51 protein-coding genes, 1 tRNA gene and 1 pseudogene (1 of these 53 cut by a window edge) are annotated in these 57,301 nt (G+C 54.3%); 41 read left to right on the forward strand and 12 right to left on the reverse strand.

The window, feature by feature from the left end; translation table 11 throughout:
• Together ACN0RL_RS14895 and ACN0RL_RS14900 are read right to left on the reverse strand one after the other, a co-directional pair.
• Positions 1-346, reverse strand: a pseudogene (locus ACN0RL_RS14895) (NrdJb); the annotation flags it as partial.
• Positions 347-374: 28 nt separating this feature from the next.
• Positions 375-2,513, reverse strand: coding sequence for an adenosylcobalamin-dependent ribonucleoside-diphosphate reductase (locus ACN0RL_RS14900; RefSeq protein ID WP_417518162.1), 2,139 nt, complete (start codon positions 2,511-2,513; stop codon positions 375-377).
• Between the two features lie 617 nt (positions 2,514-3,130).
• Here ACN0RL_RS14900 and ACN0RL_RS14905 point away from each other — a divergent pair.
• Positions 3,131-3,949, forward strand: coding sequence for a DUF6160 family protein (locus ACN0RL_RS14905; protein ID WP_417518164.1), 819 nt, complete (start codon positions 3,131-3,133; stop codon positions 3,947-3,949).
• Between the two features lie 779 nt (positions 3,950-4,728).
• Entirely contained in the window at positions 4,729-5,997 is a 1,269-nt protein-coding gene (ltrA, locus tag ACN0RL_RS14910; RefSeq protein ID WP_417518166.1) for a group II intron reverse transcriptase/maturase, read from the forward strand.
• A gap of 87 nt (positions 5,998-6,084) precedes the next feature.
• Here ltrA and ACN0RL_RS14915 read toward each other — a convergent pair whose 3' ends face one another.
• The 3 genes from ACN0RL_RS14915 to ACN0RL_RS14925 all read right to left on the reverse strand — a co-directional run bounded on the left by ACN0RL_RS14915 (position 6,085) and on the right by ACN0RL_RS14925 (position 8,835).
• Complete coding sequence (locus tag ACN0RL_RS14915; protein ID WP_417518168.1) at positions 6,085-6,879, reverse strand: ABC transporter ATP-binding protein; 795 nt, start codon at positions 6,877-6,879, stop codon at positions 6,085-6,087.
• 9 nt (positions 6,880-6,888) lie between these two features.
• Positions 6,889-7,791, reverse strand: coding sequence for an ABC transporter permease (locus ACN0RL_RS14920; protein WP_417518170.1), 903 nt, complete (start codon positions 7,789-7,791; stop codon positions 6,889-6,891).
• Between the two features lie 69 nt (positions 7,792-7,860).
• Positions 7,861-8,835, reverse strand: coding sequence for an ABC transporter substrate-binding protein (locus ACN0RL_RS14925; protein WP_417518172.1), 975 nt, complete (start codon positions 8,833-8,835; stop codon positions 7,861-7,863).
• 239 nt (positions 8,836-9,074) lie between these two features.
• Between ACN0RL_RS14925 and ACN0RL_RS14930 the strand changes: the two genes are divergently transcribed.
• Complete coding sequence (locus ACN0RL_RS14930; RefSeq protein ID WP_417518174.1) at positions 9,075-10,742, forward strand: AMP-binding protein; 1,668 nt, start codon at positions 9,075-9,077, stop codon at positions 10,740-10,742.
• Positions 10,743-10,870: 128 nt separating this feature from the next.
• A complete protein-coding gene (locus tag ACN0RL_RS14935) occupies positions 10,871-11,356 on the forward strand; it encodes a thioesterase domain-containing protein (protein WP_417518176.1) in 486 nt (161 codons plus the stop codon).
• Positions 11,357-11,370: 14 nt separating this feature from the next.
• Here ACN0RL_RS14935 and ACN0RL_RS14940 read toward each other — a convergent pair whose 3' ends face one another.
• Together ACN0RL_RS14940 and ACN0RL_RS14945 are read right to left on the reverse strand one after the other, a co-directional pair.
• On the reverse strand, positions 11,371-13,059 hold the full coding sequence (locus ACN0RL_RS14940) for an ABC transporter permease (RefSeq protein WP_417518178.1): 1,689 nt from the start codon (positions 13,057-13,059) through the stop codon (positions 11,371-11,373).
• Positions 13,060-13,201: 142 nt separating this feature from the next.
• Positions 13,202-14,218 carry a Fe(3+) ABC transporter substrate-binding protein gene (locus tag ACN0RL_RS14945; protein ID WP_417518180.1) on the reverse strand — a complete coding sequence of 339 codons (1,017 nt, stop codon included), beginning with the start codon at positions 14,216-14,218 and terminating at the stop codon, positions 13,202-13,204.
• A gap of 228 nt (positions 14,219-14,446) precedes the next feature.
• Here ACN0RL_RS14945 and ACN0RL_RS14950 point away from each other — a divergent pair, with 228 nt between their 5' ends.
• Together ACN0RL_RS14950 and ACN0RL_RS14955 are read left to right on the forward strand one after the other, a co-directional pair.
• Complete coding sequence (locus ACN0RL_RS14950; protein WP_417518182.1) at positions 14,447-14,725, forward strand: PilZ domain-containing protein; 279 nt, start codon at positions 14,447-14,449, stop codon at positions 14,723-14,725.
• Between the two features lie 223 nt (positions 14,726-14,948).
• On the forward strand, positions 14,949-16,259 hold the full coding sequence (locus ACN0RL_RS14955) for an HD-GYP domain-containing protein (RefSeq protein ID WP_417518184.1): 1,311 nt from the start codon (positions 14,949-14,951) through the stop codon (positions 16,257-16,259).
• Here ACN0RL_RS14955 and ACN0RL_RS14960 read toward each other — a convergent pair.
• The gene (locus tag ACN0RL_RS14960; RefSeq protein ID WP_417518186.1) at positions 16,249-17,397 is read right to left on the reverse strand and encodes an organic solvent ABC transporter permease; all 1,149 of its coding nucleotides are present in this window, start codon (positions 17,395-17,397) and stop codon (positions 16,249-16,251) included. The genes ACN0RL_RS14955 and ACN0RL_RS14960 overlap by 11 nt on opposite strands.
• Positions 17,398-17,646: 249 nt before the next feature.
• Here ACN0RL_RS14960 and ACN0RL_RS14965 point away from each other — a divergent pair, with 249 nt between their 5' ends.
• The 3 genes from ACN0RL_RS14965 to queF are packed head-to-tail and all read left to right on the forward strand — an operon-like array spanning position 17,647 to position 20,241.
• Positions 17,647-18,597 (forward strand): ABC transporter ATP-binding protein, encoded by a 951-nt coding sequence (locus tag ACN0RL_RS14965; RefSeq protein ID WP_417518188.1) that lies wholly within the window; start codon positions 17,647-17,649, stop codon positions 18,595-18,597.
• Positions 18,594-19,367, forward strand: coding sequence for an ABC transporter permease (locus ACN0RL_RS14970; protein ID WP_417518190.1), 774 nt, complete (start codon positions 18,594-18,596; stop codon positions 19,365-19,367). Before ACN0RL_RS14965 ends, ACN0RL_RS14970 begins: the two co-directional genes overlap by 4 nt.
• Positions 19,368-19,422: 55 nt before the next feature.
• On the forward strand, positions 19,423-20,241 hold the full coding sequence (gene queF / locus ACN0RL_RS14975; protein WP_417518192.1) for an NADPH-dependent 7-cyano-7-deazaguanine reductase QueF: 819 nt from the start codon (positions 19,423-19,425) through the stop codon (positions 20,239-20,241).
• A gap of 1 nt (position 20,242) precedes the next feature.
• Here the strand turns inward: queF and ACN0RL_RS14980 are convergent, their stop codons facing one another.
• Positions 20,243-21,688, reverse strand: coding sequence for an adenylate/guanylate cyclase domain-containing protein (locus ACN0RL_RS14980; RefSeq protein ID WP_417518194.1), 1,446 nt, complete (start codon positions 21,686-21,688; stop codon positions 20,243-20,245).
• A gap of 152 nt (positions 21,689-21,840) precedes the next feature.
• Between ACN0RL_RS14980 and ACN0RL_RS14985 the strand changes: the two genes are divergently transcribed.
• The 19 genes from ACN0RL_RS14985 (at position 21,841) to secF (ending at position 40,898) form a co-directional block, all read left to right on the forward strand.
• Positions 21,841-22,404 carry a nitroreductase gene (locus ACN0RL_RS14985; RefSeq protein ID WP_417518196.1) on the forward strand — a complete coding sequence of 188 codons (564 nt, stop codon included), beginning with the start codon at positions 21,841-21,843 and terminating at the stop codon, positions 22,402-22,404.
• 227 nt (positions 22,405-22,631) lie between these two features.
• Complete coding sequence (gene flgB, locus ACN0RL_RS14990) at positions 22,632-23,030, forward strand: flagellar basal body rod protein FlgB (RefSeq protein ID WP_417518198.1); 399 nt, start codon at positions 22,632-22,634, stop codon at positions 23,028-23,030.
• A gap of 34 nt (positions 23,031-23,064) precedes the next feature.
• Complete coding sequence (gene flgC, locus ACN0RL_RS14995; protein WP_417518200.1) at positions 23,065-23,514, forward strand: flagellar basal body rod protein FlgC; 450 nt, start codon at positions 23,065-23,067, stop codon at positions 23,512-23,514.
• Positions 23,515-23,532: 18 nt separating this feature from the next.
• Positions 23,533-24,210 carry a flagellar hook assembly protein FlgD gene (locus ACN0RL_RS15000; protein ID WP_417518202.1) on the forward strand — a complete coding sequence of 226 codons (678 nt, stop codon included), beginning with the start codon at positions 23,533-23,535 and terminating at the stop codon, positions 24,208-24,210.
• A gap of 26 nt (positions 24,211-24,236) precedes the next feature.
• The gene (locus ACN0RL_RS15005; protein WP_417518204.1) at positions 24,237-26,168 is read left to right on the forward strand and encodes a flagellar hook protein FlgE; all 1,932 of its coding nucleotides are present in this window, start codon (positions 24,237-24,239) and stop codon (positions 26,166-26,168) included.
• A gap of 88 nt (positions 26,169-26,256) precedes the next feature.
• Positions 26,257-27,009, forward strand: a complete 753-nt coding sequence (locus tag ACN0RL_RS15010; RefSeq protein WP_417518206.1) for a flagellar basal body rod protein FlgF — start codon at positions 26,257-26,259, stop codon at positions 27,007-27,009.
• Between the two features lie 91 nt (positions 27,010-27,100).
• Positions 27,101-27,889 (forward strand): flagellar basal-body rod protein FlgG, encoded by a 789-nt coding sequence (gene flgG / locus ACN0RL_RS15015; protein WP_417518208.1) that lies wholly within the window; start codon positions 27,101-27,103, stop codon positions 27,887-27,889.
• Between the two features lie 61 nt (positions 27,890-27,950).
• The gene (flgH, locus tag ACN0RL_RS15020; RefSeq protein ID WP_417518210.1) at positions 27,951-28,652 is read left to right on the forward strand and encodes a flagellar basal body L-ring protein FlgH; all 702 of its coding nucleotides are present in this window, start codon (positions 27,951-27,953) and stop codon (positions 28,650-28,652) included.
• A gap of 29 nt (positions 28,653-28,681) precedes the next feature.
• A complete protein-coding gene (locus ACN0RL_RS15025; RefSeq protein WP_417518276.1) occupies positions 28,682-29,746 on the forward strand; it encodes a flagellar basal body P-ring protein FlgI in 1,065 nt (354 codons plus the stop codon).
• An 8-nt stretch (positions 29,747-29,754) separates the two neighbouring features.
• Positions 29,755-30,738 (forward strand): flagellar assembly peptidoglycan hydrolase FlgJ, encoded by a 984-nt coding sequence (gene flgJ / locus ACN0RL_RS15030; protein WP_417518212.1) that lies wholly within the window; start codon positions 29,755-29,757, stop codon positions 30,736-30,738.
• A gap of 5 nt (positions 30,739-30,743) precedes the next feature.
• A complete protein-coding gene (gene flgK / locus ACN0RL_RS15035; protein ID WP_417518214.1) occupies positions 30,744-32,792 on the forward strand; it encodes a flagellar hook-associated protein FlgK in 2,049 nt (682 codons plus the stop codon).
• Between the two features lie 18 nt (positions 32,793-32,810).
• A complete protein-coding gene (gene flgL / locus ACN0RL_RS15040) occupies positions 32,811-34,052 on the forward strand; it encodes a flagellar hook-associated protein FlgL (protein WP_417518216.1) in 1,242 nt (413 codons plus the stop codon).
• Positions 34,053-34,135: 83 nt separating this feature from the next.
• Positions 34,136-34,222, forward strand: a tRNA-Leu gene (locus ACN0RL_RS15045).
• Positions 34,223-34,466: 244 nt separating this feature from the next.
• The gene (locus tag ACN0RL_RS15050; RefSeq protein ID WP_417518218.1) at positions 34,467-35,114 is read left to right on the forward strand and encodes a hypothetical protein; all 648 of its coding nucleotides are present in this window, start codon (positions 34,467-34,469) and stop codon (positions 35,112-35,114) included.
• Between the two features lie 224 nt (positions 35,115-35,338).
• Positions 35,339-36,451, forward strand: a complete 1,113-nt coding sequence (gene queA / locus ACN0RL_RS15055; RefSeq protein ID WP_417518220.1) for a tRNA preQ1(34) S-adenosylmethionine ribosyltransferase-isomerase QueA — start codon at positions 35,339-35,341, stop codon at positions 36,449-36,451.
• 14 nt (positions 36,452-36,465) lie between these two features.
• Positions 36,466-37,587 (forward strand): tRNA guanosine(34) transglycosylase Tgt, encoded by a 1,122-nt coding sequence (tgt, locus tag ACN0RL_RS15060; protein WP_417518278.1) that lies wholly within the window; start codon positions 36,466-36,468, stop codon positions 37,585-37,587.
• A 30-nt stretch (positions 37,588-37,617) separates the two neighbouring features.
• Positions 37,618-37,983, forward strand: a complete 366-nt coding sequence (gene yajC / locus ACN0RL_RS15065) for a preprotein translocase subunit YajC (RefSeq protein ID WP_417518222.1) — start codon at positions 37,618-37,620, stop codon at positions 37,981-37,983.
• Positions 37,984-38,077: 94 nt separating this feature from the next.
• Positions 38,078-39,952: a protein translocase subunit SecD gene (gene secD, locus ACN0RL_RS15070; protein WP_417518224.1), complete on the forward strand. Its 1,875-nt coding sequence runs from the start codon at positions 38,078-38,080 to the stop codon at positions 39,950-39,952.
• Positions 39,945-40,898 carry a protein translocase subunit SecF gene (secF, locus tag ACN0RL_RS15075; protein ID WP_417518226.1) on the forward strand — a complete coding sequence of 318 codons (954 nt, stop codon included), beginning with the start codon at positions 39,945-39,947 and terminating at the stop codon, positions 40,896-40,898. Before secD ends, secF begins: the two co-directional genes overlap by 8 nt.
• A 103-nt stretch (positions 40,899-41,001) precedes the next feature.
• Here secF and ACN0RL_RS15080 read toward each other — a convergent pair whose 3' ends face one another.
• The gene (locus tag ACN0RL_RS15080) at positions 41,002-41,802 is read right to left on the reverse strand and encodes an inositol monophosphatase family protein (RefSeq protein WP_417518228.1); all 801 of its coding nucleotides are present in this window, start codon (positions 41,800-41,802) and stop codon (positions 41,002-41,004) included.
• Between the two features lie 184 nt (positions 41,803-41,986).
• On the opposite strand from ACN0RL_RS15080, the gene trmJ reads away from it, so the two are divergent.
• The 13 genes from trmJ (at position 41,987) to der (ending at position 54,723) form a co-directional block, all read left to right on the forward strand.
• The gene (gene trmJ / locus ACN0RL_RS15085) at positions 41,987-42,850 is read left to right on the forward strand and encodes a tRNA (cytosine(32)/uridine(32)-2'-O)-methyltransferase TrmJ (RefSeq protein ID WP_417518230.1); all 864 of its coding nucleotides are present in this window, start codon (positions 41,987-41,989) and stop codon (positions 42,848-42,850) included.
• Entirely contained in the window at positions 42,843-43,616 is a 774-nt protein-coding gene (cysE, locus tag ACN0RL_RS15090) for a serine O-acetyltransferase (protein ID WP_417518232.1), read from the forward strand. The genes trmJ and cysE overlap by 8 nt, the downstream gene beginning before the upstream one ends.
• 77 nt (positions 43,617-43,693) lie before the next feature.
• On the forward strand, positions 43,694-44,191 hold the full coding sequence (gene iscR, locus ACN0RL_RS15095; RefSeq protein ID WP_417518234.1) for a Fe-S cluster assembly transcriptional regulator IscR: 498 nt from the start codon (positions 43,694-43,696) through the stop codon (positions 44,189-44,191).
• 18 nt (positions 44,192-44,209) lie between these two features.
• Complete coding sequence (locus ACN0RL_RS15100) at positions 44,210-45,358, forward strand: IscS subfamily cysteine desulfurase (protein ID WP_417518236.1); 1,149 nt, start codon at positions 44,210-44,212, stop codon at positions 45,356-45,358.
• 68 nt (positions 45,359-45,426) lie between these two features.
• Positions 45,427-45,855, forward strand: coding sequence for a nucleoside-diphosphate kinase (gene ndk / locus ACN0RL_RS15105; RefSeq protein ID WP_417518238.1), 429 nt, complete (start codon positions 45,427-45,429; stop codon positions 45,853-45,855).
• A 62-nt stretch (positions 45,856-45,917) separates the two neighbouring features.
• Positions 45,918-47,030, forward strand: coding sequence for a 23S rRNA (adenine(2503)-C(2))-methyltransferase RlmN (gene rlmN / locus ACN0RL_RS15110; RefSeq protein WP_417518240.1), 1,113 nt, complete (start codon positions 45,918-45,920; stop codon positions 47,028-47,030).
• Positions 47,031-47,071: 41 nt separating this feature from the next.
• Positions 47,072-47,878 (forward strand): type IV pilus biogenesis/stability protein PilW, encoded by an 807-nt coding sequence (gene pilW / locus ACN0RL_RS15115; protein WP_417518242.1) that lies wholly within the window; start codon positions 47,072-47,074, stop codon positions 47,876-47,878.
• Positions 47,868-48,887 (forward strand): RodZ domain-containing protein, encoded by a 1,020-nt coding sequence (locus ACN0RL_RS15120; protein WP_417518244.1) that lies wholly within the window; start codon positions 47,868-47,870, stop codon positions 48,885-48,887. The genes pilW and ACN0RL_RS15120 overlap by 11 nt, the downstream gene beginning before the upstream one ends.
• Positions 48,888-48,922: 35 nt before the next feature.
• The gene (ispG, locus tag ACN0RL_RS15125; protein ID WP_417518246.1) at positions 48,923-50,041 is read left to right on the forward strand and encodes a flavodoxin-dependent (E)-4-hydroxy-3-methylbut-2-enyl-diphosphate synthase; all 1,119 of its coding nucleotides are present in this window, start codon (positions 48,923-48,925) and stop codon (positions 50,039-50,041) included.
• A gap of 38 nt (positions 50,042-50,079) precedes the next feature.
• The gene (hisS, locus tag ACN0RL_RS15130) at positions 50,080-51,360 is read left to right on the forward strand and encodes a histidine--tRNA ligase (protein ID WP_417518248.1); all 1,281 of its coding nucleotides are present in this window, start codon (positions 50,080-50,082) and stop codon (positions 51,358-51,360) included.
• A 42-nt stretch (positions 51,361-51,402) separates the two neighbouring features.
• Positions 51,403-52,068, forward strand: a complete 666-nt coding sequence (locus ACN0RL_RS15135) for a YfgM family protein (protein ID WP_417518250.1) — start codon at positions 51,403-51,405, stop codon at positions 52,066-52,068.
• Complete coding sequence (gene bamB, locus ACN0RL_RS15140) at positions 52,068-53,240, forward strand: outer membrane protein assembly factor BamB (RefSeq protein ID WP_417518252.1); 1,173 nt, start codon at positions 52,068-52,070, stop codon at positions 53,238-53,240. Before ACN0RL_RS15135 ends, bamB begins: the two co-directional genes overlap by 1 nt.
• A 61-nt stretch (positions 53,241-53,301) precedes the next feature.
• Positions 53,302-54,723: a ribosome biogenesis GTPase Der gene (gene der, locus ACN0RL_RS15145; RefSeq protein WP_417518254.1), complete on the forward strand. Its 1,422-nt coding sequence runs from the start codon at positions 53,302-53,304 to the stop codon at positions 54,721-54,723.
• A gap of 25 nt (positions 54,724-54,748) precedes the next feature.
• Here the strand turns inward: der and pta are convergent, their stop codons facing one another.
• Both pta and ACN0RL_RS15155 read right to left on the reverse strand, forming a co-directional pair.
• Positions 54,749-56,905 carry a phosphate acetyltransferase gene (pta, locus tag ACN0RL_RS15150; protein ID WP_417518256.1) on the reverse strand — a complete coding sequence of 719 codons (2,157 nt, stop codon included), beginning with the start codon at positions 56,903-56,905 and terminating at the stop codon, positions 54,749-54,751.
• A gap of 32 nt (positions 56,906-56,937) precedes the next feature.
• Positions 56,938-57,301, reverse strand: the end of a protein-coding gene (locus ACN0RL_RS15155) for an acetate/propionate family kinase (protein ID WP_417518258.1). The gene runs 824 nt beyond the window's last position; the window shows 364 of its 1,188 coding nt (coding positions 825-1,188); its start codon lies beyond the right edge, outside the window — the gene reads right to left on this strand; it ends in the stop codon at positions 56,938-56,940.

Below are 57,301 nucleotides of genomic sequence, written 5' to 3' on the forward strand. Positions count from 1 at the left end.
GGTCGCCGCCTTTGCGGAATACCGCAGAGATTACGCGGGTGAGGGCGATTACCCACTGGAAGTGTTCCATGGATTTGGAGTTGATGAACACTTCGTACGGCTGCCGGCTTTCGTGGTCTGTGTCTTCGTTCAGGATGATGTCGTTGATGGTGATGTACATCGCGTGCTCGGCCACTGGCGGCTTGATCTTGTAGGTGGTGCCTACCAGAAACTCGGGCCGCTCGATGTATTCGTTCATCTTTACCAATGAAGATTCCGGCTGTGCCACCGGCTGTTCGCTGGGGGCATCTTTGTCGGCTTTCTTTACCCGGTAGCCGACGATTTTATTGCTGATTTTAACTGTCATGTCTCTTGTCCTGTGTCGGTGTTCCGGATCAATACTTTCCGTAGGTGCCTTCTTTGAGCGCGTCAAACAGGTTGGCAGCGGTGTGCATCTCGCCATCGTACTCTACCTGTTCGTTGCCTTTCAGCTCCACTTTGCTGCCGTCGTCGAGGGTGAACTCGTAGAGGGTGTTTTCAAGGTCTGTTTCTTTTACCAGCACGCCCTGGAAGGCTTCCGGGTTAAAGCGGAAGGTGGTGCAGCCTTTCAGGCCCATGTCGTAGGCATACAGGTAAATGTTCTTGAAATCCTGATAGGCGAAGTCGGTTGGTACGTTCGCGGTTTTGGAAATCGAGGAGTCTACCCACTTCTGCGCGGCAGCCTGAATATCTACGTGCTGTGCCGGGCTTACGTCATCCGAGGTGGTGAAGTAGCTGGGCAATTTTTTGTCTTCTTCGTCTGAGAAGGGCATGGCACCGGGGTTAACCAGGTGGCGATAGGCCAGCAGTTCGAAGGAGAACACGTCGACTTTTTCTTTGGTCTTGCGGCCTTCGCGGATTACGTTACGGGCGTAATGGTGCGAGAAGCTTGGCTCAATGCCGTTACTGGCGTTGTTGGCCAGTGACAGGCTGATAGTGCCGGTTGGTGCAATGGAGGTGTGGTGGGTAAAACGGCCACCTTTCTCAGCCAACTGTTCAACCAGCTCTGGCTCAACCTTGGCAATTTCCTGCATGTAGCGGCTGTACTTGGCGTGCAGTACGCGGCCTTTCAGCTTGTCGCCGATTTTGTGGCCATCTTTGGCCAGCTGTGGGTTTTTACCCATCATTTTCGGGGTAATTTCAAAGTCGTCGTCCATGATTGGCGCAACGCCTTTCTCTTCTGCCAGGGACAGCGACTGGCGCCAGCCTTCTACGGCCATTTCACGTACAACGTCTTCGGTGAACTGCACAGATTCAGAAGAACCGTATGGCATGCGCAGCATGGCGAGGGTTGAGCCCAGGCCCAGGATGCCCATGCCGTGGCGGCGCTTGTAGGTAATTTCGTGGCGCTGTTCGGCCAGGGGCAGGCCGTTGATTTCTACTACGTTGTCCAGCATGCGGGTGAAGATGCCCACAACCTTGCGGTACTTCTCATAGTTGAAGCTGGCTTTATCAGTGAACGGGTAGTCCACAAACTTGGTCAGATTCACAGAGCCCAGCAGGCAGCTGCCGTAAGGGGGCAGGGGCTGCTCGCCACAGGGGTTAGTGGCGCGGATGTCTTCACAGAACCAGTTGTTGTTCATCTGATTGACCTTGTCGATCAGGATGAAGCCGGGCTCTGCGTAATCGTAGGTAGAGGTCATGATGGTGTCCCAGATGAACTGGGCTTTCAGGGTGCGGTAGATACGGCACGCCACCTTGCCTTCGTCGTTTACCACATAGCCGTCCAGTATCGGGAAGTCGCGATATACGAACTGGCTGGGGTCTTCGAGCTTCAGGCCTTCTTCTTCAACTTCCTTCTGGGTAACCGGGAAGGAGAGGCTCCAGTCGCTATCGTTACGAACAGCTTCAATGAAGTCTTCGGTGATCAGCAAGGACAGGTTGAACTGGCGCAGGCGGCCGTCTTCACGCTTGGCCTGGATAAAATCGATAATATCCGGGTGGTGAACATCAAACGTCGCCATCTGGGCACCGCGGCGACCACCGGCAGAAGACACGGTAAAGCACATGCGGTCGAAGATATCCATGAACGACAGCGGGCCCGATGTGGTTGCACCTGCGCCGGCTACGTAGGCACCTTTGGGGCGCAGGGTAGAGAACTCATAACCGATACCACAGCCAGCCTTGAGGGTGAGGCCCGCTTCGTGGTTTTTCTCCAGGATGTCGTTCATGGAATCCTGAACGGAACCGGACACGGTGCAGTTTATGGTAGAGGTTGCAGGCTTGTGCGCTTCGGCACCGGCGTTGGAGGTAATCCGGCCGGCAGGAATGGCGCCGTTCTTGAGTGCCCAGGCAAAATTCTTCATGTGCTCGGCGCGCACATCTTTGTTTTCGACCTGTGACAGGGCAACGGCAACGCGGTGATACGTGGCGTTGATGTCCTTGTCTACGGCTTCGCCTGTTTTGGTTTTGAGCTGATATTTGCTGTTCCAGATATCAAGCGAAGTTTCCTGCATCGGAATCGATGTAACCACTGCCTCTGCCTTAGCGTTCATTGCCACCCTCAATCTTCAAGTATGTCTGTTGTCTGTCGATGGCACCCTTCAATCGGCGGTGCCATATCCCTGTAAAACGTTGCAAAACCTGCGCAGGCACTCTTGCCTTTCCAGCTATACGTGCAACCACTATATATAGTGCACGTGTAAAGCCGGGAAAAAGCTTTTTGCCCGGTGATTACTCTCTGATCACACCCTGGTTATGGCTGCCTGCGCGGCTCTGTGCGCTCTTGCACCTGCGTCGTCGCAGGTGAGCTATGAAGTCTTTGGCCCTATATATGGGCTTATTTTTGAAGAGTATAACAGGATATAGTGTTTTGTGAATTTAAGTGGAACTATTGATAAGCTGCTTCTCGCAAAGAAAATCAATGGGAGATGGCTTGCAAGACGGAAAACTCTGGTAAATCCGGCGCTTGGCCTGAAAAGCCGGGAATTACTACATGTTGTGGTCAAAAAATACACAGATACTAGGCAGAGAGGGCCTTTTGTCAGCAGGGCCATATGATTTGTGACTTCTGCACGTATTTGCAGTACACGTGTCGTTAGCGTAGGGGTGTGGCGTCGAATACCGTAGTGGCCCACAGGATGTGATAACAACGATAACAAGGAAAATAACAATGAAAGGCCTGAAACCTACATTGCTGGCGCTGTGTGTTGCGGGGGGGCCACCTGCAGCCATGGCAGAGATACAACGCCTGGATGATTTTGTGATGGGTAATATCACAGGGCAGGCAGGTGTGAGCATCGAACTTGAAACAAAGATCGATATTGGTCGTTTTCTCTATATAGACGAAGGCGCCCTGGCCGTAGAGAACATCAGTATCGGGGGTGCTGAGAGAACGAACTTCTTCGGATTTAACGGAATTGGCGGGCCCTCCGCCAATGACCGCCTGGATAACATTCGCATTGATATTGATGTGCTCAGTGATGGCGATGCTGCCATCAACATTGTGCCCACAAACTTTGCTGCGGTGGATTTCCGGATTACCACAGGTGCCTGGTATCTGGCGGCTACCGATGGAAGTAATAATTACACTGATCTGATTGACAACTTTTTTGCAGAAGGCTTGATGGGGCGTGGTTCGGTTCACATCGATACGGGATCTGACGTTATGCGCTTTCGAACGGCGTTTGCGATAGAGACCATGCAGTTCGATGTGCCATTCCTGGGGATTGGCGTTCGCGGCATGCAGGTTACCGGTGCTGATTACGACCGAACTTTCCCGAGCCCACTGGATTTGTTTGCGGAGGTGGATCTCTATATTTATGAAGGTGCCCGGTTCTCTAACGGCTGGTCGTCTCTGGCGATTGATATGCCTTCGTTCCGGGCAGACATCGGCGTAGATGAGCTGATTGTTGGCCAGCAGTCGATTGGCAGTATTTTTGTGGACGATCTGGCTATTACGGATACCGCAATGCGTATCTACGGTCACTAAAAGTTGTTGTAGTGAAAAAAAGCGGGAGCCAGGCTCCCGCTTTTTCGTTTGCCCGGCGAAGCCGGCAAACCCGGTCACCTGAAAGAAGGTGGCGTCACCCCGACCGAGGGGAAGACAATCCGACTGGCAAGGGCGTCGCTGGCCAACGGCGGGGTCTGAAGGAAGCCATAGGAAGCAAGATGGACGTAGCGAAAGCGAACCTGATTCGGCGGTCTGTTGGCGGTGAGCGTGCAAAATAGCGCGAAGCCCGATACTCGGTCAGCAGCAGGACGTGTTTGAGGATGGCCTATCTTGTAGGGAGCCGGTGCAGTAACCGGGGAAGCCTGACCCCAGTCCCTGATTTCAGGGCGCATGGCGCCAAGGTGAAAGCCAAGGTCGATGTGGGGGCGAGGTGGCAGATGACGCCGTAGTAGTGATGAAGTTCCGGCCTGAGAAAGCGGGTAACCGTGTGGAGGAGAAAACCGGAACGACCCCAAGCGGAGGTTTTGGGGTAACCGCCGAGGCGTAAGCCGATGCGGTTAGCGAAGGGCGGAAGTAAACGCAACAAGGGTTGTTGACCCTGAGAGCGTTGGAATGGGTTGATGCACAAGCCACCTGACGAGGTGGGGGCGCAGAGCCAGTGCCTGCCGGGAACGGTGAGGTTGCCCTCTGGTCTGTATCCGGGAGTAAGCCCGTGTTGGGCGGTAGATTGCCAAAGCGCTAGCACCCCGCTGAACACGAACTGAAGATCCCAGCCCTGAACAAGGCCTCTGGTGATACGCCCACACAGAGCGGCAGGCATGAGGACCTATTACAGCCTTTACAGTCGCTTGCTCTCGAAGCAAGCCTTGTACGATGCCTTCAGGCAGGTGAAACGCAACAAAGGTGCGGCCGGAATCGATGGGCAGAACCTGAGTGCGTTTGAAGCCAACTTGAAGACGGAGCTGTCGTGCCTGCTCACCGAGCTGAAGGAAAAGCGCTATCAGGCGCAACCGGTACGCCGCGTCACCATTCCCAAAGCGGATGGCGGTGAGCGATTACTGGGCATCCCGACGGTTCGGGACCGAGTCGTGCAACAAGCCGTGCGCGCGATACTGGAACCGATCTACGATGGGGATTTCCACCCGTCTAGCTACGGTTACCGACCGGGCCGAAGCGCCCACCACGCCATTGCCAAAGCCCAACTGTTCATCCGTCGCTATCACCGCCAATGGGTGGTGGATATGGATCTGTCCAAGTGCTTCGATACACTGGATCACGATCTCATCCTCCGCCAGTTCCGGCGGAAGGTAACGGATGGGAGCGTGCTGGGGCTGCTCCGGCAGTTCCTGCGCAGTGGTGTGATGGTCGGACACCAGTACGAAGCCACCCCAAACGGGAGTCCGCAAGGCGGGGTAATCAGCCCACTGGTTGCCAACGTCACTCTGGATGCCTTCGATCAGCACATGAAACGCCGGGGGCACCGGATCGTCCGCTACGCAGACGACATCCTGATCCTGTGTGGATCAAAGCCTGCGGCTCACAATGCGCTGAAGGTGGCGACCGCGTACCTGGAAGATGAACTGAAACTGACAGTCAACCGCCGCAAGACGCACCTCGCGCACAGTCGTGAGGGGGTTGCCTTCCTGGGTGTGGTGATCCATACGCGCTTCACACGCATACAGGATGCGAAGCTGCGGGGACTGAAAGCCAAGCTCAAAGAGTTCACCCGCCGCAACACCGGGGGGGGCTTGTCGGAGGTGATTCGACGGCTTAACCCGATACTGCGTGGGTTTATGAACTACTTCCGGGTGGCAAACGGCACACGGGTGATCAAGCAGTTGATGGGCTGGCTAAGACGGCGCTTGCGCTGTCTACAGCTCAAGCAGTGGAAAAAGCCAACCCGCCTGCACCGGCGATTGAAACAGCTGGGTTACAAACCGCCGTTCAAATCGATCCGGATGAAAAGCTGGCATAATGCGCAAAGCCCACTGGCCAGCTACGCGATACCCAACCGTTGGTTGCACGATGAACTGGGACTGGTCGATCTGACCCGCCAAAGAATGGGGCTCTGTGTCCCGGTACTGTAGGATAGGCGTTTACATGAGCCGTATACGTGGCCCGTATGTGCGGTTCTGTGAGAGGGCTGAGGCGGTAACGCCTCACCCTACTCGATGTTAGCCGAGAAGCAGGCTGTCGTCATCCACGGAAAGCCCGCGCTGGGTTTCAAACAGCTCCAGAAGATCTTTCACTTCCAGGCCTTCGCGGTCTTTGCCTTGAATATCGAATACCACCTCGCCCTGGTGCAGCATAACGGTACGACTGCCAACTTCCAGCGCCTGTTTCATGCTGTGGGTAACCATCAGAGCCGTCAGTTTCTGCTCCTCGATAATTTTGGTGGTGAGCTCCAGCACAAAAGCGGCAGTTTTGGGGTCCAATGCTGCGGTGTGCTCATCGAGCAGCAGAATGGAGGAGGGGGTCAGGCTCGCCATTAGCAAACTGACTGCCTGGCGTTGCCCGCCGGAGAGCAGGCCCATTTTGTCGCCAAGCCGGTTTTCTAGCCCGAGGTTCAGGGAAGAAAGGCTTTCCCGGAACTGTTCCATATACTGTTTTTTTACGGCTGTACCCAGGCTGCGGCGCTGGCCGCGTTTGATGGCGAGCGACAGGTTTTCCTCAATACTCAGGCCTTCGCAGGTGCCCGCTAGCGGGTCCTGAAACACCCGTGCCACACGGCCCGCACGTTTGTGGGTGGGCAGCTTCGTTACGTTGAGGTTATCGACAACAATGGTGCCGCTATCAACGATTACTTCACCCGCTAGGGCGTTCAGGAATGTGGACTTGCCGGCACCGTTACTACCAATCACGGTAACAAACTCTCCCTGATTAACCGTAAGGCTCATGCCCCGAAGAGCGGGGTTTTCCAGCGGTGTGCCTTTGCCAAAGGTAAGCCGCAGATCGGTTGCGCTGATCATAATGCCTCCTCAGGCTCTTTTGCGGGTGAATTTACTGACTAGGGAACTGCGGATACCGGGCAATACAATCGCCAGGGTAACCAGTACGGCGGTTATCAGGTTCAGGTCCTGCGCCTGCAGGCCAAGAAAATCGGCGTTAAGGGCAAAGGCGATGGCCAGTCGATAAATAATGGCACCAACTACGCAGGCGATCAGGGCGCGCACAACCGTTGACGGTGTGATCACGGCTTCACCGCCAATCAGCGAGGCGAGACCGATAACAATAACGCCAACCCCCATGGTGACATCGGCTGCACCCTGGCTCTGTGCAAACAGTGCGCCGGCAAGGCCAACCAGGCCATTTGATACGGCGACACCGAGAATGATCATGGTGCCGGTGGCAATGCCCTGGGCACGAGCCATTCGTGCGTTGGCCCCGGTTGCGCGCATGGCGAGGCCGGTTTCAGATTTCATAAAGCGCCAGAGCAGTATCAGGGCTATGAAGATCACAATCACGAATAGCAACACCGGCACTTGATGATATTCAAGGCCCAGTGAGTACCAGGGTGTGAGTACGGTGTCCTCGCCCAGCAGGGCAATGTTTGGCCGGCCCATAACCCGGAGGTTCACGGAATACAGGGCGATCATTGTGAGGATGGAGGCCAGCAGGTTAAGAATGTTCAGCTTAACGTTAAGAATGGCGGTTACCGCACCAGCGGCCATGCCGGCTAGCACTGCACAGCCGGTTGCCAGCCATGGATTCCAGCCTTCGATGATGAGTACGGCGGCAACGGCAGCGCCGAGGGGAAAACTGCCGTCAACGGTCAGGTCGGGGAAGTCGAGTACGCGAAAAGACAGATAGATGCCGAACGCAACCAGACCGTAAATAAGGCCTGTCTCAAGTGCGCCGTAGAATGCAATGTTACTGAGCATGGGGGAGATTCACCGTAAAATAAAAACGGGCGGGCTCCATATATAGAGGCCGCCCGTATAGGTATGGCGTTACTTGTCGCTCTTGACCACTTCTTCAGCTTCGGCGATTACATCATCAGCAATAGTGATGCCCATGCGTTCGCCGGCTTCCGGGTTAACAAACAGATCAAGCTTTTCCATGGTTTCTACCGGCATGTCGCCCGGTTTCTCACCTTCAAGGATGCGTGCAACCATGACACCGGCCTGGCGGCCATGATCGTAATAGTCAAAGCCCAGTGCGGCAACGGCGCCACGATCAACTGTTGCCGTGTCGGCTGCAAATACCGGGATTTTTGCACGCTCACCTACGGAAATGACCGCTTCTGCAGCACTGATGACGGTGTTGTCGGTTGTCAGGTAAATAGCATCAACTTTACCCACGAGCGAGCGAGCTGCGCCAAGAACTTCTGAGGTTTTGGTGGCTGCACCTTTAACCAGTGTCAGGCCACGGGCTTGCAGGCGTTCATCAAGCAATTCAATCAGCGATACTGCATTGGCTTCACCGGGATTGTAAACAGTGCCAATGCGCTTGGCATCCGGAACCATGCGCAACAGCATGTCCAGGTGTTTGTCGATGGGCAGCATATCGCTTACACCGGTAATGTTTGCGCCCGGTGCCTCGGCATCGTTGACCAGTTTTGCGCCAACCGGATCGGTTACGGCAGCAAACACTACTGGGATATTGCGGGCTGCAGCTGCAACGGTTTGTGCAGAAGGTGTTGCGATGGCCACGATCACGTCGGGGTTATCACCGATAAACTTGCGGGCAATCTGGGATGCGATGGCGGAATTCCCCTGAGCGCTCTCGTGCATGACCGTCAGGTTGTCACCTTCTGTATAGCCCCGTTCTGCGAGCTCGTCTTTTACGCCCTGGTAGACGGCATCCAGCGCCGGGTGTTCCACAATCTGCGTAATGGCGACAACGCGTGGCTCTGCAGCCTGTGAAAGACTTGCCAGTGCCATTAATGACGCGCCCAACAGGGCGCGCAGGGTTTGCTTGGCCATATGCCATCTCCGAGGTCTGTTGCGGTGGTTACGGTAATAAGGTGCGAGAGTTTATCACAGCAGCGCCACCTTGGTGGTAGCGCATGTTAACGTGAAGTTGGCCTGCCGGGTATTCTCGCGGGGGGAGTTTCTGGGCGGCTGGCCTGAGTCACGCTTTCGATGGCCATAATATGTTGAAATACACTACTAAAGTCTAAATAATGTATGCATAACTCAAATAACGAAAGCAAGGAATATCCATGGACACAACAATCAAGCTTCCACTGGACATGGTTTATCACTGGGAGAGCGCCAAGGCCAACGCCCTGTATATGACCCAGCCCATCGGTGGGGGCAAAGTGGTGGATTACACGTGGAGCAGGGCAGTTGATGAAGCCCGCCGCGTGGCTTCATATATCAAGTCACTTAATCTCCCTGAAAAAAGCCGGATTGGCCTGATCTCTAAAAACTGCGCCCAGTGGATCATGACTGACTGGGCTATATGGATGGCCGGGCATGTGTCCGTGCCGCTATACCCCACGCTGAATGCCGACACAGTCAATTACGTGTTGAATCACGCCGAGTGTGAGGTTCTGTTCGTGGGCAAACTGGACGACTGGGACATGATGAAGCCCGGAGTGCCGGAATCTGTTCGTTGCATTTCCTTCCCGCTCAGCCCGCCCAACGATTTTGAAACCTGGGACGATATTGTTGCCAAGTTTCCTCCGCTGGAAGAAAAAGTTCACCGCGATGCGGACGAGCTGGCGACGATTGTTTATACCTCAGGCAGTACCGGTAAGCCGAAAGGCGTCATGCTCAGCTTCCGGAATATGGCTTTCGCGGCTGAAGGTGGTATGGAGGTTCTGCAGGTGGGCTCCAATGAGCGCATGCTGTCCTATCTGCCGCTGGCCCATGTATTCGAGCGTACATTTGTTGAGCTGGCTTCATTGTATGCAGGCTTCCATGTCTTCTTCGCGGAATCCCTCGATACGTTTGTTGAGGACATGAAGCGTGCACAGCCAACGCTGTTCCTCTCGGTGCCCAGGCTGTGGGTCAAGTTTCAGCAGGGCGTTCTTCATAAGCTGCCGCAGAAGAAGCTGAATACACTGCTGAAAATTCCGGTGGTGAGCGGCCTGATCAAGAAGAAAATTCTCAAAGGACTTGGGCTGGATAAAGCCAAACTGGCCGGTAGCGGTTCTGCGCCGCTTGCGGGCGATGTACTGGACTGGTATCGCAACCTTGGCCTGGAGTTGCTTGAAGGCTATGGCATGTCAGAGAACTTTGCCTATTCTCACATCAACAAGCCAGGGCGCTCCCGTACCGGTTATGTGGGCGAGTCCATGCCGGGTGTGGAAACGAAAATCAGCCCTGAGGGCGAGATCCTGATCAAGAGCCCGGCCACCATGGTGGGTTATTACAAGGATGAAGAAAAAACCCGGGAAACCTTTACCGAAGATGGCTTCCTGAAAACCGGCGATAAAGGCGAAATTGATGAACTCGGCCGCCTGAAGATTACGGGCCGGATGAAAGAGATTTTCAAAACCAGCAAGGGCAAGTACATTGCACCCGCGCCGATTGAAAACCGCCTGATGGCGCATCAGTCGATTGAGATGGTCTGTGTTTCCGGGGCTAACCAGACTCAGCCTTTTGCCATCATTCAGCTGGCTGAGGGAATTCGGCCCAAAGTGGCAGATGAGAACTTTCGTAAGGAACTTGAGGCGAGTTTCGCTGAGCTTGTGGTTAACGTGAACAAGACAGTAGACCCCCACGAGCAGCTGGCCTTTGTGACAATCGTCAGTGATGAGTGGTCGATCGAGAACAGTTTTCTGACTCCGACGATGAAGCTGAAGCGTAACGTGGTGGAAGACGCCTACGAGAACAAGGTGAATGAGTGGTATGCAAGGCGCCAGAAGGTGATCTGGCAGTAACACATATTCTGATTTTGTGTTCAGACCAGGCCCGGCTTCGCCGGGCCTGGTTCGTTTCAGAGCCGACGTTAGTCGCATTGGGGAAAGCGGGTAGCGCGCCTAGAATTAGTTTATATCAGGAGGAGTTTATGACTCAGCTTTCGGCATTTCAGCGGCGCATCCATGAGGAAATTCCTCTTTCCCGCGCGCTGGGAATTAAATTGCACTCGTGGGACGGCAGTGCCCTGCTGGTGAGTGCGCCGCTTGAGCCCAACCGAAATCATCAAGGCACTGGCTTTGGTGGCAGTGTTTACTCGGTTGCTGTAACGGCGGCCTGGGGGGTCACGGAGCTTGCACTTGCCGATCTTGGTCTTAAGGGCAAGGTAGTAGTGCAGACCGGCAGCATTGATTATCTTGACCCGGTGAGCTCGGATTTTTACGCGATCTGCCGGCTCCCGGGGGATGAAATTCCTGAGCGCTTCAGAAAGAGCCTGGCGAAGCACGGCAAAGGCCGACTGGATTTGACCACTGAGGTGTTCTGCGGAACGCCCAACACTATACCGCAAGGCGATCCGGTTGCTGTGTTTCAGGGCCGGTTTGTGGTTCAGGATGCCCGTTCAAGGATGATGCCTTAGTTTTGAGGCGCCTGTCAGGCTATAGAACGGGTGTTGGATATTGACCGGCTCATCAGGATGATCGGTATGATTCCGGCCAACACAATAATAAGAGCCGGCAAGGCGCTGTGATACAGGCGTTCATCAGAGGCAAACTGGTACACGTAGGTAGCCAGGGTTTCAAAGTTGAACGGCCGGAGTATCAGTGTGGCCGGCAGCTCCTTCATACAGTCCACGAAAACCACCAGTGCAGCAGTAATCAGGGTTCCGCGAAGCATGGGGAGGTGCACCTTCACCAATGTTTTGCCGGGGCTGTTGCCCAATGAGCGGGAAGCCATATCCATGCTTGGGGTAATCTTCTGCAGCGCGCTTTCTACGCTTCCGGCAGACACGGCCAGAAACCTCACCGTGTAGGCAAACACGATGGCAAATGCCGAGCCACTGAGCAACAGGCCGGTGCTCACGCCAAAGAACTCTCGCATCAGGCTATCGAGCCAGTTATCAAACCCGGCGAGAGGTACAATAACACCGACTGCAAGCACGGCACCTGGCATGGCGTAACCCAGGCTTGAGAGGCGCATGAGCACTTGCATGCCGCGAGTGTTGTGCAGCCTGCGGCTGTACGCGAGGGTGATGCCGATTAACAGAGTGGTCAGTGCCGCTGTTCCTGAGAGAAACAGGCTGTTGAGGGTGTTGCGCACAAAGTCCGGGTTCCAGCTCTCGTCAAAATATTCCCAGGCGTAAACGCCCAGTGTGATGCCGGGGATAACAAAACCAAACACCACCGGCACCGCACAAACGGCAACGCAGATCAGTTGGCGTGGGAACGACATGGTAAAGCGGCGGATCGGATCGCGGTTGTCTCTGGCGGCGAACTGTTGCTGGCGCCGCCGGGAATAGCGCTCAAGTGTGACCAGAATAACAACAAATATGAGCATGGTTGTGGCTATCTGTGCCGCGCCACCCAGGTTACCGAGGTTCATCCATGTATCGAACAGGCCGGCGGTGAGGGTTTGTACGGCAAAGAAATCGACCGTGCCAAAGTCGTTCAGCGTTTCCATAAGCACCAGCGACAGGCCAACGGCAACGGCAGGGCGGGCAATGGGCAGAACCACTTTGAAAAAGGTGCTCAGCGCTGAGTGGCCAAGGCTGCGGCTGACTGCAAACAGGGAAGGTGACTGCTCCAGGAATGCGGCACGAGCAAGAAGATAAACATAAGGATAGAGCACCAGACCGATCATCAGCGTGGCGCCCTCCAGGCTGCGTATCTCGGGGAACCAGTAATCGGAAGCGTTGGCCCAGCCAAACCAGTCTCGCAGGGCGCCCTGAACGGGGCCGGCATAATCCAGAAGGCTGGTATATACATAGGCAATTACATAAGCCGGCACAGCGAAAGGCAGCAGCATGGCCCACTCAAAGAACTTGCGGCCGGGAAACTCGCACATGGTCACTGCCCAGGCCGTCGACAGACCGATTGCCAGAGTAATAATGCCGACACCGATCATGAGCTTGATGGTGGTGACCAGGTAGCGGGGCAAGGTGGTGTCTAACAGGTGAGGCCAGATGTTTTCTTCAGGGAAAAAGGCCAGAAAAATAACGGACAGAACGGGCAGGGCCACTATGGCTGTAGTGAGCAGTGCGCTGATCAGCCAGCGGCGTGAGGTGCGCTTTGCCAGCAGGGGCTGGGTAAGCCCGGGGTTAACGCTGGTTGCAGCCTCGCTCATGGGGGTCCTGTTATTGAGTTAAAGGGTGACGATTGTAGTCAGCTCAAATAGCCGCTGCAATGACCGGAATCATTTGCGGGGTTGATTCGTAAGTTGTTTGAAGGTGTGAGCGAGGGCGGCATTGCCACCCTCGCTGAGGTACTTATTCGCCGTCGAAGTCTACACGGTCAACGAGTTTGACTGCCTCGTTGCGGTGATCTGCAATTTCCTGCAATGAAAGGCTGTCTGGCTGGATGGCACCCCATTCCGCGACCAGCCCGGTGGGCTTGACGTTCGGGTTAGCAGGGTACTCTGTGTTAGCTGTAGCGTAGATGCCCTGGGCTTCCGACGATGACAGGAATTCCATCAGCTTAATGGCGTTGTCCCGGTTAGGGGCGCTTTTGGTCAGGGAAATACCACTGATGTTGATGTGGGTCCCGCGGCCATCGGCATTCGGGAACACAAGGCGAACGGCTTCTGCTGCCGGGCGCTGGCTCTCATCCTCCAGCATGTTGCCGTAGTAATAGCTGTTGCCGATAGAAACATCGCACACACCTTCCGCAATCGCCTTGATCTGATCGCGATCGCCGCCCTGGGGTTTGCGGGCGAGGTTGTCTTTGAGGCCTTTCAGCCAGGTTTCTGTCTCGGCTTCGCCGTGATGGACGATCATGGATGAGATCAGAGCGATGTTATACGGGTGCTTGCCGCTGCGGGTGCAGATGCGGTTATCCCATTTGTCGTCGGCCAGCTGCTCGTAGGTTGTGATTTCACCTTCCTCAACGCGCTCTTTGGAGGTGTAGATCAGGCGGGCGCGGGTTGTAAGAGCAAACCACTTGCCATCCGGATGACGAAGGTTTTCCGGAACGTTTTTCTCCAGTACATCGTTGTCGACGCCCTGGACCAGATCACGCTCAACCAGTTCGTTAAGACGCGAGATGTCGGTGGTCATCACGATATCTGCAGGGCTGTTTCGGCCTTCGCGCTCAAGGCGCTCAGCCAGGCCTTGCTTGGCAAATACCACATTGCTCTTGATGCCGGTTTCTTTTTCAAACGCATTCAACAATGGCTCAAGAAGGTACGCCTGACGGTAGGAGTAGATGTTAACGTCGCCGTCTGCGGAAGCAGCGAGGGGAAGAGCGGTAAGAGCGATTGCCGCGGTTGCAGCCAGTTTCATGCGCATAGTGCCATCCTTAAGTGATTCTGATCGGGTTTGCACCTGCGAGTGAATTGATCACAGGTGACTTAAAACGCCAACCATTCTCATTTGTATTACGCGCCAAGTCAATATCACCTAGGAGATACATGCTGTAAAGTGGTGGTATCCTTAAAATTGCACTATAAAATGTATTATTCGCAACAACATACAATACTCTGCGAGGTATCGCAGAAAAGCGTTGGAACCTGGCCGATGGCTTCAGATGACCGCAGAGAGCACTTTCGCACAGCGATGAGTGCAAAAGTAAAAGTGAGCCACGAACAGCAGGGCGAGTTTTTGTTCTCGACCCGGGACATATCAGATGGTGGTGTGTTTATAGTGGTTGATGCAGAGCCATTTGCGCCCGAGCTGGGAGACAAAGTAAAGGTTCAGGTGCAGGGGTTACCTGTGCCGGCGCCTGAGCTGTGCATGGTTGTGGTTCGAAAAACCATTGACGGCTTCGGTCTGCAGTTTGATGAGAGTGTTAACTGAAAGGCATCTTCATCGCGCGGCGTGCGATGCTGATTGATACAGAGTGATGCTGTTTACTGTGGCCCTGTGATGTCTGTCACATTGCTACAAACTGTTTCGGGCTGAAGGTTATCGTTACGGATTGTCTTGTTGCCGTTACTTTGAAATACCAAAATGTAATGGACTATTCCGGCCAACCGTAGAAAAATGGTAACCATCAAAATTGCGTATTCAGGAGTGAAGCGTGGGCGTCTGTCAGAGAAAAATTGCGGTACATGATCTGGAGGTTGGCATGTTTGTGTCCGATCTCGATCGGCCGTGGCATCAGACGCCTTTCCCCATTCAGGGTTTTCACATCCGTTCCCAGGATGATATCCGCGCATTGGTCTCCCATTGTAAGTGGGTATCCATAGATGTTGCCGAAACCCGGGATTCCGTAGAGCTCGCCAAAATCACGCGCCCCGCCTTCGGCACGAAGAGTCGGCGCAAGGGTGAAGGGCGGGACGAGCTGCATCTCCCTCCGTTGAGCGTAAGGGAGCCTGTAACCTACCAGACCGTCACCACGCTGAAGCGTGAAATGAAAGAGTCGAGCAGTTTGCTGGAAGACGCTGGAGTTGCGCTTGAGGGGCTTTACAGGACTTTTGCGACTGAGAATATAAAAGATCTGCGGCCGGTAGCTGCGGTTATCAATAAAATGGTACGCAGTGTTATTCGCCAGCCAGACGCTTTGCTGTGGCTCAGTCGCATTCGGCAGCATGATAATCATGTTTACCGGCATGCACTGAATACGTCGGTATGGGCACTCGTTTGCGGGCGCCAGCTGGGATTGAATGAGGGTTTGCTGAATCACCTTGGCCTGGGCTGTTTATTATCTCAGGTTGGTAAAACCAGATTGCCTGCCGAATTACTTAGCCGGGAAGGGCAGTTGGTTCCGGAAGAATATGCGCTCTACCGTACCTATGTTGATAAAGGTATGGCCATTCTCGAAGATAGCGGCCTGTCACGTGCGGTTCTGAGTGTGGTGCAGGGTCATCGTGAGCGGCATAACGGCTCGGGGTTTCCGGAAGGCGTGCGCGGAGACAGGATCCCCCTGTTGGCTAAAATAGCCGGGCTTGCGGAGTTCTTCGAATCTCTTATCGAACCGAGGGAGCGTCTTGCTGAGCCGATGACTCCGGCGAAAGCCGTGACGCTGCTATACGATATGAGGAACATCGAGTTTCAGGGCGATCTGGTCGAGAGCTTTATTCAGGCGATTGGCATTTATCCGACTGGTAGTCTGGTTGAATTGACCGACGGGCAGCGTGGTATTGTTGTTTCTCACTCGGCCGCACGCAGGCTTTGGCCGCGCGTTATGGTGATGACTGACCGTTATCATACGCCGTTGAGAGCCGCCAAGGTTGTTGATCTTGCGAAGTACAATGAAAGCCGTGCAGCGGCAGAAGTTCTGGCCATCAAGGAGTGCCTTGCCCACGGAACGGATGGCCTGGATCCCGCCGGTTACGATGTGACCGGCACAGAATCGCGTTGGAGCTTTTCCCGGCTGATCAGTCGGTAATAACGACTCTAAGGCTTTTTCGCACCCACCGATAAGTATTTTCTGGCAGAAGGCTTATAACGATTTCGGATTCGCCATCGGCGAGTCCAGCTATGTAGTACTCCACTGCTGCCGTTTGCCAGCTGTAGGAGTGCAGCACAACATCCTGTGGACGGGTTGTAATGGCCTCCACGTTTGCAAGGTCAAGTCCCCCGCGAATACGCCGTATGTTCACCTGTTTTATAGCTGTGTCGTTTGCCGGGTGCCTGGCTATGTGGTTATCCAGGTAAAATCGGTTTCCAATAGTGGTCGAGATGGCATTCAGTTCCCGTGTGAGATAAAGCCGGGCATCTTCAGCGTCAACCTCATCCATTGAACGAACAGCTTCAAGAATTCTCTGCCTTCTGGCGCTTAAATCCTGTTTGTAATCAACGTCTGGATCCCAGTCGTCTTCGTCTTCCGGGCGTTCCGGCGCATTGTTGATCTCTTCTTCAGTGGGTGGCTGCTCGCACAGCTCATCGCCTTCAGGGTAGAAACAGATGGCCGCGAGTAGCTGGTTCGCGGGCGACGGCGGATTACCGGTTGCGTTGAATTCCGCTTCGCTGACGGCAAAGTCGATCGGGCTTGTGAGGTTGGGAAGCGCTGCATTCAGTTGCTGGATGACGCGATTCCGGATATCGATGCCTTCATTTTCCTGAACGTTCTCGGTCCAGTTGAGTGCGATGAGAAAGCGGGTAAGGTTGGTCAGAGGTATGCGGGTGATGAGTTGTTGTTCAGTAATTGTGTGAGTACTGAGGCCCTCATCGTCCACAGAAGGGGTCGTAAGCTGCGCCCTGATATCCGGGAAGAACTCCAGTGGTGTTATCCATTCCTGAGCAGGTACGCCTTCAGCTATCAGCAGGTTGCCAACCCGGAGATCGAGCGTTTCTCCCGGATAGTATACAAACTGTCCGTTCGCATCCGTTCTGCCGGTCTGGCTGGCGGTTTGATAGGATATTCCGCTTATGCCCAGAGCATTGACTCTGCCGATGCTCGTATCACTGCTGCTGCCGCCACTGTCGCCACCAAAGCATCCGGAAAGAAGCGGGCTGATACACAGTGTGATCAAAAGCGCATGGGGCAGAGTCAGTAATGGGCGAGTGAGGTGAGCGACAGCCATGGTTCGTCGTGCTTTCCCTGTGTTTGGGCCGGGCCAGCGGCACGGTTGTGGACGGCCGATTGTAAGTTGTTGTAACCGCATTATAGGGAGCCATACCGGGCTATATCGGGATACCTGTCGCAGTTTGCAGATTTGCCGGTACCTTCAAGGCCGAACTCAAGCAAGGCTGAACTCAAGCCTTGAAATAAACGCAGGAGCCTCAATAAATGAGGGTCTTCTGACTATCTCTTTTTCGAATCGGAACCTGTTATGACCAATGCGCTGGAAATTGAGGGGCTCACTAAAACCTATGGCAGCGGGTTCGAAGCTCTCAAGGGAATCGACCTTCAAGTGGCGCAAGGTGATTTCTTTGCTTTGTTGGGCCCGAACGGCGCGGGCAAATCCACTACGCTGGGCATTGTGTGTTCTCTGGTGACCAAGTCCGCCGGCAAGGTAAAGGTGTTCGGCTACGACATTGATACCCGCCTATCGGATGCCAAGCTCCACCTGGGCGTTGTGCCTCAGGAATTCAACTTCAACCAGTTTGAGAAGGTGTTTGATATTGTCACCATTCAGGCCGGTTATTATGGGATTCCCCTGAAAAAAGCGGCTGTCTCTGCTGAGAAATACCTGAAAAAACTCGGGCTATGGGACAAGCGTAATACGCCAGCCCGGATGCTGTCTGGTGGCATGAAGCGAAGGCTGATGATTGCCCGTGCCCTGGTGCATGAGCCGAAACTGCTGATTCTGGATGAGCCTACGGCGGGGGTTGATATTGAGCTGAGGCGATCCATGTGGTTGTTCCTTGAGGAAATGAACCGGCAGGGCACCACTATTATTCTGACCACTCACTATCTGGAAGAAGCGGAAGCCCTGTGCCGGAACATCGCCATTATTGATCACGGCCGTATTATCCGGAACACCAGCAAGCGGGAATTGCTGCAGCAGCTCAGCCTCGAAACATTCCTGCTGGATGCGGAAACCGCACTGGAGCGCGCCCCGGAACTTGACGGTTTTTCATGCCGGCTCGATGACGAAGGCGTGCTTGAAGTGGATGTCCACAAAGGGCAGGCGCTCAACGATGTTTTCATTCAGCTGGAGCAGCAAGGAATCAAAGTGGTCAGTATGCGCACCAAAGCAAACCGCCTGGAAGAGTTGTTCGTCCGCATGGTGGAACAGAATGAACCGGCTGCAGAAGCGGTAACGGAGGGCAGGAAATGAATGCAAATGCTCTGTTCACCGCGTATATCACGATTGTTTTGAGAGAGATTCGCCGGTTTACCCGAATCTGGCCGCAGACCCTGCTGCCGCCTGCTGTCACCATGACGCTGTACTTTATTATTTTCGGAAATCTGATCGGCTCGAGAATCGGTGAAATGGGCGGTTTCGATTATATGTCGTTCATCGTGCCCGGGCTCATCATGATGGCGGTGATTACCAGCTCATACGCCAACGTGGTGTCGTCTTTTTTCTCCATGAAATTCCAGCGAAGCGTCGAGGAGCTGCTGGTATCGCCGGTGCCGAACTGGGTTATTCTGGCTGGCTATGTGACCGGGGGTATGGCTCGCGGCCTCGGAATAGGGGTTATCGTAACCCTGTTGTCACTGGCGTTTACGCGCTTGCAGATTCACAACCTGCCGATGGTTGTGGTAACGGTATTTCTGACTTCTGCACTGTTTGCTGTCGGTGGTTTTATCAACGCCTTGCTGGCGACCAAGTTTGATGATGTGTCTATCGTGCCCACCTTCGTTCTGACGCCGCTGACGTATCTTGGCGGGGTGTTCTACAGCATTGATCTGCTACCGGAGTTCTGGCAGGGCGTTTCTATGGTTAACCCGATTCTGTATATGGTGAATGGCTTCCGGTTCGGCATACTCGGTGTTTCTGATGTAAACCCGTTTGTGTCTCTTGGTATGATTCTGGCTTTCATCGCCGCGCTTACGTTTGTTGCGCTTAAACTGCTGGCGCGGGGAAAAGGCATTCGCCACTGATCTCGGGGCGATCTTTTTTCAGGCCTGTATTCATGACTATTTTTCAGGAAATTCTATGGCTCTTGATAATGCGCCGCTGGGCAAAACCAGCGATTACCCGGACCGTTATGATCCGGCTTTGCTTTTCCCGGTCGCCCGGGCCGAGAATCGCCGCCGTATCGGGCTGGAAGATGGGCGCTGGCCCTGGTTCGGAGGCGATCTCTGGCAAGCCTGGGAAATATCCTGGCTTCGCCCGGGAGGCATTCCTGACCTGGCCTGGGCCGAAATCCGGTTTCCGGCCGCCGCGCCGTCGATTATTGAATCCAAGTCTCTCAAGCTGTATCTGAACTCCCTGAACCAGACGGTGTTCTCGTCTGCCGATCAGGTTGTTGAAACCATTACGGCGGACTTGTCCAGTGCCAGCGGCGCAGCGGTAAACGTCCGCTTCCTGAGTGTCGACGATTCCGATATGGCCGTCGGGCGCCCGTCAGGCTATGAGCTTATTGATAACGAGCCGGTTGAAGATGTTGTGTACGACTATGCTCCGGAATCGTTGAGAGCATCCGGGCCAGTGGTAACTGAGCATCTATGCTCCCACCTGCTGAAGAGTAACTGCCCGGTGACCGGCCAGCCGGATTGGGGAACGGTGCTGATCAGCTATACCGGATCGGCCATCGATCGTGCGGGGTTGTTGCGGTACATCGTGAGTTTTCGGCAGAAGCAGGATTTTCATGAGCACTGCGTAGAGACACTGTTTACCGATCTGTTAAACCGGTGCAAACCGCAGAGCCTGACAGTATGTGCCCGATACACCCGCCGTGGGGGTCTTGATATAAACCCCTGGCGCAGTACAGAGCCACAGGAGCAGGTTGGCCCAAGGCTGATTCGTCAATAGATCAGTCCCGGGCAGAGTCTTCTTCTTGCCGCAGGCGGTCCGCGGCATCTTCCAGAGCGCTGAGAATGCTCCGGCGCTCTCGTTCGGTGATCTTGTCGGAATCCAGGTACATCGCAAAGCCACTGTGCTCGTGTTCCATAAAACTCCGGTTCGGGCCCATGTCTCTGCGGAAGTCTACAACCTCATAGATAGGCACAGGTTTACCGAAGCCTTTTACGGTGATCTCGCCTTTGTCGCGGCACATGATCCGGTCTTTGATCAGTGAAAAGGTTTCGTAAGAAACGAGTATTTCCCCCGGCTCAGCAAGGGATTCCAGCCTGCTGGCTAGGTTTACCTCCTTGCCGATAATGGTGTAATCCATGCGGTTTTCAGCCCCGAAATTACCCACGGTTGTGTAGCCGGTGCTGATGCCCATGCGGATCTCGAGCGGGGTTTTTATACCCTGGCTGCGCCACTTCTGCCGCATGATCTTCATGTGTTTGCGCATATCAATGGCCATGGATACACAGGCAAACGCATCTTCGCGCTGGCCGCGGCTGGTGGGGTCGCCGAAGAAAACCATGATGGAGTCACCCACAAATTTATCGATGGTGCCGCCGTACCTCAAGGCTACTTCGGCCATACCGTTAAAGTAGTGGTTGAGAAGCTCTGTGAGTGCTTCGGGTTCCATTTCCTCTGAAAGCTCGGTAAAGCCTTTTATATCCGAGAAGAACACGGCGAGTTTTTTGCGCTGGGTTTCAAGGCGAACGTCTCGTTCTCCGGTGAAGATGGACTGCCAGACCTGAGGCGAAAGGTATTTTGAAAGCTTGTGTGACAGCGCGATGGATTGTTCACGCTGATTCTGTATCTGCGTTTTTGCCAGCATCAGAGCGCGCGCCTGTTGGTGCGAATAAAACGCAGTAACGCAGATATAAAGACCGGTAAACGAGATCGACAGCATGCTGGTGAGCAGCGGGGACTGGAACGAGTCTGCGGGCCCGATGGTCAGGAAGAAAACCAGAATAGTGGCGGCCATAAAAGCCGAGCCGATCAGCCATTGGCGTATGCCACCGATGATCAGGCCGCTGAACATCAGCATCAAGGCTACCGAGACCGACGGTATGGCAACCAGGCCGATGCAACCTATAAACCCACCACCAATAACGCAATCCGCCGTGAGCATTTTCTGCCGAATGCGGGGGGAGTTTCTCAGAAACGTGCGTCGGGTGAGCAGGTACGCAATGTGTGGCCAGATCAGCGCGCCGCCAATCAACCAAAGGTGCCATTGCTGAAACGCCCCTTGCAATACCCCCACAACAATAATGGCAGCCGTCGCCGTGTAGGCGAGCAGGCGCCCGTTATAGTCGGGCATTGGGGGGATAGCTACCGGGCTGTTCAACGCCTCGGAAGCGAGAGATTTTCCTGCGCTGGTGCTGGCATTGCGCAGATCTGCCGAAGCACTCATCATGTACGCTGATCACTCATGGCGCTGGAACCGTATAATTTTATTTGTGTTATGCCGAGTACGACGAAAGGTTAACAGCATTACGTAGAACCCACAATTCACTGGTCTTGTTTGAATGTGAGCTGGCCAGCGTTAATTTAGCGGAAACTATTGATATGAGTTCAGTCACTGACTTTTTGCTCAACCGGGCATCTGAGCCACGGCTGGAAGCGCCGGGCCCCGACGCTTCAACGCTTGACCGGGCGTTCGCCTGCGCATCGCGTGCACCAGACCATGCCTTGCTGCGCCCCTGGCGTTATCTGGTGATCGAAGGTGAGGGTCTTAACGCCCTGGGTGAGCTGCTTGCCGCCGGGTACTCCGATATGAGGGGCAAGACCGATGAGAAGAAGCTGGAGATCATACGGAACAAAGCACAACGTGCGCCGATGATTATTGTCGGAATCGCGTCACCCAAAAAGCATCAAAAGATCCCCGAGGTTGAACAGCTACTCTCAGCCGGCGCGGGCATGAGTTTTCTCGGGTTGGCGTTGCAGGATGCGGGCTTTGGCGTTATGTGGCGCACAGGAGAGCTGGTCTACAACCCGGTGGTTCTCAAAGGGCTTGGCCTTGAAGAAGGGGAATCGATCATCGGCTTCCTCTACACCGGCTCTGTATCGTGCGCCAAGCCGGCAGTTCCCAGGCCAGAGCTGGCTGAGTTTGTCGCGCGCTGGCCCGCGTAGTTAACAAGTATGTTTCCCCCGCTATTCCGGTGGGGGAAGCAGCTTGCCGCTTTCATTGGATTTGCCGTTCCTGCTCATCTTACTCTCACCCCGATTCCCCCCTGTAACCCGCTGAAAGGACCGATTTCAGAGGGCTTCCAAAATCTGGCATCAGCATTGCTTTAGTACTGCCATAGAACGAAACCGGCAACGTCTTAAGCCGCCGGTGACAGGATTTCGGAGGTTGTATGGCAATCACTTTTGATAAAGCTCTTGGTATTCACCAGCACGCGCTGGAAGCCAGAGTGAAGCGCGCTGAAGTTCTGGCGAATAACATGGCCAATGCTGATACACCGGGCTTTAAAGCCCGGGATATGGACTTTCAGGCCATGATGCAGAAGGCTCAGGACAATATGAGCGGCTTTGGTATGGAGAAAACCCATGAGGGCCACATGGATACTTCAGCAGGCGCCGGTGATTCAGATTTGATGTACCGGGTACCAAACCAGCCGTCTGTAGACGGTAATACGGTGGATGCCCAGGCCGAACAGACCCGGTTCATGCGCAACGCGATGGATTATCAGGCCAGCTTCCAGTTTCTGAACAGCAAGTTTACCGGCCTGACCAAAGCCCTTAAAGGCGAGTAATCCGCGGTTCCACGATTAGCTAAGGAGAATCACCATGTCACTGGGCAACATATTCGATATCGCCGGTTCTGGCATGACAGCGCAGTCACTGAGGCTGAATACAACCGCTTCAAACATTGCAAACGCAGAGACAGCCAGCTCCAGTACTGACGCGACCTATCGTGCGCGGAAGCCGGTTTTCTCAGCGATTCAGCAATCCATGATGAATCCCGGGCAGCAGGGTTTTGGTGTTACGGCGGGTGAGGATGCAAGCGCTGGTGTTCGTGTTGAGGGAATTGTCGAAAGCGATGCGGAGCTGCAAATGCGATACGAACCTCATCACCCGGCAGCCAATGAAGACGGGTATGTGTTTTATCCCAATGTGAATGTGGTGGAAGAGATGGCAGACATGATGTCTTCATCGAGAAGCTTTCAGATGAACGTGGACATTATGAACACGGCCAAATCCATGATGCAGCGCATCCTGACTCTTGGTCAGCAGTAAAGGGGCGAGGACCGAATCATGAGTGCAATTAACGCAACAGAAGCCTCAGATGTACTGGCGAGTTATAGAAGTCAGCCTCAGAGCGGAACCGACAGCAAAGGCGAACTTGGTAAAAACGAGTTCATGGAACTGATGCTGGCGCAGCTGAAGAATCAGAACCCGTTGGAGCCCCAGGACAACGGCGAGTTCATCTCCCAGCTTGCGCAGTTCAGTTCGCTGGAAGAAATGCAGAAGTTGTCGGGTACCGTTGATGATGTGGTTGGCCAGTTCCGCTCCACCCAGGCACTGCAGGCCTCGGCAATGGTTGGCAAGACGGTTCTTGCACCCTCTGAGGTCGGTATTCTCGGCGCTGAAGGTGAAATCTCCGGCAACATTCAGGTACCGGCATCCACAGGCGGTGTGCGCTTGTCTATTCAGAGCCCGAGCGGCGAACTGGTGCGCCAGGTTGATCTTGGCAACAGCGCCGCCGGTGTGAAGGCGTTCAGTTGGGACGGAAAGGACGGCAACGGCAATAGCTTGCCGCCGGGTCCATACCGCATTGTGGCGGAAGCTTCTTACCCACAGGGTAGTGTTCAGCTTCCGACTCTTGTCAGCGCCAATGTAGACAGCGTGTCGTTGGGGCAGGGCGGATCCGTAACCCTGAACCTGGCAGGTATGGGTTCCATTGCACTGTCAGATGTACAACAAATCAATTAATACCGGTGTCAGACCAGAGGTGAATTATGGCTTTTAATACAGGACTCAGCGGCCTGAGGGCGGCAGCGGTAGATCTGGATGTAACCGGCAACAATATTGCCAACGCCAGTACCGTTGGTTTTAAAGGCAGCCGCGTACAGTTTGGCGATCTTTATGCCAGCGGTTTTCTAAGCGGAGGCTCTGCTCCGGTCGGTGACGGCGTAAACGTTCAGGACGTAAAGCAGTCGTTCAGTCAGGGCAATATCAGCTTCACTGACAGTGGTCTTGATATGGCCATCAGTGGGGATGGTTTCTTTATTCTGAATAACGGTGGCGAAACCCGTTACTCCCGTGCCGGGCAATTCACCATCGATAAAGATGGCTTTGTGGTGAATAGCCAGTCCATGCGGGTTCAGGGTTATACGGCTGACGATGACGGTAACCTCTCCGGTATTCGTGGCGATCTTGAGATTGCGACCGATAATCTGGCGCCGCGTCGCACCACCAATCTACGCTCGGATCTGAACCTGGATTCCCGCGAGTCTGTGCTCGAATCCCGGGTGCGGGATGTGGGGCCGCTGGCATTCAACGATATCAGCGGCGAGCAATTTGAAATCACCTATTCTGATGGCACTCCCAGCTTCACGGTTGATCTGGGCTCGGCGACAACGGCCCGCGAGGTTTCAGACATTATCACCAACGCGCCCGGCCTGAGTGCTTCAGCGACCACTACTGCGCCGATTGTCGATACCAATGTACCTGCGGCTCTGCCGCTGACAGATTCCTATATTTCGGCAGCACAGACCGCAGGGAGCTTCTCGTTCAGTCTCAGTGTCAATAATGCGCCACTTCAGCTTGATACCAGTACCGCGACTTCGTTGCTGGGGCTCAGAGACGCCATAAACCGCTCCAGCGATACCGCTATTTCTGCAACGGTGGTGGATGACGGAACCGGCAATGATGTGCTGCGGGTTATTCACAACCAGGGTGAGGATGTGCAGTTCAGTTATGGCAACGGCGTGCCGGCTGAATCTGTAAGCGCGCCGGTTACGGTATCAGGCGACGTGAATGTGACGGGTGACAGAACAATTGTTGGTCTGACGGGCCTTGGCGCAGACACGGATTTTGCAGATGCATACACCAATTCGCCTATCCGCATAACCAATGAGTTCAACCCGCAGGATCAGCGTACCTATAATCACGCCACATCCACTTCGATCTTCGATAGCCTGGGCAACTCCCATGAGATGACACAGTTCTTTGTTAAAGAACCGTCCCCCGGAAACGGCGTAGGTGTGAGCCAGTGGTCCGTTTACTTGCAGATTGATGGAGAAATGGTTGCGGGTACCGACACTACGCCCTTCACCGCAAGGTTTGATCAGGACGGCACCCTGCAATCCATTGACGGCAACCCCAACGGCGAGATTCTGGTCACCGACTGGATTCCGAAGGACAGTGACGGCCAGCCCAACGGAGCGGATGGCCCCCCACCGCCGGGTGCCACTGTTGTTACTCCCATTCCGGAGCCACCGACCTCATCGGCCTTTGTTTTGAGCCTGGGAGAGACTACCCAGTATGGCGCGGCGTTTGGTGTTGATGATCAGCGCCAGAATGGCTACACCACCGGTCGTTTGTCTGGCCTTGATGTCTCGGGCGAGGGAACACTGTTTGCCCGTTACACCAACGGCCAGTCGAAAGCTTTGGGACAGGTTGCGTTGGCCTCGTTCAACAACACCAACGGCTTGTCGCCGATAGGGGATACCAGCTGGGTGGAAACCTTCGAATCCGGGCAGCCGATTATTGGTCAGCCGGATACAGGAACGCTCGGCGGCATCAAAGCCAGTTCAGTTGAGGAGTCCAACGTGGATCTTTCTGCAGAACTGGTAAACCTGATCATTGCCCAGCGTAACTATCAGGCGAACGCAAAAACGATCGAGACGTCTGATGCGGTCACCCAGACCATTATCAACCTCCGCTAAACCGGCTTTGATCTGAATATGGCATGACTCCTGCAAGAATGTCTGAAAGAGCACTGGAAACAGTCAAAATTCCGGCAGGAGTTGTCCCATGGACAAAGCACTTTATCTCGGTATGTCTGGCGCGAAGCAGAATATGCTGTCCCAGCGTGCCCATGCCAACAACCTGGCCAACGTAAGCACCACAGGCTTCAAGAAAGACTTTGCCCAGGCACGGAGTATGCCCGTGTTCGGGGAACATCATCCTACTCGAGCTTACGCCATGGCGGAGCGCCCCGGCACCGACCTGTCGGCCGGAGCACTGATGCAAACCGGCCGGAAAATGGACGTCGCCATTGAAGGGGAAGGCTGGCTGGCTATTCAGAACAACCTCGGTGAAGAAGTCTTTACCCGTTCCGGCAGTCTGCAGATTGATGTTAACGGTATGGTGCGGCTGGCCAGTGGTGAGATGGTTCTTGGCAATGGCGGTCCGGTTGCGCTTCCTCCCTTTGATAATGTTCAAGTTGGTGCTGATGGCACCGTTTCTATCGTTCCTGTGGGTGGCCCGCCGGACCAGCTGGTAGAAGTGGATCGGTTGAAACTTGTCAATCCTCCCCCGGAGGCGCTTGAGAAAGGCCTGGATGGCTTTATTCGCCGTAAGGCTGATCAGGCGATTGGTGGCGCAGAGCCGGCCGATGCTGCGTTGCGCGTAGCCTCTGGCTTTCTTGAGAGCTCTAACGTTAATGCGGTGGAAGAAATGATTTCCAACCTGCAGTTGTCTCGCCAGTACGAGATGCAGGTGAAGGTTATGAGTACCGCAAATGAGAATTCCGAGGCGGCGGCACGGCTGTTGCAGAACCTCTGATAGTTTTTGAAAAAAACGTGAAAACAACGCCAGTCTGGCCAGAAGCGGCAAATCCTGGCCGCAAACCAGGCAACGGCAAGGAGTAAAGACTATGCATCCGGCACTATGGGTTAGTAAAACGGGTCTCAGTGCCCAGGACACCAACATGTCCACCATCTCCAACAACCTGGCCAACGTAAATACCACGGGTTTCAAGCGAGACCGGGCGGTATTTCAGGATTTGCTGTATCAGATCAACCGGCAACCCGGTGGTTTGAATACGCAGAACTCCGAGCTGCCTTCGGGTTTGCAGCTGGGTACCGGTGTGCGGGTGGTCGGAACCGCGAAGCAGTTCAGCCAGGGCAACCTTCAGATTACCGAACAGCCTCTCGATGTGGCCGTTAATGGTCGTGGTTTTCTGCAGATCGAGCTTCCGGATGGCCAGACAGCCTACACGCGGGATGGTCAGTTTCAGCTCAACGCCGACGGCGATGTGGTTACACCGGATGGCTATGCACTCCAGCCCAACATCAACGTGCCCGAGAACGCCACAACCGTAACGATCGGCAAAGACGGCACCGTATCCGCTATCACCGATGACCAGGCGGCGCCGGTTAATCTGGGCCAGATCACGTTGGTGAACTTTATCAATCCCCAGGGCCTGCAGGCTATCGGTAACAACCTGTTCAAGGAAACCAACTCCAGTGGCGACCCTGCTGAAGGCGAGCCAGGGCTGGCCGGGCTGGGTTCACTGGAGCAGGGCATGGTTGAGTCATCCAACGTGGAAGTTGTTGAAGAGCTGGTGAACATGATTACCACCCAGCGTGCTTATGAGATGAACTCCAAAGTCGTCTCTACGACAGACCAGATGCTCCAGTTTATTACCAACAACATTGGTTAACGTTCTGACAAGGCATGGTTGTGAAATGCCAAGCGCGCGACAAGAAGTGAGGAGTGAACTCATGAAACCGACTACATCAACCTGGGTGACCGGGCGGGCAGGGACTTTTCTGCTGGTCTGGCTGCTTATTCTATTGCAGGGATGTACCGCCATGAGCCGGCCGCGAGCTGAGCCGGACGATCCCGCTTATGCGCCTGTGCGTGCTCAGGCAATGATGCAACGTGATCCCGAATCCGGAGCCATCTTCCAGAGCTCCCGCAACTACAATTTTTACGGGGACACGGTCGCTCTGAATATAGGTGACGTGCTGACGGTAACACTTAATGAGTCCACCCGTGCGAGCAAGAACGCAGAATCCAGCATCACGAAAGATAACGAAATTACCTTGCCAGAGCCCACGATTCTGGGGAAGAGCAACTTCGGCATTGCTACTTCATTAACAAATGAGCGGGATTTTAGTGGCAAAGCCGAAGCTGACCAGAGCAACAGTCTTGCGGGCAGTATTACCGTCACGGTTACAGATGTTTTGCCGAACGGCGTACTGAAAATTCGCGGCGAAAAATGGTTGTCGTTGACCAACGGCGATGAATACGTTCGTTTGACAGGCCTTGTCCGACCACAGGATATCGACCCCGGAAACATAGTGGCCTCCAATCGCATTGCGGATGCCCGCATCGCCTACGGCGGCACGGGTGATTTCGACCAGGCAAACCAGATGGGCTGGCTGGCCCGGTTCTTCAACAGCGAGTGGTGGCCTCTGTGATAATACGTCGATGCGTAGTTCTTTCGCTGATGCTTGCGGTAATGGCTGCGCCTGTGCTGGCAGACCGTCTGAAGGATCTGGCGCGGATCAAAGGTGTACGTAACAACCAGCTTGTGGGCTACGGCCTGGTAGTGGGGCTTGATGGAACCGGCGACAAGGCACCCTTCACCAATCAGACATTCCGTAACATGATGAACCAGTTCGGTGTCACCCTGCCAGAAGGCGTGAACCCGAATCTCGCCAACGTGGCAGCAGTTACCGTGAGCGCTAACCTGCCGCCATTCGCCAAGGCGGGCCAGGAAATAGACATCACGGTCTCGTCCATAGGTAATTCGGATAGCTTGCGGGGCGGCACTCTGCTGATGGCACCTCTTAAAGGTGCTGATGGAAACGTGTATGCCATGGCTCAGGGCAGCCTTGTAGTAGGCGGGTTCGGTGCCGAAGGGCTGGATGGTTCACGTATAACCGTGAACGTTCCCAGCGTTGGCCGTATTCCGAATGGCGCTACCATTGAGCGGGAAATTGCCTCTCCCTTTACTCGTGGCGACACAATTACCTTTCATCTGATGCGTCCGGATTTCACAACGGCGCGTCGAGTGGTGGAAGTGGTCAATGAAAACCTTGGGCCTGATATGGCCTATGCCCACGATGCGACGTCGATTTCTGTGCGCGCACCCCGCGATCCCTCCCAGCGTGTGAGCTTTCTTTCCATCCTGGAAAATCTTGAAGTGGATCCTGCGGAAGATGCCGCAAAAGTCGTTATCAATAGCCGCACTGGCACCATTGTTGTGGGGCAGAACGTTCGGGTAAGCCCTGCGGCCGTTACCCATGGCAACCTCACGGTGACCATCCAGGAGAACCCGGAAGTGCAGCAGCCCAACCCGTTTGCTTTCGGTAATACGGAGCTTGAGCAGGATAGCCAGATTGCTATTACCGAAGACCCGGCCCGCATGTTCAAGTTCGGACCGGCGGTTACGCTTAATGAAATTGTTCAGGCTGTGAACCAGGTAGGTGCTGCTCCGGGCGACGTTATGGCGGTACTGGAAGCTCTGAAACAGGCCGGCGCACTGCGCGCCGAGCTTATTGTTATCTAGGTGACATGATGCAGGATTATCAGCTTCAACAGGCCAGGATATACACGGATTTCAGCGGGCTGAACGCACTGAAAAACGGTGCCCGTGATGATAAACAGGCGGCGCTTGAGGAAGTGGCACGTCAGTTTGAAAGTATCTTTCTGTCTGAAATGCTGAAGTCCATGCGCAAAGCCGGAGATGTACTTGCTGAGGGTAACTACCTGAACAGCAGCCAGTCGGAATTCTACCGCGACATGTTCGACAGCCAGATGAGCCTTACCATGTCGGGCGGGCAGGGAACGGGGCTTGCTGATGCGCTGGTGCGGCAACTGGGGAAAGATATTCCCGGAGCCGATAAAGAGGGCGCGCCTCTGGCATCTCACAAAGCTGTGCTGGCAGATTATGAACGCAGCATGCCGCCACTGTCGCCCCGCTTGCCGGAGCGGCTTGAAAAAGTCGCCGAGGTTGCAGCTGATAAACGCTCAGAGGCCGCCGCTGAGGCCCGCGTAATGCCGGAACAGTTCGAGTCTCCTGAACATTTCATACGCACGCTGCTACCCGTCGCCGAGAGTATCTCTGAGGATACAGGTATTGATCCTAAACTGATGGTTGCCCAGGCGGCCCTGGAAACGGGTTGGGGTAAGCACATGATCCGGGGTGATGGTAGCCAGCACAGTTATAACCTTTTCGGTATCAAGGCTGACAGCCGATGGGAAGGCGATGCGGTAACCATCACCACGACCGAGTTCCGTGAGGGCGTCCCGATGAAAGAGCGTGCGGATTTCCGGGCTTACCCGGATTACGAATCCAGCTTTCGGGACTATGTGGCATTCCTGGAATCGAATCCCCGGTATCGGGATGTGCTTGCCAGCGCTGATCAGCCAGACGTTTTTGCGAGGAAGCTGCAGGAAGCCGGATATGCTACCGATCCGCAGTACGGTGAGAAAATCAATCGGATTATGAACCGTGATTCGTTGATGACTCTTTCAGTGAATGATGGGGCCGGGGAGTAAATATTATGGCGGGACTGCTTGGTATTGGCCTGACCGGTATCCTCGGTCATCAGAGTGCTCTGAATACTACGGGCAACAACATCACCAACGCGAATACGCCTGGTTACAGCCGACAGGAAGTGGTGTTTGAAACCCAGCCTGGGCAGCGCACTGGTGCCGGAACCATTGGTTCTGGCGTTAGCATTATGGATATTCGCAGGCTGGCGAATGAGTTTCTTGTGCAGCAGGTGCGGGAAGACAGCACCCTGGCGGGTGAGCAGCAAACACTGAATTCCGAACTGAGCCGGCTCGACAACTTGCTGGGCGGCGAGACTACGGGGTTGAACAATGCCCTGAATAACTTCTTCGCAAGCCTGCAGAATGCCGCAGAAGATCCAGCTTCTCTGCCGCAGCGCCAACTGGTTTTGAGCGAAGCGCAGCAGGTGGTCAACCGGTTTCAGGCGTTGAGTCAGGAGTTCATTCAGCAGCGGGAATCGGTGAAGACCCAGATGCAGCAAGGCGTCAAGGATGCCAATACCCTGCTGAACAGCATTGCGGATCTTAATCTGGCTATTTCTGAATCTCCGGGGCTGGCCCAGGGCCGGATGCCGAATGAGTTGCTGGATCAGCGGGATGAAAAGCTTCGCCAGCTCTCTGAACTGGTCAACATAAGGGTGACAGAAACCGAAGGGAGCCAGGTAAATGTTTCGCTTTCCAACGGTCTTTCCCTTGTGGTTGGAAATAACGCTGCGCAGCTGGGCACCCGGGGCAATGCGGAAGATCCGACGCGCCTGGAATTTACGCTTTCCAACGGCGGCCGAACGCTGAATATTGATGAACAGATCGCTGGCGGTAAGCTCGGCGGGCTGAGACGTTTCGACAATGAAGCGTTGAAACCGGCGTTTGATGAGCTGGGGCGAATCGCGATAGGCGTTGCTGCCAGTATGAATCATCAGCACGAAATCGGTATGGATCTTGAGGGTGACCTGGGCGGGCTGTTTTTTAACGACGTTAACGATCTGGCGGTTCAGAGAAGCCGGGTTGTGGCAAATGCCAACAATCAGTTGCCGAACGATGGCCAGTTGGCTGTGGAAATCACCGACAGCAGCAAGTTACCGGCCGGAAGCTGGACGCTGCAGTTCAGCGGCGACGGGCGCAATTTTGAGCTTATCGATAAGGCTTCCGGTGAAATTGTTAATCAGGGCCGCTTGCCAGACCCTGTCCAGTCCGAAATCACCATGCCCGGTTTTAATATCCGGGTGGAGGGTGGGACCTTCAATGCTGGTGACAAGTATCTGATTCAGCCCAGCCGCAACGCTGCAGAATCGATCGGGTTGCAGGTCGATCGGGAAGAGGATCTGGCGTTTGCCAGCCCCATTCGCGCCACCACCGGCGATCAGAATGTGGGAACTGGCAAGATCGATCAGGGCACCATGCTGAATGTGCGCAGCCCGTTCACCGGTTCTTTGTTGCCGGGATTTCAGAGTGCGGGTCAGTTAGCTAATGGGCCTCTGACGGTTTCTTTCACCTCAACACCTTTGCCGGGTGACCCAGACGCCATGACCTACACAGTGACGGGGCCGCCACCAGCCAACACCGTTGTCGGTAACCCCAAAGCTTTCAGTCCCGGCGAGATTGTGACTGTGTTCAGCGGAGACCCTGCCGCTGGCGATGATTATCAGGGGTTTCAATTCAAACTGACGGGCAAGCCGGCAGAAGGCGATACCTTTGAGATTGCCTACAACACCAACGGCGTTTCGGATAACCGGAATGCCGAGCTTCTGGCGGCACTGGGCACGGCCAACACCCTGAACGGCAAGAGCCAGAACTTTACCGAGGGGTATGCCGGGCTGGTAGAAGACATCGGCGTGAAAACCCGCCAAAGCCAGCTTGATCTGGACGCTGGCAAAACCTTGCTGGAGCAATCTACTGCCCAGAGGGAGTCGGTCTCAGGGGTAAACCTGGATGAGGAAGCCGGCAAACTGATTCAGTACCAGGCTGCCTATAATGCCTCGGCGCAGGTTATATCGGTGGCTCAGGATTTGTTCAATACGCTGTTGCAGACGTTCCGGTAACAGGAGAGGTGATCTGACATGATCAGAATTTCATCACAACAAGTGTTCTCAAGCGGCATCAACCGGTTGCAGGAGCTGAACAGTAATCTGAACAGCACGCAACAGCAGATATCGACGGGTAAGCGGGTGAACAAGCCGTCCGACGACCCGGTGGCTGCAGCCCGGATTCTGAAGCTTGATCAGGAGCTTTCGCGGGTTAAAACCTATGAGCGCAATGTCGACCTTGCAGATAATCGGCTCAAGCAGGAAGAAAGCGCTCTGGCAAGCTCGGTGGATGTGATCCAGCGGATCCGGGAACTCACAGTCCAGGCAGGTAATGGCTCTTTGTCTCCCAATGACCGCCAGTCGATTTCTTCAGAAATGAAAGAGCGGTTGGGGCAGCTTGCCAATATTGCGAATACCCGGGATGCTTCCGGGGAATATATCTTCAGCGGCTTTCAGGGCTCAGTTCCTGCGTTTCAGCAGAATGCGGAAGGAAAGTACGAGTACCAGGGTGATGAAGGTCAGCGGGTTCTGGAAATTGATGATGGTGTGACTGTGCCAATCAGTGACAATGGTAAGAGCATTTTTGTGAATGTGCCCGCGGCTGTTGTTGGCGAACATGCTGGCCCGACAGCCGGAACGTTTATTTCCGGTGTCAGTGTGGTCAACCAGGCCGCGCTGGCTGGAGCGTTTCCGGGATCGTTCCCCAATGACATAACGCTTCAGGTCGATAACAGTACCCCACCACAGGTTCTGGCATTCGATAGCAATAATCCGGCAGTGACTTTCCCTGTGACGCCTTCGGATTATCAGAGTGGAGAAACCTTTGTGGTTGCGGGCATTGAAGCGAGCATTTCCGGTGCTGTTCCGGGTGCGGCGCCTATCCCGGATAGCTACACATTGAAAATCAATGAAAAGCAGTCGGTGTTCGGTACCATCGAAAACCTGATTGCCGGGCTGGACTCCATTGATAAGGGTACCCCGGAGGGCCGTGCTCAGTATGATGATTTGATTGCTCAGTCTCTGGTTAATCTCGATAACGGCCAGGAGAGCATCATTCTCAAGCAGACGGAGCTTGGTGGGCGTATGAACGCGGTTGAATCCACCAGAAACTTTCTGGCAGATTCATCGGTGTACACCAATGAAATTCGCTCCCAGTTACAGGACGTGGATTACGCTGAGGCGATCAGCAACCTGAGCTTCCAGAGCTTTGTGTTGCAAGCTGCGCAGCAATCCTTTGCCCAGGTTTCCCAGTTGTCGTTATTCGACCGGTTGTAAATACCAGTTGCTGTAAGAAAACTCGCGGGCTCCGTGTGTTGCTTTCACGATCAGGCTCAGTATAATCTCACCCTCTCTTAGATGGCGGCGTGGTGGAATTGGTAGACACGACGGATTCAAAATCCGTTGCTAGAAATAGTGTGGCGGTTCGAGTCCGCCCGCCGCTACCAAAAAATGATTTTAGATCAGTTTCTTAGAGAAAAAATAAAACCAGCGTCCAGGCTGGTTTTTTTGTGTCTGTTCGGTTTCTGCAGGCATTGCCCAGTGCGACAGGCAGAAAATCCGGCGAATTATTACGGGTGCTCACCATACCCCTGAACTATAATATTTTTCGGAATAAAACTTGGTTGGTACAACAAAGGGCAGCCACAGAAAAAGACTGTCTGTAAGCTTCAGGGAATCAAGAGGGAGAGTATGAAAGGATCCACGGCGATGATGAAATATGTCTGCTTGTTTATTGCTGCACTTCTTGCCGGGTGCGCGAGCTCCGGAACGAAAGTTGAGCGCATTGATGCAGTTTCAGAGGTTGATAAAAACTACAGCCGCGTTCTTGTGTTTGCGGTAACGGAAAAAGAGCACAACCGTACAGCCATTGAAACCGAGCTTGTTGCGGAATTGAACAAGAATGAATTCAAAGCCAGCCGGTTTGGAATGTCGAACTCGGATATCCCTTGGGGTGACCCCACCAGATTGCAGAAGCTGGTTGCCGAGGATGCAAGAAATGGCGGGTACGATGGTGTTCTGGTGGTTTCTCTGATCAGCAAGCATCGTGAATCCCGGTATGTGCCGGAACAGGTTATCTACCAGCCCGTTGTTACATCCATTGGGCCGTTGGCATCTACTACTTACATGCAGACGACGGTGGTTCCTGCCGATTATGAAGAAACAACAAACTACGCGTTGAAATCGACGCTGTTCGACACCGACTCTGCCAAACCCGTCTGGCAGCTATACTCCAGTACGGTCGATCCGCAATCGGTAGATGTTGCTGCCAAAGATTTCGGTAAGGTGATTGTTAAGGCACTTGGAAAAACCTTACCCCACGCTGAGAAGAATAAATAAGGCCGTTTCGGTCAGAATGGTTATTGTGCCGTGGCGCGGTTTACTTAAGGCAACGCGGTTGTAAACCGGCTGGTGCGCATGCCATACTACGCCGCTTCCGTAAGTGGTTGGTATCAATAAAATCAGTCACTTACGGAAATTAACCAGCAGCGGCCCGGATCTCAAACCCGCCCGCCGTTACCCTATTCAAGTCGCTTGGTGCGACGTCGTGAACAGCCCGGTCCATGAACGTCTCCGATTTTCACTTTGATCTCCCGGACGAGCTTATCGCCCGTTACCCTCTCAGGGAGCGCAGCGCTTCCCGTCTTCTATGCCTTGAAGGCACTACCGGCGATACTGCACACCGTTTTTTTACCGATCTTCCGGATTTGCTGCAGCCCGGCGATCTGCTTGTGTTTAATGATACTCGTGTGATTCCGGCTCGCCTGTTCGGCAAAAAAGAAACCGGTGGTCAGGTTGAGGTATTGGTAGAGCGGGTAATCGACGAACATAATCTTGTAGCCCATGTGCGTGCGTCCAAAGCCCTGAAGGAAGGTCAAAAGGTTATTCTTGAGGACGGTACCGCTCTGCGCATGACCGGCCGGAGTGATGCGCTGTTTCATCTTGAGAGCGAGGCCGGTGAGCCGGTGCTGGATACGCTGGAGCGTATCGGGCATATGCCTCTGCCGCCCTATGTTGACCGGCCTGATGAATCAACTGATAGAGAGCGTTATCAGACCGTCTACGCGAAGGAAGCCGGAGCCGTTGCGGCACCGACAGCAGGCCTGCATTTTGATGAGGGTGTACTGGCAGCCCTCAAGGCGCGAGGCGTGGAAAGTACGTTTGTTACCTTGCACGTAGGGGCCGGAACGTTTCAGCCTGTGCGTGTAGATCGGATAGACGAGCATGTGATGCACAGTGAAATAGTGCATGTGCCGGAGGAAGCGGTAGAGGCGGTTAACCGCACTCGTGCCCGGGGCGGCCGTGTGGTCGCAGTCGGGACAACCTCGGTGCGGTCTCTCGAGTCTGCAAGCAGGGGAGGTTATCTGCGCACTTTCCGGGGCGAAACCGATATTTTTATTCATCCGGGTTACCGGTTCGAGACCGTCGACGCACTGGTTACCAACTTCCACTTGCCTGAGTCCACTCTGATCATGCTGGTCAGCGCGTTTGCAGGCTATCAGCATGTGATGCATGCCTACCATGATGCGATTGCCGAGAAGTACCGGTTTTTCAGTTATGGCGACGCCATGTTCATAACCGGGCAGGAACCGAGCAGAGGTATGCTGCTTGGCGTGCCCGATGAGCCTGCCCAGGCAGGCACCCAATCACCACTTGATAGCGGAGGCAAGCCTTGAGCCAGTCCTGTTTCATGTCCTTTGAAAAATTGGGGGAAGATGGTCTGGCCCGACGTGGCAGGCTGACTTTTCCAAGGGGAACGGTTGAAACCCCGGCGTTCATGCCCGTAGGCACCTATGGGACGGTTAAAGGGATGTTGCCGCGCGATATTCATGAAATTGGTGCTGAAATCATCCTCGGTAACACCTTTCATCTGATGCTGCGCCCCGGCACAGAGGTGATAAAAGCCCACGGTGATCTCCACGACTTTACCCAGTGGAAGGGGCCGATCCTGACAGATTCGGGCGGTTTTCAGGTGTTCAGCCTTGGCGAAATGCGCAAGATTACCGAAGAAAAAGTAACGTTCCGGTCTCCGGTAGACGGTTCACCGGTTGAACTGTCACCGGAAATCGCAATCCGGGTCCAGCGCGATCTTGGTTCCGATATCGTCATGATCTTTGACGAGTGCACCCCGTACCCTGCAACTGAAAAGCAGGCAAAGGAATCCATGGAGCTTTCCTTGCGTTGGGCAAAGCGCAGCAAGGACGCCCATGAGGGTAACCCTGCAGCCCTGTTTGGTATTGTTCAGGGCGGCATGTACGAGTCCCTGAGAGATCGCTCTCTGGAAGGCCTCACGGACATCGGGTTCGATGGGTATGCCATTGGCGGTCTGTCGGTTGGTGAACCCAAAGAAGATATGATTCGCATTCTTGATCATTTGCCGTCGAAAATGCCGGCCGACAAGCCTCGCTATCTGATGGGGGTAGGGCGCCCGGAAGACCTCGTTGAAGCAGTGCGCCGTGGTGTCGATATGTTCGATTGTGTGATGCCTACCAGAAATGCCCGAAATGGTTACCTGTTCACATCAACCGGTATCGTAAAGATCCGTAATGCCAGGCATCGTCACGATACTTCACCGCTGGATGATCGGTGTGACTGCTACACCTGTAAGAACTTTTCGAGAAGTTACCTGCATCATCTGGATAAGTGTGGAGAAATGCTGGGCTCCCAGCTTAATACAATCCACAACTTGCGCTTCTATCAGAACCTGATGGCCGGATTGCGCGGCGCCATTGAAGCAGGTACATTGTCGGACTTTATAAACGACTTCTATGCTCTGCGCGGCGAGACAGTGCCCGCGCTGGGCAATGGGTAACTATTTTTGCTTAATCAACGGAGAGTTTTAATGAAATCAGTCAAGTTGTTTTTAGCCGGCCTTATGGCAATGATGCCCGCACTTGCGATGGCTCAGGAAGCTGGTGCTGCTGGTGGCATGGGTGTTATGGGTCAGGTGATCTTCTTTGCCGGCTTTATTCTGATTTTCTATTTCCTGATCTGGCGCCCGCAGTCCAAGCGTGCCAAAGAGCACAAATCACTGATGTCCGGCCTTAATAAGGGTGATGAAGTGGTCACTTCCGGTGGCATTGCCGGAAAAATCACTAAGGTTACTGATGATTTTATCGTTGTTGAAATTGCTGACAATGTTGAGATCAAAGTACAGAAAGTCGCTGTTGCCGCTGCATTGCCGAAAGGTACGCTCAAAGATATCTGAGCAAGGACTCTCTGGCCGGCCCTGATACCCGCCGGCCTGAACCTTCCTGGCTGAAACACCAAGGCTGGCCTTCGGGCCGGCTACAAGGGATCCCATGCTGAACAAGTACCCGCTTTGGAAAAACCTGATTATCCTGATCGCGATTCTGATCGGGTTTATCTACGCTCTACCCAATCTCTTCCCCGACGATTTCGCTGTGCAGATCACTGGTGCACGTAGTAGTACCGAAGTTAATTCTGCCGTGCTCGAGAGAGCGGTCAAGGCCCTGGAATCGGATGGTATCGAGGTTAAAAGCAGTTCGCTTGAGGATCGGGACGCCCTTATCCGGCTGACGAGCTCCGATGACCAGCTGCGCGCCCGGCCGGCGGTTCAGGCTGCCCTTGGCAGAGACTATCTCGTAGCACTCAATATGGCAGCGTCGACACCGTCCTGGCTGAGAAGTCTGGGCGCGGGGCCGATGAAGCTCGGCCTCGACCTCCGTGGCGGTGTTCACTTTCTGCTCGAAGTCGATATGGATACGGCGGTTGGCCAGAGGCTGGAAGCTGTTTCGGGCCAGATAAAGCGAGAGCTTCGTGATGAACGTATTCGCTATCGCGGCGGTGATGTGGACGGCACGCGTGACATCGTCCTGAGTTTCCGTGATGAAGCGTCACGGTCTGAAGCTTTTGACTTGATCAAACGTCAGTACAACGAGTTTTTGCTGGACGAAAGAACCAACGGTGACGAGTTTCTGATCGTTCTCACCTTGTCAGAAGCCGAGGTGACAGCAATCCGCAAGTACGCTCTTGAGCAGAACCTGACCACTATCCGTAACCGGGTGAACGAACTCGGCGTTGCCGAGCCCCTGGTACAGCAGCAGGGTGCTGACAGAATTATCGTTGAGCTTCCGGGTGTTCAGGATACAGCTCAGGCCAAGCGTGTTCTTGGTGCTACCGCAAACCTTGAGTTCCGCATGGAAGCTCGTCAGGATGCGGCGGCGAGCGAAACCGAGCAGTTCAGTTTCCGCGATGAGCGCCAGCGTACTGCCCGGCTTGAGCGCGATGTCATTGCTACAGGTAATAACGTTGCGAATGCCCAGCAGGCGTTCGATGAAAACGGTCAGCCCCAGGTAAGCATTACCATGGACTCGGTCGGTGGCGACTTGATGAACCGTGCGACACGGAATGCTATTGGTCGGCGCATGGCTGTTTTGTTTATTGAGTTCCGCACGGAAACCGAGACCAGAATGGTTAATGGTGAACCGGTAGAGTCAGAAAAGCGTGTTGTTGAAAAGGGCATTATCAGCCTCGCTACGGTTCAATCAGCACTGGGCAGCAGCTTCCGCATCACAGGTCTGGATTCCATTCCTGAGGCGTCAGAACTTGCATTGCTTCTGCGAGCCGGTGCTTTGGCCGCGCCTATGTACTTTGTCCAGGAGCGCACGATCGGCCCAAGCCTGGGGCAGAAGAATATTGATGCCGGCATGATGTCGGTGGCTCTAGGGTTTATCCTTGTGCTTCTGTATATGCTGGTTTATTACCGCGGGTTCGGGGTTGTGGCAAACATTGCTCTGACCATCAACCTGATGCTTCTTATAGCCTGCATGTCCATTCTCTCGGCCACACTGACCTTGCCTGGCATTGCCGGCATCGTGCTGACCGTGGGCATGGCGGTAGACGCCAATGTGCTTATATTTGAGCGCATAAAAGAGGAGCTCAAAGGTGGCGCATCACCCCAGCTTGCGATCAACACAGGTTACTCCCGTGCCTTTGTGTCTATTTTCGATGCGAACATAACGACTTTGCTTGTTGCCATTATTCTATTCGCAATGGGCTCGGGCCCGGTGAAAGGGTTCGCGGTGACATTGTGCATCGGGATCCTGACGTCCATGTTCTCCGGGCTGATGGTTAGCCGGAGTATCGTCAATACCGTCTATGGCGGCCGCAGGGTCGAGAAACTGTCGATCGGAGGAAAGCTCGCCAATGTCTGATGATCAGAAGAAGCCGTTTGATTTTATGGGGTTCCGGAAGATCGCTTCTGCTTTCTCCATTACACTGGTATTAGCCTCCATTGTGCTTCTGGGAGTCCGTGGCCTTAACTTTGGCATGGACTTTACCGGCGGCACGTCCGTTGAGCTGGAATATAAGGAAGCGCCGCAGCTTGATCAGGTGCGTTCCAGTCTTACAGAGGCAGGATACGACCAGTTTGTAGTGCAGAACTTTGGTGCCGATACCATCGTTCTGGTGCGTCTGTCTGAAGCTGGCAATGACCAGCTTGCCCAGGAGATCACCCGTGTTCTGGAGGCAAGTGGTGACGAATTGCAGCTGATCAGTTCCGAGTTTGTGGGGTCGCAGGTCGGTGATGAGCTCAAAGAGGAAAGTGGTCTCGGGCTTCTGCTCGCGCTTGCGGTTGTGCTCATCTACGTGGGCATGCGATTCCAGTTCAAATTTGGTATTGCTTCGGTAGTTCCCCTGGCTCACGACGTTATCATCGTTCTCGGGATTTTCGCGCTGTTCCAGTGGACCTTCGACCTGACAGTTCTAGCAGCCTTGCTGGCTGTTATTGGCTACTCGCTGAACGACACCATTGTTGTGGCTGATCGCATCCGTGAAAACTTCCGCAAAATGCGGGAGGGTGGGCCCTGGGATATTATCAATGAGTCTATTCATCAGACCATTGCCCGTACCATAAACACGTCTGGCACCACGCTGGTGGTTTTGCTGGCCTTGTATTTCCTCGGCGGTGAAGCGATCAATAACTTCGCTCTTGCTTTGATTATCGGTGTTGTCGTGGGTACTTACTCATCGATCTATGTATCAGCGAATTTGTTGATGGTGATGAGCGTTTCCCGCGAAGACCTCATGGTTCCTGCGAAAGAAGGTGCTGGAGATTCCGAAGAGGAAGAGCAGCCACCGGAATGGCTTAACCGTATGTGATTTACCCCGGGGATATCTCCGGGCACAAAAAAACCGCCAACTGAAAAGTGGCGGTTTTTTTGTGCCCGGAATCTGATACTAGATTCAGAGCCGGGTGTTTGCTTTAAGTGGGTATGCGACCGCGGAATGGCTGCAGTACTTTAAGCACTTCCCGGAACAGCTTCGGGTTCGCAACAACCAGCTGACGGGCTTTTCCGGTCGATGGATTGCCTGCGAAATCGCCGGTCAGTGCGCCCGACTCCATTGCCAGGGTTACACCAAGATCCAGGTCTACCGTTTCCGGGCGGAATATAACGGCCGCGTCCAGAAGACCCGCAGAAACCCGAGCGATATCGAGAACCACGCAGCCTGATGTGCGGAACATGCTGGAGTTCTGAGCCAGCACGGCAGCCATTTCACCCCAGAGGAGAGGGTTGTCGCTCTTGCGTGCCTGGTCCAGCAAGTTGCTTGCAAAGGCAGCTTTTTCTGTATGCCGGACTTCTGAGGCGCGAACTCTGCGGCTGTTCAGTGCGGCTCCGCGCCCACGGCTGGCAGAATATTCTTCGCCTGTAACCGGATTCACCAGAAGCAGGTTCTCAGTGCGGTTGTTTTTCTTTTGTGCCAGAGCCAAAGCAAACTCAGGAATACCTCTGAGAAAGTTTTCGCGACCCATCGTCGGAAAAATATGCCAGCTCTTTTCACTGGTGCCGGCGTCTGCTTCGTTCAGCGGCGCGATGGTGTGATCTTTGTAGGCCTTTCCGAGTTGCTCAGCAAAGTTGTCATAAATGGATTGCTCTACCCGGTCCAACTGAAGGCGGCGTTCGTCGTCGTCCTTTCCGGTGGGCTCCTGGCGCTCGAAGTGGGCTTTCAGGTAATCCGACCCCTGACGCGCAACGCGCAGGGCCATTTTAATAGCTGGTTCCATCTGAGTGTTCGTTATCCGGGTGTGTGAAGGGCGGGTATGATAGCAAAAGAACATCGCTCTTGTATGCTTTTTGACTCAGGGATAGCACGGACAACGCGATATGAGGGGTTTTCCGGGGGCGCAGAAAGCGAGAGGTTTCTGCTATCATTACCGCCCTTAAATTTTAACTTTGGGCCTGCAGCCAATGCACAAACCATCTCCCCCGCTGGAAGGGCCGGACGCGTTTCAGGATCAGATCCGGATTGTCCTTGTAGAGACCTCGCACTCCGGCAATATCGGTGCGGTCGCCCGGGCCATGAAGAACATGGGGCTTGCCAATCTTTGGTTAGTAAACCCGAACTCGTTTCCTGATGAGGCTTCCTACGCCCGAGCCGCCGGAGCTTCCGATATACTGGATCGGGCTCAGGTAGTGCCGACGCTGGATAAGGCGCTGGAAGACTGTGTGATGGTGATGGGCACCAGTGCCCGGGGGCGCAAGGTGCCCTGGCCAGTTGTGCCGCCACCTGAGGCCGCTGCCATTGCTGCGCAAAACAGCCTGTCTGGTCCGGTAGCCCTGGTTTTCGGGCGGGAGAATCATGGGCTGAGTAATGATGAACTTCAGCGTTGCCACTATCATATCCATATTCCATCAAACCCGGACTACAGCTCTCTGAATCTCGCTATGGCGGTTCAGATAATGTGCTATGAATTGCGCATGCTTTTTCTGCGCAACCTTGAAGGTGGAGAGGGCAGCCCCTATCTAAAGCCGATGTTGGCACCCGGTGATGCAGGTTGGGATGTGCCGCCGGCCAAGGTGGGTGATGTTGAGGGCTTTTTCGGCCATCTTGAGCAGACTCTGCATGATGTGGATTTCCATCGCCGGGATAACCCGCGGCAGTTGATGTCCCGTTTGCGCAGGCTGTTTCAACGGGCAAAACTTGATCAGATGGAAATCAACATTCTTCGGGGAGTCCTGAGCGCGGTGCAGAAAGCTGCGGGGGTGTCCGGAAACACGAAACAAACCCAGGCCGGTTCAGAACCGACCGGACAGGAAGATGGCCATGTTTAGGCATTTGCGTGAAGATGTAAAAAGTGTTTTTCACCGGGATCCTGCCGCCAGGAATACCTTTGAGGTGCTCACGAATTATCCGGGGCTTCATGCTCTGCTGATTCACCGAATTTCTCACTGGCTTTGGAATGCCGGGCTGAAATGGCTGGCGCGCACTATTTCGACGCTGGCGCGGTGGTTTACCGGTATAGAAATACATCCGGGAGCGACGATTGGACGACGCTTCTTTATTGACCACGGCATGGGCGTGGTTATTGGTGAAACGACTGTTATCGGTGATGACGTAACGCTATACCAGGGCGTTACTCTCGGCGGCACGAGCTGGAACAAGGGCAAGCGCCACCCAACTATTGGCGACGGCGTTGTTGTTGGTGCCGGCGCAAAGATTCTGGGGCCTTTCGAAGTGGGTGAGGGTGCCAAAATCGGATCGAATTCTGTCGTAACAAAAGCGGTGCCTGACGGCGCGACAGTTGTGGGTATCCCGGGCCGGATTATCGTGAAGGAAAAAACAGAAGATGACGCTCGTCGCAAGGTGATGGAAGAGCGTATGGGCTTCGATGCCTATGGTGTGACAGAGGAAATGCCGGACCCCGTGGCCCGATCTGTGCGTGCGTTGCTGGATCATATGCATGCGGTGGACGATCGTATCGAGATCATGTGCAAAGCGCTCCGCAAGGTGAACAGTGAATACCAGAACGGAGAGTTACCGGTGCTGGATGAACACGATTTTGATTGCGTACGCGACGATAGAGAGGATCGGGGCTGAATACTTGACTGGAATACTTGGTCAATTCATACTCGGTGTCCGATATCGAGATTCAATCCCATCACGGGGCTGATGCCATGAAGTTGACTACCAAAGGCCGCTACGCCGTTACGGCAATGCTGGATCTTGCTCTTCACGGAGGGCAGGGGCCGGTAACACTTGCGGATATTTCAGCCCGTCAGGAAATTTCCCTCTCTTACCTCGAGCAGCTTTTCTCACGACTGCGTCGCCGGCAGTTGGTTGCCAGTATACGTGGCCCGGGAGGAGGGTATCGCCTGAACCGCGTTGCAGCCGACATTTACATTGCGGATGTCGTCGACGCAGTGAGCGAGTCGCTCGATACCACCAGGTGCGGAAATAAAGGTGATTGTCAGAATGGCGAAAAATGCCTGACGCACCATCTTTGGTCTGATCTGAGTGATCAGATTCATCAGTTTCTCAGCGAGATAAGTCTCGGTGATCTGATGAAAAGACACGAAATCCGCCAGGTTGCGGACAGGCAGAACCGCCGTCAGATTGATGGCGGTTCTGACACGATTAATACCGAGCGTCTGATAGATCAGGCGCCCGCCTGAATCAAGCCTCTGTATTCTATGAAAAAGCCCGTATACCTCGATTACGCGGCAACGACACCCGTTGACCCCGTAGTCGCTGATGAAATGATTAAGTACCTTACCCCCGATGGTCTTTTTGGCAATCCGGCGTCCCGTACCCATGGTTTTGGCTGGCAAGCGGAATCCGCTGTGGAGTCGGCCCGTGGCCAGGTCGCGAGCCTGATTCACGCCGACCCCCGCGAGATTGTATGGACCTCCGGCGCAACAGAATCGGACAATCTTGCTATCAAAGGCGCTGTTGCCGGTCGTGATCATGCGCATCTCATAACATCAACCATCGAGCATAAAGCTGTTGTAGATACCTGCAAGTGGTTGGAATCGCAGGGTGTTGCGGTTACCTGGCTGAGTCCTGACAGCGACGGTCGCATTCAGCCGGCCCGGGTATTCAGTGCGCTCCGGCCGGAAACAGTTCTGGTGAGCCTTATGCTGGTGAACAATGAACTGGGTTGTGTGACCGATATTGCGACCATCGGCGCAGAGCTCCGCAGCCGTGGCGTGATGTTTCATGTGGATGCGGCTCAGGCTGCCGGCAAAATGCCCGTTGATGTTTCAGTTATGCCGGTGGACCTGATGTCCCTTTCTGGTCACAAGGTCTATGGCCCCAAGGGTGTTGGTGCGCTCTACGTCAGGCGTTCGCCCGATGTGCGTATAGAGGCTCAGATCCATGGTGGTGGTCATGAGCGCGGCATGCGCTCAGGAACCCTGCCAACGCACCAGATTGCCGGTATGGGTAAGGCATTTGCTATTGCTGAGACCTGCCTTGAGGAAGAGATGCAGCAACTCGAGTCTCTGCGCTCAGCTTTTCTGGATGGGTTGGCGGGATTGTCAGGCGTAACACTCAACGGCTCCGATACCTTTCGAGTGCCCGGGATCATTAATCTGGCGTTCGACGGTGTCGATGCAGAGTCTCTGATGCTTGGGTTGCGGGATCTTGCTGTATCCTCGGGTTCCGCCTGTGCATCTGCCGCCGTAGAGCCCTCTTTTGTGCTCCGTGGTATTGGTTTGAGTAGTGAACTGGCCAATCGCGCTTTGCGGTTTTCCTTTGGTCGTTTCACGACCGCGGAAGAAATCGCGTTTGCCAGTGCGCAAATTGTTGATGTTGTTACTCGCCTTCGTGCAGTGCGGTAGGCAGTAGGCCTCCGACTGCGTATAATCGCAGGCCTGAAATTTACCCAAACCTTAACAGGAGAAATACCATGGCTAACGAGCGCACGCTTTCTATTATCAAGCCCGATGCAGTCGCAAAAAATGTAATTGGCGAAATTTACAGCCGTTTTGAGAAGGCTGGCCTGAGCATTGTAGCCTCTCGCATGATGCACCTGACCCAGGAGCAGGCTGAAGGTTTTTACGCTGAGCACAAAGAGCGCCCGTTCTTCAACGATCTGGTTGCATTCATGACATCCGGCCCTGTTGTTGTTCAGGCTCTGGAAGGTGAAGGCGCCATCCTGAAAAACCGTGATCTGATGGGTGCTACCAACCCGAAAGAAGCTGAAGCCGGCACCATTCGTGCTGATTTCGCTTCATCTATCGACGCGAACGCGGTTCACGGATCTGATTCTGCTGCTTCTGCAGAACGCGAAATTGCTTATTTTTTCAATGACAACGAGATCTGCCCACGCGGCTGATTCCGTTGATCGGGGGCTGCCGCTGGCAGTCTCCGTATTGGTTATCTGATCGAGGTTATAAAATGACAGCGGCTGCTGAAAAAACCAACCTGCTGGGAATGCCGAAGGCAAAGCTTGAGGCTTACTTTGACACCCTTGGGGAAAAACGTTTTCGCGCCACTCAGTTGCTGCAATGGATGCACCAGCGCGGCGTGGATGACTTCGATCAAATGACCAATGTGAGCAAATCCCTGAGGGACAAGCTCAAACAGGTGGCCGTGATTCGTGGCCCGGAAGTTGTCTATGATGAAACGTCGAAAGACGGAACCCGCAAGTGGGTCATGCGCATGGACAACGGCAACAGTGTAGAAACTGTGCTGATACCGGACGGCGAGCGCGGCACGCTTTGTGTATCGTCGCAAATTGGCTGTACCCTTGACTGCACTTTCTGCTCAACGGGTAAGCGCGGTTTCAACCGGAACCTGACGGCTGCAGAAATTATCGGGCAGGTGTGGGTTGCGCGAAAGGCCTTCATGCCATTCGAGCCGGGCCCCGACAGGCCGATTACCAACGTTGTCATGATGGGGATGGGAGAGCCCTTGATGAACTTTGACAACGTTGTGGATGCCATGAATCTGATGATGGAAGATAACGCCTATGGTATCTCCAAGCGTCGGGTTACGCTGAGCACCTCCGGCGTTGTGCCGGGTATTGACAAGCTTGCGGAAGTTACCGATGTTTCACTGGCCATTTCTCTGCATGCGCCCAATGATGAGTTGAGGAACAAGCTGGTTCCGCTCAACAAGAAGTATCCGATCGCAGAACTTCTGGCGGCAACGCGTCGTTATTTCAGTCGTTTGCCGGAAAAGCGAAAGGCAACTATAGAATACACGGTCATTGAAGGTATGAATGACAAGCCTGAGCACGCCGTGGAGCTGGCTGAGTTGCTGCGGGATCTTCCCTGCAAGATCAATCTCATTCCCTTTAATCCGTTTCCTGAGAGTGACTTCCGTCGGCCCAGCATGAATGCTACCCGGCGATTTCAGGCTATTCTGAATGATGCCGGTTATATCGCAACCATCAGAACGACCCGGGGCGATGATATTGACGCTGCGTGTGGCCAGTTGGTTGGTAAGGTAGAAGACCGCACCCGTAGAAGCCAACGTTATATAAATGTTCAGCAGGTGAATCCCTGAACAGGGCTCCTGCGATGCTTAATCTGCGAGGAACACAATCTGTGCCTAAAAAAACGCTAAGTAGACGTTTTGCTGCTGTAGCAACCTTGCTGGGCGCTCTCTTTATCACAGGGTGTGTTACCACAACTGACAGCCGTTTCTCCCGCGAGGCGGATCGTCAGAAAGCCGTTGAAAGCTATGTTCAGCTTGCGACGGCTTATATCGGCCAGGGTAATCTAGAGCGGGCGAGGCATCACCTTGATCGCGCGCTGGAGCTTGCTCCGGATAGCTCCGCTGCGCTGGCAGCGCAGGGGTTAATCTATAACTCCGATGGCGAACCCGAGCTTGCAGAAAGGAGTTTCCAGCAGGCAATTTCCAACGATTCTGGTTATACACGTGCCCGAGTCTATTACGGTGCATTTCTATACTCCCAGGGGCGAATGGAAGAATCCCGTGACCAGTTTCGGGCTGCGTCCAGGGATACTGAGTACAGCGATCGTGCGTCCATTTTTTACAATCTTGGTATGACCCAGGAACGACTCGGTCAGCTGGATGACGCTATAGTCTCTTATCGTCGCGCTTCCGAGTTGAGCCGCGGTGACGCTCGATCGCTGCTTTCGCTTTCCCGTGTGATGGCGGATTCCGGCGACATGGCCGGCGCTGCTCGTTATTACGATCGTCTGTTGCTGATAATACAAAGAAACCAGGGGCTGCAGCATTCACCTGAGAGCCTGTTAACGGGTATACGCATTGCGCGCTATCTTGGCGATGGAAACCAGGAGTCGAGCATGGTGTTGCAATTGAAAAACAAGTACCCGGAGTCAGTAGAGTATCAACAATACAAGGCGCTGATTTCTAATGACAAGTGATGAAACTCAACAGACTGCGTCGACGGAAACCGTTGGTCAGCAACTGAAGAAAGCAAGAGAAAGGCATGGATTGAGCGTCGCCCAGATAGCCGATGCGCAGCATTTGAGAAGCGGTATTATCCAGGCAATTGAGAACGATGAGCACGGTCAGATAGACAGCGAGCTCTTTCTCAAAGGCTATGTCCGGGCTTATGCGAAGCAGGTTGGCCTCAACGGTGACGCAATTATTGCAGATCTGAATCGCGAGCTTGAGCCTGTGCGACAAAAGAAAGCGCGCGAGCTGGAAGCCAATCCCCTGGTGGATATCGAGCGGCGAAGGCGCCGGAAACGCCGGGTTGGCAAGCTGCTTTTGCTTATCCTGGCGGTGTTGCTCGTCGGGGCTCTCGTTGTGATGTTTGTGATGCCGAAATTCAGCTCCGGAGACGGCGGCGACTCACTTTCTACAATGTCTTCACCGAGCGAACCGGCCCTGGAAACAGATTCGACAGTTGATTCTGAAATTCTGTCAGGCCTCAACAGCACCGACCGTGAATCTGCTGTTGACACAGCGGACGGCTCTGCAAACGACTATGTCGACCCACCTCCAGCGGAAGAGCTCGCCGCGGCAGCAGATGTCGGGCCCGAGCAGACATCTGAGGCTGAAGCCGAGGCGGCAACGTTGGTGCAGCCCGGTGACGTTTTAGAAGACCAGATACCGGTCGTTGCTCAGTCCACAGAGCCAGCGTTGGCTCAGCCGTCTATCACTGAAGATGCAGGCCCGGTATCAGGCAGGCTGGAAATAGATTTCACCGGCGATTGCTGGGTCCAGGTGCGGGACGCGACTGGTTCCCGGCTGACAAGCTCCCTGAGAAGGGCGGGAGACAAACTTGAAGTGACCGGAGAGGCGCCTCTGACAGTTGTGATCGGTGCCGTTAACACCGTAAAAGCGATTCGCTTCCAGGGTGAATCGGTGGACATCGGTGATTTTCCGGTTGAGAACAACCGTGCGGAGTTCACTCTCACAATCTGAACATTTTTGCATTTATCTATTTCGGTCCCAAGCACATGAAACACGAATCCCCGATCATAAGACGCAAATCCCGCCAGATCATGGTTGGGAATGTACCCGTTGGCGGTGATGCGCCAATCGCGGTGCAAAGCATGACTAACACGAATACCTGCGATGTCGGTGCAACGGTAGGCCAGATTGTCGCGCTGCAAGATGCAGGTGCTGATATCGTGAGGGTCTCGGTACCTTCGATGGAAGCTGCTGAAGCCTTCGGAAAGATCCGCGACCGGGTTTCCGTGCCCCTGGTCGCAGACATTCACTTTGACCATAAGATTGCGCTGCGGGTTGCCGAGTTGGGCGTAGACTGCCTGCGTATCAATCCGGGCAATATTGGTCGTGAAGACCGTGTGAGCGCCGTGATCAGCGCAGCGCGTGATCGTAATATACCTATACGTATTGGTGTAAACGCAGGCTCTTTGGAAAAGGAACTCCAGCGCAAGTATGGAGAGCCGACGCCTGATGCGTTGGTTGAGTCGGCTATGCGCCATATCGACATTCTCGACCGTCACGACTTTCAGGACTTTAAAGTCAGCCTGAAAGCCTCGGAAGTCTTTATGACGGTAGCCGCTTATCGCCAAATTGCCTCCCAGATTGAGCAGCCGCTTCACCTTGGCATAACCGAGGCTGGTGGGCTCCGGTCAGGCACGGTGAAGTCCTCCATTGGGCTCGGTATGCTGCTGATGGACGGTATTGGCGATACCATTCGGGTTTCTCTGGCGGCGGATCCGGTTCAGGAAATCAAGGTTGGTTTCGACATCCTCAAAAGCCTGCGTTTGCGCAGCCGGGGTATCAACTTTATTGCTTGTCCGAGCTGCTCTCGACAGAACTTCGATGTTATTCAGACCATGAACGATCTGGAAGTGCGGCTGGAGGATGTGAATGAAGCTCTGGATGTTGCCATCATCGGTTGCATTGTTAATGGTCCTGGTGAAGCAAAAGTGGCGGATATCGGACTGACCGGCGGAAGCCCCAAAAACCTGTTCTACAGGGCAGGCAAACCGAACCAGAAACTCGATAACGCAAACCTTACCGATGACCTTGAGCGGCTGATTCGTGCAGAGATTGCCCATCGCAAAGAGCAGGAAGACGCCATTATTGCGCGCTCAGACAAGTGATCGTTTACCTCGTATCCAGAAAGAATTAAGGGTTTACATTGGCTAAGATTCAGGCAATACGCGGGATGAACGATATCCTGCCAGAACAGACACCCTTGTGGCAGTTTGTTGAAGGCACCGCGCGCAGGGTTTTGCAACAATATGGTTATCAGGAAATCCGGATGCCAGTGGTTGAGCAGACGGACCTCTTCAAGCGTTCCATCGGCGAGGTTACTGACATCGTCGAGAAGGAGATGTACACCTTTGAGGATCGCAATGGTGACAGCCTGACTCTTCGGCCTGAAGGCACCGCCGGATGTGTGCGTGCTGCAGAAGAGCACGGCTTGCTGTTCAACCAGACTCGTAGATTGTGGTACACAGGGCCGATGTTCCGGCATGAGCGGCCGCAAAAGGGCCGTTACCGCCAATTTCATCAGATTGGTGTTGAGTGTTTTGGTATTCAGGGCCCGGATATTGATGCGGAACTACTGATTCTTACAGCAAGGCTATGGCGAGAGCTCGGCCTTGGTTCGCATGCGCGACTGGAAATTAACTCTATTGGTTCGTCGGCGGCACGCAAAGAGTTCCGTGGTGCCTTGGTGGACTATCTCGGGCAGTATAAAGCGCAGCTTGACGAGGACAGCCAACGACGCCTCGATACCAACCCGTTGCGTATTCTCGACAGTAAAGACCCGGGCACGCGCAAACTGCTTACAGACGCACCGCGTCTGGAAGACTATCTTGATGCCGAATCGCGGCAGCACTTTGACCAGCTCAAGAAGCTGCTCGATGTAGCCGGAGTTGCATACACCGTTAATCCGGCCCTGGTTCGCGGGCTCGACTACTACGGAAAAACTGTTTTTGAGTGGGTTACCGATAGTCTTGGGGCCCAGGGCACTATTTGTGCTGGTGGGCGGTATGACGGCCTGGTAGAGCAGCTTGGTGGAAAACCGACCTCTGCTGTTGGTTTTGCCATGGGGCTTGAACGCCTCATTCTGCTACTCGATACACTCGGGCTGGTGCCGGAGGAAGCTAACAGTAACGCCGATGTCTATGTAACGGCTATGGGTGAATTGGCGGTCGCACCGGCATTGGCGCTGGCTGAGAATCTGCGTAACGAGCTGAAAGGCCGGGTGATTATCAGCCATTGTGGTGGTGGTAGCTTCAAGAGTCAGATGAAAAAAGCAGACAAAAGTGGTGCCCGCTACGCTGTGATTCTTGGGGAGAACGAGCTGGAGAATGCCACAGCAGGCCTCAAGCCGCTGCGCTCGGACGAAGAGCAGAGCAGTGTTGCGCAGAGTGATTTGGCAGTAGTGCTTGCGAAAGCCCTGGCGAACTGATTCGTACGAACATAAAAGTAAAAAACCATTACAGGAGTGAACATGGCGGAATTGCGCACCGAAGAAGAACAGGTACAGGCGATCAAGGACTGGTGGAAGCGTAATGGCAGTTCTCTGCTCATTGGTATCGGTGCCGCCCTGGCGATTGTATTCGGCTGGCAGGCCTGGCAAAACCATCAGGACCAGCAGCGGGCAGAGGCCGCCAATCAATTCGCAACGCTGTTGAATGCGTTTGCTAACGAGGCCGATGAAACGTCAGGCGAGACAGTGGCCTTCGTAGCAAAAACCCTGCGTGAGGATTATACCGACAGCGCGTATGCGGTATATGGCAATCTGATTCTGGCTCGCCAGCAGCTGGTTGAGGAGAGCGACGCTGAAGCGGCGATTGATTCGCTCGAGTGGGCGCTTGAAAAAGCAGGTGAACACAAGGCCCTGACGCTTGTAGTTCGCAACCGCCTTGCTCGTGCGCAGTTCTCTGCTGAACGTCATGACGACGCGCTGGCTACGATTGATGGTGCCGGAGATATGGAAAATGCTGGCGCATTTGCAGCCATTTTCTCTGAATTGCGCGGCGACATTATGCTGGCCCAAGGTAATGAGGAAGGCGCGCGTGATGCCTATCTGGCAGCCCGCGAACAGAGCCAGCAGGGCCGTAGTGGCATTCTGGAACTCAAGCTTTCTGATCTTGGTGTCGGGGAGGATGCCTGATGTTTTTGACTGGCAACAGGCTGGTCCGAGCTGGCGTCTTTTCAGTTTTGGCGGTGGCACTGGGCGTTTCCGGTTGCAGCACCACTGATACCTTTGAGCAGCCGGTGCCGGTTCCCGATGTGGACAGCACCGTTGAGTTCAAGACGGTCTGGAGTAGATCGGTCGGCGACGGACATGATGGCGAATTCCTCTACCTGTCGCCATTGAACGCCGGCGACACAGTGTATGCCGCTTCTGCTGATGGTGAGCTCTTGGCTCTGGATACGGAGACCGGTAAGCTGCAATGGGAGCGGGACCTGGAAAGCCGTATCTTCGCCGGAGTTGGTGGTGATCGGACGCAGCTTTATCTGGTTACCCGTGAAGCAGACCTGGTTGCGCTTTCCCGTGAAGACGGCAGTGAACTCTGGCGCAGCGCATTGCCAACGGAAGCACTGGCAACACCCCAGTCGAACGGTATTTTGGTGGTCGCCCAGACCACCGATGGCAGAGTCCTTGCCTTCGATACAACCAATGGCGAGAAGCGCTGGCAGTATGATGGCGTAGTGCCTGCACTTTCTCTTCGAGCCGCTGCAGCGCCCCTGGTAGGTGGTGATGTTGTGATTGCTTCGTTTTCCAACGGTAAACTTATTGCGTTGTCGGCGGATGCCGGTCAACCGCTTTGGCAATACGAAGTAGGGCAGCCTCAGGGGCGTACAGAACTTGAACGCCTGGTAGACATTTCGGGGCAGCCTCTGGTTCTCGATTCTGCGGTGATGGTCTCCGGGTACCAGGGTAAGCTTGCATTGATTGATATTCGCACCGGCCAGGAAATCTGGAGTCGGAAGGCATCAAGCCTGCATGCGCCAATGGTTGGCGACGGTAATATCTATCTTTCTTCTGCAAACGGTGATGTTGTCGCCTATCGTGGTTCTGATCGCAGGGAAATCTGGCTTCAGGATGCACTGTCCTGGCGTCAATTGACTCAGCCAGCTGTTTACGAAAACTATCTGGTGATCGGTGATTATGAAGGTTATCTGCACGTGCTGTCAGGCGATGACGGAAGCCTCGTAGGCCAGAAGAGTTATGACAGTGATGGCCTTCGGGTGCCGTTCCAGCGTCTGGCAAACGGAAACCTGATGGTTTTCGGAAACGGCGGAAAACTGTCTGTATTCACACTGAGGGAGCGGAACTGATCCGCACTCCCTCAACGCCCCGTCTCAGGCGGGGCCTAAAACGACTTTATAGCGAACCATTATGACCCCAGTAATTGCCCTTGTCGGTCGGCCGAATGTTGGCAAGTCGACACTATTCAACCAGATGACGCGTTCCCGCGATGCGCTGGTGGCTGATTTTCCTGGCCTGACCCGGGATCGTAAATACGGTGAGGGCACCTACGAAGGTCAACGTTTTATTGTTATTGATACCGGTGGTCTTACGGGCATAGAAGAGGGGCTGGATGTTGAAATGGCCCGGCAATCACTTCAGGCCATTGATGAGGCAGACATCGTTCTGTTTCTGGTCGACGGGCGTGCGGGGCTCATGGCAGGTGATGAGGTAATAGCTGATCACCTGCGCCGATCGGGTAAACAGGGCCACCTGGTGGTTAACAAGACTGATGGTCAGAACCCTGACATCGCTGCAGCTGACTTCTACAGCCTCGGGTTCGAATCTGTATTTATGATAGCGGCGTCCCATAATCGTGGCGTTCGATCCATGCTGGAGTTGCTTCTGCCCTCTGAAGAAGACCGGGTCGAAGCAGATCGCGCAGATCAGTATCCGGGTATTCGTATAGGGATTGTAGGTCGCCCGAATGTAGGTAAATCGACCCTGGTTAACCGAATGTTAGGGGAAGACCGTGTTGTTGTTTATGACATGCCTGGCACCACCCGGGACAGTGTTTACATTCCCTATGAGCGGCACGAAAAGCAATACACACTGATTGATACCGCAGGCGTCCGACGTCGCAAAAACGTTAATGAAGCGGTCGAAAAGTTTTCGATAATCAAAACGCTTAAGGCCATTGATGATGCCCATGTGGTAATACTGGTTATCGATGCGCGAGAAGGGCTAGTAGATCAGGATCTGCACCTGATTGGTTTTGTACTTGATGCAGGCCGCTCACTGGTGGTTGCAGTCAATAAATGGGACGGGATGGATCCGGAAGAGCGTGCCAAGGTCAAAGAGCAGGTGAAGCGTCGCCTGGACTTTCTCGATTACGCCGACAAACACTATATATCCGCACTCCATGGATCTGGCGTGGGCGTTATGTATGAGTCGGTAGAAGCCTGCTACGAATCTGCTATGGCCAAGTGGCCAACAAATCGATTGACCACGATCCTTGAGGATGCAATCTCCCAGCACCAGCCTCCGTTGGTTCGCGGGCGCAGGATCAAGCTGCGCTATGCCCACCAGGGAGGTTCAAATCCCCCGGTTATTGTTGTTCATGGCAATCAGACAGCGGCCTTGCCGGGTGCCTATAAGCGTTATCTGGAAAACACGTTTCGCAAGGTTTTGAAGGTTACTGGCTCGCCCATACGGTTTGAGTTCCGTTCCAGTGAGAATCCTTTCGCAGGTAATGTGGACAGGAAAACGCCGCGGCAAAAGGTCAAGCAGGATAATGATCTGAAGGCAGGTCGCCGTGTGAAAAAGACCCGTCAGAAAAGTCTCAAGCGCTGACAGGCCTTTTGTTGAGCGGGGCGGCTCAGACCAGCCCCGCGTCCTCTACCTGCTTTGCCTGTACCGCTGTCAACGCGATAGTGAACACGATATCCTCTACCAATGCACCCCGTGACAGGTCATTCACCGGCTTTCTGAGACCCTGGAGCATAGGTCCGATACTCACCACATTTGCGCTTCGCTGAACTGCTTTGTAGGTGGTATTCCCGGTGTTGAGATCGGGGAAGATGAACACCGTCGCTTTACCTGCCACTTTGCTTTCCGGTGCCTTGCTGCGGGCCACGCTCTCGATGGCTGCGGCGTCGTATTGCAGCGGGCCGTCAATGAGCAGGTCTGGCCGGCGTTCCCGGGCAATCCTGGTTGCTTCACGAACCTTCTCTACATCGTGCCCGCTTCCGGACTCGCCAGTGCTGTAGCTAATCATGGCGACAATAGGTTCAATACCAAAAGCTTCCGCTGATTCGGCACTCTGAATGGCAATATCAGCGAGCTCTTCGGCGTTTGGATCAGGGTTAATCGCACAGTCGCCATAGACCAGAACCTGCTGTGGCAGCAGCATGAAGAAAACCGAGGAGACCACCCGGGCCTGTTCGTGGGTCTTGATCAGCTGCAGAGCAGGGCGCACCGTGTTGGCTGTGGTGTGTATGGCCCCCGAAACCAGCCCGTCGGCTTCATCCAGAGCGACCATCATGGTACCCATAACGACATTGTCCTCAAGCATGGCTTCCGCCATGTCCGGGGCCAGACCCTTATGTTTACGCAATTCCACCATCGGCGCGATATAGTCTTTGCGCACCCGGGCGGGATCAATTATTTCAATATCGTCGGGTAGCTCAAGACCTTGCGAGGCTGCGACATTTCGAATTTCGGCTTCGTCACCGATCAGAGCGCAGCGGGCAAGACGACGCTGGTGGCAGATGATGGCGGCCTGAACAGTGCGTGGTTCACTACCTTCCGGAAGCACGATGCGCTTGTCGGCTGCGCGTGCGCGCTCTGACAGCTGGTAGCGGAACGCAGGTGGTGACAACCGGCTCTGAACCTCAACGCGAAGGTGTTCCTGAAGCCAGTCGGTATCAATGTTTGTTGCAACTGTCTCCATTGCCTTTTCGACCCTGTCGGGGTCGTCGACAGGTATCGCGGTAGAAAGGTTCGCCAGCATATGAGCGGTTTCATAGGTATTTGTTTGCGAGCTCAGCACCGGCATGCCGGTATGCAGCGCACGGGAGCAAAGATCGATTACGCGCTGATCCGGCATAAGCCCACCCGTCAGCAGAAGGCCAGCCAGGGGCACACCGTTCAAAGCCGCAACTGCGGTCGTTACAATAATGTCTTCACGATCTCCGGGGGTAACCATTAATGTGCCCGGGCTCAGGGTTTCCGTCATGTTACGGATAGACCGGGCGCAAACAGAGACTTTCTGGACCCTGCGGGTATGCATCTGGCCTTCGTACAGCACGGGGAAACCAAGCTCTCGGGCAATATCAGACACCCGGGGAGCCAATAAATCGGATTGCCAGGGAATTTCGCCCAGTAAACGGAAACGGCCTTCCCGGAAGACCTTGCAGTCGTTCCGGTAGTCAACTGTTTCGGATTCGGTCTGGCTGGCATTGCTGTAGGGTTCAAGCCCCGATCTTCCAGGATCACCAAGCTTGTTGAGGATGACCGCAATAACGTCCTGTGCGGACACATCGGAAAAAATGCGTGCGGAAAAATCCAGTTCTTCGTCCAGTTCAGTCGCGTTGCTTTTGCCCGGCGTGCTGACCAGCACTACATCGGATCCGAGGTTTCGGGCCACTTCCACATTTAGTCGGGCTATGTATGCTTCGCGGCGATCGGGAACAAGGCCCTCAATGACTACCACGTCGACATCTTTGGCAACTTTTTGATACTCACCAACCACTGTTTCCATCAGTAAATCGGACTTTCCGCGGTTCAGCCACTGTTGTGCTTTTTTGAGAGGAATCGGGTCGGGTGGCTGAAGGTGGCTGCGCGAGCGTACAAAGTTAACAGATGAATCTTTGCCATCATTATGTATGGATTCTCCCAGATTAACCGACTGCGAAAAGGGTTTGTAGAATCCAACACTGATACCCACACGCTCCATGGCGCGTAACAGGCCCAGACATACTGACGTAAGCCCTGAATCTATAGATGTCGGGGCAATAAACAGGCTTTTGGCCATAAAGGAATTCCAGATGGTTACTTGGTAGTTCTTTAAAAGTTGGCGGCCAGGCGCACGGCCTCGCGGGCGATTACAAGTTCTTCGTTGGTCGGGATAACCATAACCGGGAAGCGCGAAGCAGCATCGTCTATTCTACCGTCGCTGTATCCGCCGTGATGCTCGTTCATGTCGGCATCGATATCAAACCCCAGAAGCCCCAGATGACTCAGGGTTTTCTCTCTTACCCGGCTGCTGTTTTCTCCAATACCGCCCGTGAATACCAGGGCATCGAGATGTTTTAGCGAAGCCATCATGGCCCCGACGTATTTTGCCAGGCGAAAGCAGAATATCTCAATGGCGAGAGCAGAGGGCTCGTGGCCATGATCGGCCAGCTCGCAAAGTGTTCGCATATCGTTG

The organism is Marinobacter sp. (assembly GCF_048259445.1).
In the GTDB taxonomy this organism is placed as follows: domain Bacteria; phylum Pseudomonadota; class Gammaproteobacteria; order Pseudomonadales; family Oleiphilaceae; genus Marinobacter.

What these genes read in the sequence shown, in the direction of transcription:
- ACN0RL_RS14900 (WP_417518162.1), bottom strand. Translation starts at nt 2,513, where the DNA reads ATGAACGCTAAGGCAGAGGCAGTGGTTACATCGATTCCGATGCAGGAA.
- ACN0RL_RS14905 (WP_417518164.1), top strand. Translation starts at nt 3,131, where the DNA reads ATGAAAGGCCTGAAACCTACATTGCTGGCGCTGTGTGTTGCGGGGGGG.
- ltrA (WP_417518166.1), top strand. Translation starts at nt 4,729, where the DNA reads ATGAGGACCTATTACAGCCTTTACAGTCGCTTGCTCTCGAAGCAAGCC.
- ACN0RL_RS14915 (WP_417518168.1), bottom strand. Translation starts at nt 6,879, where the DNA reads ATGATCAGCGCAACCGATCTGCGGCTTACCTTTGGCAAAGGCACACCG.
- ACN0RL_RS14920 (WP_417518170.1), bottom strand. Translation starts at nt 7,791, where the DNA reads ATGCTCAGTAACATTGCATTCTACGGCGCACTTGAGACAGGCCTTATT.
- ACN0RL_RS14925 (WP_417518172.1), bottom strand. Translation starts at nt 8,835, where the DNA reads ATGGCCAAGCAAACCCTGCGCGCCCTGTTGGGCGCGTCATTAATGGCA.
- ACN0RL_RS14930 (WP_417518174.1), top strand. Translation starts at nt 9,075, where the DNA reads ATGGACACAACAATCAAGCTTCCACTGGACATGGTTTATCACTGGGAG.
- ACN0RL_RS14935 (WP_417518176.1), top strand. Translation starts at nt 10,871, where the DNA reads ATGACTCAGCTTTCGGCATTTCAGCGGCGCATCCATGAGGAAATTCCT.
- ACN0RL_RS14940 (WP_417518178.1), bottom strand. Translation starts at nt 13,059, where the DNA reads ATGAGCGAGGCTGCAACCAGCGTTAACCCCGGGCTTACCCAGCCCCTG.
- ACN0RL_RS14945 (WP_417518180.1), bottom strand. Translation starts at nt 14,218, where the DNA reads ATGCGCATGAAACTGGCTGCAACCGCGGCAATCGCTCTTACCGCTCTT.
- ACN0RL_RS14950 (WP_417518182.1), top strand. Translation starts at nt 14,447, where the DNA reads ATGGCTTCAGATGACCGCAGAGAGCACTTTCGCACAGCGATGAGTGCA.
- ACN0RL_RS14960 (WP_417518186.1), bottom strand. Translation starts at nt 17,397, where the DNA reads ATGGCTGTCGCTCACCTCACTCGCCCATTACTGACTCTGCCCCATGCG.
- ACN0RL_RS14965 (WP_417518188.1), top strand. Translation starts at nt 17,647, where the DNA reads ATGACCAATGCGCTGGAAATTGAGGGGCTCACTAAAACCTATGGCAGC.
- ACN0RL_RS14970 (WP_417518190.1), top strand. Translation starts at nt 18,594, where the DNA reads ATGAATGCAAATGCTCTGTTCACCGCGTATATCACGATTGTTTTGAGA.
- queF (WP_417518192.1), top strand. Translation starts at nt 19,423, where the DNA reads ATGGCTCTTGATAATGCGCCGCTGGGCAAAACCAGCGATTACCCGGAC.
- ACN0RL_RS14980 (WP_417518194.1), bottom strand. Translation starts at nt 21,688, where the DNA reads ATGATGAGTGCTTCGGCAGATCTGCGCAATGCCAGCACCAGCGCAGGA.
- ACN0RL_RS14985 (WP_417518196.1), top strand. Translation starts at nt 21,841, where the DNA reads ATGAGTTCAGTCACTGACTTTTTGCTCAACCGGGCATCTGAGCCACGG.
- flgB (WP_417518198.1), top strand. Translation starts at nt 22,632, where the DNA reads ATGGCAATCACTTTTGATAAAGCTCTTGGTATTCACCAGCACGCGCTG.
- flgC (WP_417518200.1), top strand. Translation starts at nt 23,065, where the DNA reads ATGTCACTGGGCAACATATTCGATATCGCCGGTTCTGGCATGACAGCG.
- ACN0RL_RS15000 (WP_417518202.1), top strand. Translation starts at nt 23,533, where the DNA reads ATGAGTGCAATTAACGCAACAGAAGCCTCAGATGTACTGGCGAGTTAT.
- ACN0RL_RS15005 (WP_417518204.1), top strand. Translation starts at nt 24,237, where the DNA reads ATGGCTTTTAATACAGGACTCAGCGGCCTGAGGGCGGCAGCGGTAGAT.
- ACN0RL_RS15010 (WP_417518206.1), top strand. Translation starts at nt 26,257, where the DNA reads ATGGACAAAGCACTTTATCTCGGTATGTCTGGCGCGAAGCAGAATATG.
- flgG (WP_417518208.1), top strand. Translation starts at nt 27,101, where the DNA reads ATGCATCCGGCACTATGGGTTAGTAAAACGGGTCTCAGTGCCCAGGAC.
- flgH (WP_417518210.1), top strand. Translation starts at nt 27,951, where the DNA reads ATGAAACCGACTACATCAACCTGGGTGACCGGGCGGGCAGGGACTTTT.
- ACN0RL_RS15025 (WP_417518276.1), top strand. Translation starts at nt 28,682, where the DNA reads ATGCTTGCGGTAATGGCTGCGCCTGTGCTGGCAGACCGTCTGAAGGAT.
- flgJ (WP_417518212.1), top strand. Translation starts at nt 29,755, where the DNA reads ATGCAGGATTATCAGCTTCAACAGGCCAGGATATACACGGATTTCAGC.
- flgK (WP_417518214.1), top strand. Translation starts at nt 30,744, where the DNA reads ATGGCGGGACTGCTTGGTATTGGCCTGACCGGTATCCTCGGTCATCAG.
- flgL (WP_417518216.1), top strand. Translation starts at nt 32,811, where the DNA reads ATGATCAGAATTTCATCACAACAAGTGTTCTCAAGCGGCATCAACCGG.
- ACN0RL_RS15050 (WP_417518218.1), top strand. Translation starts at nt 34,467, where the DNA reads ATGAAAGGATCCACGGCGATGATGAAATATGTCTGCTTGTTTATTGCT.
- queA (WP_417518220.1), top strand. Translation starts at nt 35,339, where the DNA reads ATGAACGTCTCCGATTTTCACTTTGATCTCCCGGACGAGCTTATCGCC.
- tgt (WP_417518278.1), top strand. Translation starts at nt 36,466, where the DNA reads ATGTCCTTTGAAAAATTGGGGGAAGATGGTCTGGCCCGACGTGGCAGG.
- yajC (WP_417518222.1), top strand. Translation starts at nt 37,618, where the DNA reads ATGAAATCAGTCAAGTTGTTTTTAGCCGGCCTTATGGCAATGATGCCC.
- secD (WP_417518224.1), top strand. Translation starts at nt 38,078, where the DNA reads ATGCTGAACAAGTACCCGCTTTGGAAAAACCTGATTATCCTGATCGCG.
- secF (WP_417518226.1), top strand. Translation starts at nt 39,945, where the DNA reads ATGTCTGATGATCAGAAGAAGCCGTTTGATTTTATGGGGTTCCGGAAG.
- ACN0RL_RS15080 (WP_417518228.1), bottom strand. Translation starts at nt 41,802, where the DNA reads ATGGAACCAGCTATTAAAATGGCCCTGCGCGTTGCGCGTCAGGGGTCG.
- trmJ (WP_417518230.1), top strand. Translation starts at nt 41,987, where the DNA reads ATGCACAAACCATCTCCCCCGCTGGAAGGGCCGGACGCGTTTCAGGAT.
- cysE (WP_417518232.1), top strand. Translation starts at nt 42,843, where the DNA reads ATGTTTAGGCATTTGCGTGAAGATGTAAAAAGTGTTTTTCACCGGGAT.
- iscR (WP_417518234.1), top strand. Translation starts at nt 43,694, where the DNA reads ATGAAGTTGACTACCAAAGGCCGCTACGCCGTTACGGCAATGCTGGAT.
- ACN0RL_RS15100 (WP_417518236.1), top strand. Translation starts at nt 44,210, where the DNA reads ATGAAAAAGCCCGTATACCTCGATTACGCGGCAACGACACCCGTTGAC.
- ndk (WP_417518238.1), top strand. Translation starts at nt 45,427, where the DNA reads ATGGCTAACGAGCGCACGCTTTCTATTATCAAGCCCGATGCAGTCGCA.
- rlmN (WP_417518240.1), top strand. Translation starts at nt 45,918, where the DNA reads ATGACAGCGGCTGCTGAAAAAACCAACCTGCTGGGAATGCCGAAGGCA.
- ACN0RL_RS15120 (WP_417518244.1), top strand. Translation starts at nt 47,868, where the DNA reads ATGACAAGTGATGAAACTCAACAGACTGCGTCGACGGAAACCGTTGGT.
- ispG (WP_417518246.1), top strand. Translation starts at nt 48,923, where the DNA reads ATGAAACACGAATCCCCGATCATAAGACGCAAATCCCGCCAGATCATG.
- ACN0RL_RS15135 (WP_417518250.1), top strand. Translation starts at nt 51,403, where the DNA reads ATGGCGGAATTGCGCACCGAAGAAGAACAGGTACAGGCGATCAAGGAC.
- bamB (WP_417518252.1), top strand. Translation starts at nt 52,068, where the DNA reads ATGTTTTTGACTGGCAACAGGCTGGTCCGAGCTGGCGTCTTTTCAGTT.
- der (WP_417518254.1), top strand. Translation starts at nt 53,302, where the DNA reads ATGACCCCAGTAATTGCCCTTGTCGGTCGGCCGAATGTTGGCAAGTCG.
- pta (WP_417518256.1), bottom strand. Translation starts at nt 56,905, where the DNA reads ATGGCCAAAAGCCTGTTTATTGCCCCGACATCTATAGATTCAGGGCTT.